General features: G+C 63.9%; 55 protein-coding genes (2 of these 55 cut by a window edge). 29 read left to right on the forward strand and 26 right to left on the reverse strand.

Annotation, left to right across the window (positions count from 1 at the left end):
* The 4 genes in view from fliL to KUF59_RS15880 are tightly spaced (at most 19 nt apart) and all read left to right on the forward strand, a layout consistent with a single transcriptional unit that may run on beyond the window.
* A protein-coding gene (fliL, locus tag KUF59_RS15865) for a flagellar basal body-associated protein FliL (protein ID WP_212457486.1) crosses the window boundary here: on the forward strand, window positions 1–316 show its 3' portion. It extends 182 nt beyond the left edge of the window; the window shows 316 of its 498 coding nt (coding positions 183–498); its start codon lies off the left edge, out of view; its stop codon occupies window positions 314–316.
* A gap of 19 nt (window positions 317–335) precedes the next feature.
* Window positions 336–1,538, forward strand: coding sequence for a flagellar motor switch protein FliM (gene fliM / locus KUF59_RS15870; protein WP_212457485.1), 1,203 nt, complete (start codon window positions 336–338; stop codon window positions 1,536–1,538).
* Complete coding sequence (locus KUF59_RS15875) at window positions 1,535–1,984, forward strand: DUF6468 domain-containing protein (RefSeq protein WP_212457484.1); 450 nt, start codon at window positions 1,535–1,537, stop codon at window positions 1,982–1,984. The genes fliM and KUF59_RS15875 overlap by 4 nt, the downstream gene beginning before the upstream one ends.
* 9 nt (window positions 1,985–1,993) lie before the next feature.
* Window positions 1,994–2,767, forward strand: coding sequence for a MotE family protein (locus KUF59_RS15880; RefSeq protein ID WP_212457483.1), 774 nt, complete (start codon window positions 1,994–1,996; stop codon window positions 2,765–2,767).
* Between the two features lie 1,225 nt (window positions 2,768–3,992).
* Here KUF59_RS15880 and KUF59_RS15885 read toward each other — a convergent pair.
* From KUF59_RS15885 to KUF59_RS15895, 3 genes are all read right to left on the reverse strand, one after another.
* On the reverse strand, window positions 3,993–4,178 hold the full coding sequence (locus KUF59_RS15885; protein WP_212457482.1) for a hypothetical protein: 186 nt from the start codon (window positions 4,176–4,178) through the stop codon (window positions 3,993–3,995).
* A 159-nt stretch (window positions 4,179–4,337) separates the two neighbouring features.
* Complete coding sequence (locus KUF59_RS15890) at window positions 4,338–7,448, reverse strand: VCBS domain-containing protein (protein ID WP_249140217.1); 3,111 nt, start codon at window positions 7,446–7,448, stop codon at window positions 4,338–4,340.
* Window positions 7,449–7,620: 172 nt separating this feature from the next.
* Window positions 7,621–11,766: a VCBS domain-containing protein gene (locus tag KUF59_RS15895; RefSeq protein WP_258769669.1), complete on the reverse strand. Its 4,146-nt coding sequence runs from the start codon at window positions 11,764–11,766 to the stop codon at window positions 7,621–7,623.
* Between the two features lie 399 nt (window positions 11,767–12,165).
* Here KUF59_RS15895 and KUF59_RS15900 point away from each other — a divergent pair, with 399 nt between their 5' ends.
* The 5 genes from KUF59_RS15900 (at window position 12,166) to KUF59_RS15920 (ending at window position 18,523) form a co-directional block, all read left to right on the forward strand.
* On the forward strand, window positions 12,166–12,792 hold the full coding sequence (locus KUF59_RS15900; protein WP_309500982.1) for a FecR family protein: 627 nt from the start codon (window positions 12,166–12,168) through the stop codon (window positions 12,790–12,792).
* Between the two features lie 103 nt (window positions 12,793–12,895).
* A complete protein-coding gene (locus KUF59_RS15905) occupies window positions 12,896–13,759 on the forward strand; it encodes a tetratricopeptide repeat protein (protein WP_212457479.1) in 864 nt (287 codons plus the stop codon).
* 222 nt (window positions 13,760–13,981) lie between these two features.
* Complete coding sequence (locus KUF59_RS15910) at window positions 13,982–17,770, forward strand: tetratricopeptide repeat protein (protein WP_212457478.1); 3,789 nt, start codon at window positions 13,982–13,984, stop codon at window positions 17,768–17,770.
* A 97-nt stretch (window positions 17,771–17,867) separates the two neighbouring features.
* Window positions 17,868–18,104 carry a hypothetical protein gene (locus KUF59_RS15915; RefSeq protein ID WP_212457477.1) on the forward strand — a complete coding sequence of 79 codons (237 nt, stop codon included), beginning with the start codon at window positions 17,868–17,870 and terminating at the stop codon, window positions 18,102–18,104.
* A gap of 131 nt (window positions 18,105–18,235) precedes the next feature.
* Window positions 18,236–18,523 carry a GIY-YIG nuclease family protein gene (locus KUF59_RS15920; RefSeq protein ID WP_212457476.1) on the forward strand — a complete coding sequence of 96 codons (288 nt, stop codon included), beginning with the start codon at window positions 18,236–18,238 and terminating at the stop codon, window positions 18,521–18,523.
* Between the two features lie 131 nt (window positions 18,524–18,654).
* On the opposite strand, the gene fliP is transcribed toward KUF59_RS15920, so the two are convergent.
* Complete coding sequence (fliP, locus tag KUF59_RS15925; RefSeq protein WP_212457475.1) at window positions 18,655–19,413, reverse strand: flagellar type III secretion system pore protein FliP; 759 nt, start codon at window positions 19,411–19,413, stop codon at window positions 18,655–18,657.
* On the reverse strand, window positions 19,410–20,357 hold the full coding sequence (locus KUF59_RS15930) for a flagellar biosynthetic protein FliO (RefSeq protein WP_212457474.1): 948 nt from the start codon (window positions 20,355–20,357) through the stop codon (window positions 19,410–19,412). The genes fliP and KUF59_RS15930 overlap by 4 nt, the downstream gene beginning before the upstream one ends.
* 351 nt (window positions 20,358–20,708) lie before the next feature.
* Between KUF59_RS15930 and flgB the strand changes: the two genes are divergently transcribed.
* From flgB to KUF59_RS15980, 10 genes are all read left to right on the forward strand, one after another.
* Entirely contained in the window at window positions 20,709–21,113 is a 405-nt protein-coding gene (flgB, locus tag KUF59_RS15935; RefSeq protein WP_212457473.1) for a flagellar basal body rod protein FlgB, read from the forward strand.
* A 91-nt stretch (window positions 21,114–21,204) separates the two neighbouring features.
* Entirely contained in the window at window positions 21,205–21,630 is a 426-nt protein-coding gene (flgC, locus tag KUF59_RS15940; RefSeq protein WP_212457472.1) for a flagellar basal body rod protein FlgC, read from the forward strand.
* Between the two features lie 14 nt (window positions 21,631–21,644).
* Window positions 21,645–21,953: a flagellar hook-basal body complex protein FliE gene (gene fliE / locus KUF59_RS15945; protein WP_212457471.1), complete on the forward strand. Its 309-nt coding sequence runs from the start codon at window positions 21,645–21,647 to the stop codon at window positions 21,951–21,953.
* 165 nt (window positions 21,954–22,118) lie between these two features.
* Complete coding sequence (fliQ, locus tag KUF59_RS15950) at window positions 22,119–22,382, forward strand: flagellar biosynthesis protein FliQ (protein WP_060736542.1); 264 nt, start codon at window positions 22,119–22,121, stop codon at window positions 22,380–22,382.
* 17 nt (window positions 22,383–22,399) lie between these two features.
* On the forward strand, window positions 22,400–23,170 hold the full coding sequence (gene fliR / locus KUF59_RS15955; protein ID WP_212457470.1) for a flagellar biosynthetic protein FliR: 771 nt from the start codon (window positions 22,400–22,402) through the stop codon (window positions 23,168–23,170).
* 9 nt (window positions 23,171–23,179) lie between these two features.
* Complete coding sequence (gene flhB, locus KUF59_RS15960; RefSeq protein ID WP_258769670.1) at window positions 23,180–24,292, forward strand: flagellar biosynthesis protein FlhB; 1,113 nt, start codon at window positions 23,180–23,182, stop codon at window positions 24,290–24,292.
* 120 nt (window positions 24,293–24,412) lie between these two features.
* Window positions 24,413–27,004, forward strand: coding sequence for a cell cycle histidine kinase CckA (gene cckA / locus KUF59_RS15965; protein ID WP_212457468.1), 2,592 nt, complete (start codon window positions 24,413–24,415; stop codon window positions 27,002–27,004).
* A gap of 210 nt (window positions 27,005–27,214) precedes the next feature.
* Window positions 27,215–28,180: a Tim44 domain-containing protein gene (locus KUF59_RS15970; protein WP_212457467.1), complete on the forward strand. Its 966-nt coding sequence runs from the start codon at window positions 27,215–27,217 to the stop codon at window positions 28,178–28,180.
* A gap of 204 nt (window positions 28,181–28,384) precedes the next feature.
* Entirely contained in the window at window positions 28,385–29,011 is a 627-nt protein-coding gene (locus KUF59_RS15975; protein ID WP_258770013.1) for a lectin, read from the forward strand.
* A 141-nt stretch (window positions 29,012–29,152) separates the two neighbouring features.
* Window positions 29,153–29,857, forward strand: coding sequence for a glutathione S-transferase (locus KUF59_RS15980; protein ID WP_212457465.1), 705 nt, complete (start codon window positions 29,153–29,155; stop codon window positions 29,855–29,857).
* A gap of 1 nt (window position 29,858) precedes the next feature.
* Here the strand turns inward: KUF59_RS15980 and KUF59_RS15985 are convergent, their stop codons facing one another.
* From KUF59_RS15985 to KUF59_RS16000, 4 genes are all read right to left on the reverse strand, one after another.
* Window positions 29,859–30,533, reverse strand: a complete 675-nt coding sequence (locus KUF59_RS15985) for a methyltransferase family protein (RefSeq protein ID WP_212457464.1) — start codon at window positions 30,531–30,533, stop codon at window positions 29,859–29,861.
* Window positions 30,534–30,608: 75 nt separating this feature from the next.
* Complete coding sequence (locus tag KUF59_RS15990; protein ID WP_212457463.1) at window positions 30,609–30,785, reverse strand: hypothetical protein; 177 nt, start codon at window positions 30,783–30,785, stop codon at window positions 30,609–30,611.
* A 284-nt stretch (window positions 30,786–31,069) separates the two neighbouring features.
* Window positions 31,070–31,549: a hypothetical protein gene (locus KUF59_RS15995; protein WP_212457462.1), complete on the reverse strand. Its 480-nt coding sequence runs from the start codon at window positions 31,547–31,549 to the stop codon at window positions 31,070–31,072.
* Between the two features lie 75 nt (window positions 31,550–31,624).
* The gene (locus tag KUF59_RS16000; RefSeq protein WP_212457461.1) at window positions 31,625–32,059 is read right to left on the reverse strand and encodes a hypothetical protein; all 435 of its coding nucleotides are present in this window, start codon (window positions 32,057–32,059) and stop codon (window positions 31,625–31,627) included.
* 237 nt (window positions 32,060–32,296) lie between these two features.
* Here KUF59_RS16000 and KUF59_RS16005 point away from each other — a divergent pair, with 237 nt between their 5' ends.
* Window positions 32,297–33,952: a fumarate hydratase gene (locus tag KUF59_RS16005; protein ID WP_212457460.1), complete on the forward strand. Its 1,656-nt coding sequence runs from the start codon at window positions 32,297–32,299 to the stop codon at window positions 33,950–33,952.
* Between the two features lie 94 nt (window positions 33,953–34,046).
* Here the strand turns inward: KUF59_RS16005 and KUF59_RS16010 are convergent, their stop codons facing one another.
* From KUF59_RS16010 to KUF59_RS16035, 6 genes are all read right to left on the reverse strand, one after another.
* Window positions 34,047–35,045 (reverse strand): DUF3616 domain-containing protein, encoded by a 999-nt coding sequence (locus KUF59_RS16010; protein ID WP_212457459.1) that lies wholly within the window; start codon window positions 35,043–35,045, stop codon window positions 34,047–34,049.
* 245 nt (window positions 35,046–35,290) lie between these two features.
* Window positions 35,291–36,226, reverse strand: coding sequence for an SH3 domain-containing protein (locus KUF59_RS16015; RefSeq protein WP_212457458.1), 936 nt, complete (start codon window positions 36,224–36,226; stop codon window positions 35,291–35,293).
* A 22-nt stretch (window positions 36,227–36,248) separates the two neighbouring features.
* Window positions 36,249–36,545 carry a hypothetical protein gene (locus KUF59_RS16020; protein ID WP_212457457.1) on the reverse strand — a complete coding sequence of 99 codons (297 nt, stop codon included), beginning with the start codon at window positions 36,543–36,545 and terminating at the stop codon, window positions 36,249–36,251.
* A 198-nt stretch (window positions 36,546–36,743) separates the two neighbouring features.
* Window positions 36,744–37,298, reverse strand: coding sequence for an inner membrane-spanning protein YciB (locus KUF59_RS16025; RefSeq protein WP_212457456.1), 555 nt, complete (start codon window positions 37,296–37,298; stop codon window positions 36,744–36,746).
* 12 nt (window positions 37,299–37,310) lie between these two features.
* Window positions 37,311–37,886 (reverse strand): hypothetical protein, encoded by a 576-nt coding sequence (locus KUF59_RS16030; protein ID WP_212457455.1) that lies wholly within the window; start codon window positions 37,884–37,886, stop codon window positions 37,311–37,313.
* A gap of 195 nt (window positions 37,887–38,081) precedes the next feature.
* Entirely contained in the window at window positions 38,082–39,479 is a 1,398-nt protein-coding gene (locus KUF59_RS16035) for a carotenoid oxygenase family protein (protein ID WP_258769671.1), read from the reverse strand.
* 108 nt (window positions 39,480–39,587) lie between these two features.
* On the opposite strand from KUF59_RS16035, the gene KUF59_RS16040 reads away from it, so the two are divergent.
* Window positions 39,588–40,370 carry a TetR/AcrR family transcriptional regulator gene (locus tag KUF59_RS16040; protein ID WP_212457453.1) on the forward strand — a complete coding sequence of 261 codons (783 nt, stop codon included), beginning with the start codon at window positions 39,588–39,590 and terminating at the stop codon, window positions 40,368–40,370.
* A 129-nt stretch (window positions 40,371–40,499) separates the two neighbouring features.
* On the opposite strand, the gene KUF59_RS16045 is transcribed toward KUF59_RS16040, so the two are convergent.
* Window positions 40,500–41,099 (reverse strand): hypothetical protein, encoded by a 600-nt coding sequence (locus KUF59_RS16045; protein WP_212462870.1) that lies wholly within the window; start codon window positions 41,097–41,099, stop codon window positions 40,500–40,502.
* A 164-nt stretch (window positions 41,100–41,263) separates the two neighbouring features.
* Between KUF59_RS16045 and KUF59_RS16050 the strand changes: the two genes are divergently transcribed.
* Window positions 41,264–41,833, forward strand: a complete 570-nt coding sequence (locus tag KUF59_RS16050; RefSeq protein WP_212462869.1) for an SET domain-containing protein — start codon at window positions 41,264–41,266, stop codon at window positions 41,831–41,833.
* 51 nt (window positions 41,834–41,884) lie between these two features.
* Here KUF59_RS16050 and KUF59_RS16055 read toward each other — a convergent pair whose 3' ends face one another.
* The 3 genes from KUF59_RS16055 to KUF59_RS16065 all read right to left on the reverse strand — a co-directional run bounded on the left by KUF59_RS16055 (window position 41,885) and on the right by KUF59_RS16065 (window position 44,173).
* The gene (locus KUF59_RS16055) at window positions 41,885–43,075 is read right to left on the reverse strand and encodes an MFS transporter (RefSeq protein ID WP_212462872.1); all 1,191 of its coding nucleotides are present in this window, start codon (window positions 43,073–43,075) and stop codon (window positions 41,885–41,887) included.
* Window positions 43,076–43,509: 434 nt separating this feature from the next.
* On the reverse strand, window positions 43,510–43,908 hold the full coding sequence (locus KUF59_RS16060) for a hypothetical protein (protein ID WP_212462868.1): 399 nt from the start codon (window positions 43,906–43,908) through the stop codon (window positions 43,510–43,512).
* Window positions 43,909–43,942: 34 nt separating this feature from the next.
* Window positions 43,943–44,173, reverse strand: a complete 231-nt coding sequence (locus tag KUF59_RS16065; protein WP_212462867.1) for a hypothetical protein — start codon at window positions 44,171–44,173, stop codon at window positions 43,943–43,945.
* Window positions 44,174–44,273: 100 nt separating this feature from the next.
* On the opposite strand from KUF59_RS16065, the gene KUF59_RS16070 reads away from it, so the two are divergent.
* Window positions 44,274–45,089 (forward strand): helix-turn-helix domain-containing protein, encoded by an 816-nt coding sequence (locus tag KUF59_RS16070; protein ID WP_212462866.1) that lies wholly within the window; start codon window positions 44,274–44,276, stop codon window positions 45,087–45,089.
* A gap of 44 nt (window positions 45,090–45,133) precedes the next feature.
* Window positions 45,134–45,958: a helix-turn-helix domain-containing protein gene (locus tag KUF59_RS16075; protein ID WP_212462865.1), complete on the forward strand. Its 825-nt coding sequence runs from the start codon at window positions 45,134–45,136 to the stop codon at window positions 45,956–45,958.
* Here KUF59_RS16075 and KUF59_RS16080 read toward each other — a convergent pair.
* Complete coding sequence (locus tag KUF59_RS16080; RefSeq protein ID WP_212462864.1) at window positions 45,946–46,746, reverse strand: thioesterase family protein; 801 nt, start codon at window positions 46,744–46,746, stop codon at window positions 45,946–45,948. The two genes, KUF59_RS16075 and KUF59_RS16080, sit on opposite strands and share 13 nt — an antisense overlap.
* 159 nt (window positions 46,747–46,905) lie before the next feature.
* On the opposite strand from KUF59_RS16080, the gene KUF59_RS16085 reads away from it, so the two are divergent.
* Window positions 46,906–47,571, forward strand: a complete 666-nt coding sequence (locus tag KUF59_RS16085; RefSeq protein ID WP_212462863.1) for a DsbA family oxidoreductase — start codon at window positions 46,906–46,908, stop codon at window positions 47,569–47,571.
* A 6-nt stretch (window positions 47,572–47,577) separates the two neighbouring features.
* Here the strand turns inward: KUF59_RS16085 and KUF59_RS16090 are convergent, their stop codons facing one another.
* From KUF59_RS16090 to KUF59_RS16100, 3 genes are all read right to left on the reverse strand, one after another.
* Entirely contained in the window at window positions 47,578–48,771 is a 1,194-nt protein-coding gene (locus KUF59_RS16090; protein ID WP_212462862.1) for a GNAT family N-acetyltransferase, read from the reverse strand.
* A 150-nt stretch (window positions 48,772–48,921) separates the two neighbouring features.
* Window positions 48,922–50,361, reverse strand: a complete 1,440-nt coding sequence (ccoG, locus tag KUF59_RS16095; RefSeq protein ID WP_212462861.1) for a cytochrome c oxidase accessory protein CcoG — start codon at window positions 50,359–50,361, stop codon at window positions 48,922–48,924.
* Window positions 50,362–50,392: 31 nt separating this feature from the next.
* Complete coding sequence (locus KUF59_RS16100) at window positions 50,393–50,713, reverse strand: ArsR/SmtB family transcription factor (RefSeq protein WP_212462871.1); 321 nt, start codon at window positions 50,711–50,713, stop codon at window positions 50,393–50,395.
* A gap of 93 nt (window positions 50,714–50,806) precedes the next feature.
* Between KUF59_RS16100 and KUF59_RS16105 the strand changes: the two genes are divergently transcribed.
* The 3 genes from KUF59_RS16105 to KUF59_RS16115 are packed head-to-tail and all read left to right on the forward strand — an operon-like array spanning window position 50,807 to window position 52,105.
* Window positions 50,807–51,235, forward strand: a complete 429-nt coding sequence (locus KUF59_RS16105; RefSeq protein ID WP_212462860.1) for a YeeE/YedE family protein — start codon at window positions 50,807–50,809, stop codon at window positions 51,233–51,235.
* A gap of 4 nt (window positions 51,236–51,239) precedes the next feature.
* A complete protein-coding gene (locus tag KUF59_RS16110; protein ID WP_212462859.1) occupies window positions 51,240–51,707 on the forward strand; it encodes a YeeE/YedE family protein in 468 nt (155 codons plus the stop codon).
* 41 nt (window positions 51,708–51,748) lie between these two features.
* Entirely contained in the window at window positions 51,749–52,105 is a 357-nt protein-coding gene (locus KUF59_RS16115; RefSeq protein WP_212462858.1) for a carboxymuconolactone decarboxylase family protein, read from the forward strand.
* 65 nt (window positions 52,106–52,170) lie between these two features.
* Here the strand turns inward: KUF59_RS16115 and KUF59_RS16120 are convergent, their stop codons facing one another.
* Window positions 52,171–52,497 carry a hypothetical protein gene (locus KUF59_RS16120; protein WP_212462857.1) on the reverse strand — a complete coding sequence of 109 codons (327 nt, stop codon included), beginning with the start codon at window positions 52,495–52,497 and terminating at the stop codon, window positions 52,171–52,173.
* A 146-nt stretch (window positions 52,498–52,643) separates the two neighbouring features.
* Window positions 52,644–53,315 (reverse strand): VOC family protein, encoded by a 672-nt coding sequence (locus KUF59_RS16125; RefSeq protein ID WP_258769675.1) that lies wholly within the window; start codon window positions 53,313–53,315, stop codon window positions 52,644–52,646.
* Between the two features lie 106 nt (window positions 53,316–53,421).
* Here KUF59_RS16125 and KUF59_RS16130 point away from each other — a divergent pair, with 106 nt between their 5' ends.
* The gene (locus KUF59_RS16130) at window positions 53,422–54,996 is read left to right on the forward strand and encodes a winged helix-turn-helix domain-containing tetratricopeptide repeat protein (protein WP_212462855.1); all 1,575 of its coding nucleotides are present in this window, start codon (window positions 53,422–53,424) and stop codon (window positions 54,994–54,996) included.
* A gap of 109 nt (window positions 54,997–55,105) precedes the next feature.
* Here the strand turns inward: KUF59_RS16130 and KUF59_RS16135 are convergent, their stop codons facing one another.
* A protein-coding gene (locus KUF59_RS16135; RefSeq protein ID WP_212462854.1) for a hypothetical protein crosses the window boundary here: on the reverse strand, window positions 55,106–55,319 show its 3' portion. It continues 191 nt past the right edge of the window; only the last 214 of its 405 coding nucleotides appear in the window; the start codon falls outside the window, past its right edge; its stop codon occupies window positions 55,106–55,108.

The raw sequence follows: 55,319 nt of genomic DNA on the forward strand, positions 1-55,319 counted from the left end.
ACCGAAGCCGCCGGCCTTCGTCGACGTGCCCGACATGATGGTCAACCTCGCCGGCGCGCCGGGCGAGCGGGTGCAATATCTGCGGCTCAAGATCGTGCTGGAGCTGAAGGAAGAGAAGCAGATCGAGGCGATCAAGCCGACGATGCCGCGCGTCACCGACATCTTCCAGACCTATGTGCGGGAGCTGCGCCCCTCCGACCTCAACGGCTCGGCCGGCATCTTCCGCCTGAAGGAGGAGCTGACCAGGCGCGTCAACGCCGCGGTCGCGCCGATCCAGGTCAGCGCGGTGCTGTTCAAGGAAGTCGTGGTTCAGTAGGGCTGATGGGCTGATAGCCATGGCGGGCAATGATCAAGTCGACCAGGATGCCATAGCCGCGCAATGGGAAGCCTCGCTCGATTCCGAGGATCCCGCGGAGGCCGCGAAGGCTGCTGCCGAAAACGAATTATCCGAGACCATGGCCCTGCAATGGGCGGCCATGGTCGAAGACGGCAGCCGCGACTTCGGCAGCAGCAAGAATTCCGGCGAGCGGGTGCTGTCGCAGGAGGAGATCGACAATCTCCTCGGCTTCACCGTCGGCGACGTCACGCTCGACGACCATTCCGGCATCCGCGCGATCATCGACTCGGCGATGGTCTCCTACGAGCGTCTGCCGATGCTCGAAATCGTCTTCGACCGCCTGGTGCGGTTGCTGACGACCTCCTTGCGCAATTTCACCTCCGACAACGTCGAAGTCTCGCTCGACCGCATCACCTCGGTGCGCTTCGGCGACTACATGAACTCGATCCCGCTGCCGGCCGTCCTCTCCGTGTTCAAGGCCGAGGAGTGGGAAAATTTCGGGATGGCGACGGTTGATTCCAACCTGATCTATTCCATGATCGATGTGCTGCTCGGCGGTCGCCGCGGCGCGAGCCAGCTCCGCATCGAGGGCCGGCCCTACACCACGATCGAGACCGAACTGGTCAAGCGCCTGATCGAGGTGGTGCTGGCCGATGCCGAGCAGGCATTCCGGCCGCTGTCGCCGGTGACCTTCACCATCGACCGGCTCGAGACCAATCCGCGATTTGCCGCGATCAGCCGTCCCGCGAACGCTGCGATCCTCGTGCGCCTGCGCATCGACATGGAAGATCGTGGCGGCAATATCGAATTGCTGCTGCCCTACGCCACCATCGAACCGATCCGCGGCGTTCTGCTGCAGATGTTCATGGGCGAAAAGTTCGGCCGCGATCCGATCTGGGAAGGCCATTTTGCCACCGAGATCGTGCAGGCCGAGATCGCGGTCGATGCGGTGCTCTACGAGGCGGACATTCCCTTGAAGCAGCTGATGCGGCTCAAGGTCGGCGACACACTGCCGCTCGACATGCGGGCCGACGCCACCGTTTCGGTCCGCTGCGGCGAGGTCACGCTGACCGAAGGACGGATGGGCCGCGTCGGCGACCGCGTCGCGATCCGCGTCACAAAGCCTTTGCGCAAGCCTTCGACGACGCTTGCGATGTTCGAAAAGGTCGACGAGCAGAACAAGATGATGGAGGCCCAATGAACCACTCCCTGGGAATGGCGATCGAGATGCTGGTGGCTGTCCTCTTGATGCTGACGATCGGCTACTGCATCGTGCTCAACAAGCGCCTGACGCGGCTGAAGGCGGACGAGCATTCGCTGAAGGCCGTCATCGCCGAGCTCATCACCGCGACCGAGATCGCCGAGCGCGCGATCGGCGGCCTGAAGCTTGCGGTGCGTGACGTCAACGAAAACCTCGGCAGCCAGCTCTCGGCCGCGACGCAGATGTCGGAGCAGCTCTATCGCCAGCTCGGCGAGGCCGATAATGTGGTGCGGCGGCTCTCCAAGATCACGCTGGCGGCGCGTCCCGTCACGCATCCGGAAACGGTTACCGCCGCTCCGGTCGCAAAACCCTCCGCCGCCAAGGCGGTCGCCGCCGCCGCCGAAGCGTTCTCCGAGCGCAGAAGGTCGAACGGGATCGCCGCATAAAGTGCCTGCATGAAATCCTTTCGTAATATCCGCGTCATCCCGGTCGTTCTGGTTGCGGTCGCGGGCCTCGCTACGCTGAAGGTCGCGGGGCTCGTGGTCAATGGCGGCTACGTGTTCGACTACAAACCGAGCGCATCCGGCAAGAAGTCCTGGGCCGAGGAGAATTTGAACTTCCCGACCGGGCGGGAAGATCTCGACATCACCGGTTCGACGCATGGCGCGCCGAAGGAAGCACCGAAACCCGCAGCGCCCGAGAGCAAGCCTGAGGGCACCGTGGTCAAGATCGACGAGCCGCAGTCGCAGGTCTCGCCGTCCGAGCGCGCGATCCTCGAGCGTCTGCAGGCGCGCCGGCAGGAGCTCGAATCGCGCCAGCGCGAGGTCGACATTCGCGAGAGCCTGCTGAAGGCGGCCGAGAAGCGCATCGAGTCCAAGGTCGAGGAGATGAAGGCTTCGGAGTCGCGCATGTCGGCTGCCGCGGCCGAGCAGAAGGCGGCCGAGGCGCAGCGGCTCAAGGGCCTCGTCATCATGTATGAAAGCATGAAGCCGAAGGACGCAGCGCGCGTGTTCGACCGCCTCGAGATGGGCGTCCTGATCGAAATCGCGACCCAGATCGCGCCGCGCAAGATGTCCGACATCATGGGTCTGATGCAGTCGGAATCCGCCGAGCGGCTGACGGTCGAGATGGCGCGCCGCGCCGGCGGGGGTGGTGGCGATCGCGCCGCAGACGCCGCCGACCTTCCCAAGATCGACGGCCGCCCGATCGCGCCGCAAAAGCCGAATTGAGGCTCGCGGCGCGGCGTGCTTCAGCAACCGGCGCGCGATCGCGTGGTCGTTCGACTGGCGCCCGGCCAGACGCCTTTGTCTAGTTCGCGAACGCCTGTTGCACCCTACGACCAGGCGAATGCAACTGCTTCTGGACGGCAAGGGTCTCGTCGTGCTGCTTGATCAGCGCGGCCTTCGTGACGCGAGTCACGAGTTGCAGCGTGCTGTGGCAACAGGAGCATTCATACATCTTCAGGGCATATCCTCTGGCGATCGGAACGATCGATACGACCGCTCTGGCCCTGCTACATACAATGCAACCGGCTTCTCCGCTCATTGATTCACCCCCGAGTTAATCAATCGATTCGTATCGCCGAAGTTGCATCTGATTCAGAGTCGCGCGTGAACCGCAACGCCTCAAAGGTTGTGAGTGCGCGCGTTCAGCAACCCCCTAAGCAACAGATCAGACGCCCGTCGCGGATGCAGCCGAAGCAAGCGGCAGCTTCTGAGACTGCGATGAGTTGACGCGCACAAATGTGAAATGGCGTATAGTGGCGCTCAAGACCTGGTCCTAGGCTTCGGCCATTCGCAATCAGCAGCGCGAGAGGCAGCCATGAACTACTCGTCCGCAGCAGAACGCGTAATGGAGGCCGTTGGCCGGCTTCTCGTCGTGGCGATGACGTCCGCCTGGGCAACAACGTTGAACCATCAGCACGCGTTGCCGACGTCTGAGGAAGATTGTGGCGCTGACGAATGCCCGGAACAGGAGAGTTCCCCTGGGGCAGATTTGACCAAGAGGCACCACTGAGAGCCTGCGTGCGGAGGTTTCCGCTCAACACGCGATGTCGTCGAGCACGGAAGTTCGACGCGGCGCCGTCCAGCTTCAGCCGTCAGCGGTCTCCGATCCGAGTGCGCCATCGGGCTTCGAACGTATCGAACTCCTTCGCGGCGGACGCCTGCGAGTCCAATGGATTGGTCGACCTTGGCACCACCGCGCTTGTAATGTTTGCGGCGGCGTTTGCTTGCTTGGACTCGTCCTTCGGCCACTCGAGCAGCGATTTGGCGAGCATAGGCTTGCCCTCGTACCAGCATTTCCGCCCATCAATGATGCGATAGGACCACCATTGTCCCCGTGCAGCCGGTGGCGCCGCGCTGCTGCATTGTTGCTTCGCCACGGCACTGGATATCTCGATCGGCAAGAGCGCGCCGGCGCACGCCGCGAGGGCGATCGATCGAAACCGGGTCTTCATTGCTCTGCACGAAGGGTGCTTCGCTGCAATCGATTTACAGCGACGACCAGGTCAGGACGTTCGAGAACCTCGATCAGCTTGTCGAGAGTGCGTTCGATATTCTGAGGTCGCGGTTGAAAGTAGTCCTCGAGGATTGACTGCGCTTCGCTGATCGCATTGAGTGCCAATTGTTGATCGGTCATATGTTCTTACCCATCCACAAATTACGCCCAATTGGCATCGCAGAAGGAAATCAAGACCCTTTTGGGGAGTATTCACGCTATTCTTTGATCTTCGATCAAATTTTGTTTCGACACGGAACCGCGAAGAGGTGATTTGCCACGCCAAATCACGCTGTTCCTTCACCCCATCAAATCGTGATGGGTGGCGCGAACGATTGCGTCATGAACGAAAGCCGCGGCCGAAGTGTCCGCGGACTCCTGACCCGGCGGTGGTTCAACCGTTTGCGCCCCGTGAGAACCGTTGTCTGTTGTAGCGCCTACAGCGTAATCGATCGATGAATGAATTGAGAGCAACTCCGCGGTGTCGATGGCGTCCGAGCCTTTGGAATTGGGGATTTCTTGCTTGAAGTGGAAAGAGCCTTCAGGGCCCAGCGCTGCGGGCTGACTCGAGGCCCGGACCAAGTGTGCGGGATCGGATAATTCGGGATGGTCCGCGCCGGAGGCCTGAAGCGACGCAATGGTGTGCTCGGATGCTGCGTCGGAGAGCGGGGTAGCTGCGGACGAAAAAACAAAACTGTCGCCGCCGTTGTTCGTCCAGTATCCACCGGCGCCCGCATCGCCTGCATTGAGCGCAGTGATCGTTTCAGGTCCCGACTCTCCCTGGACGATGTCATCCCCGCCCTTATCGGCGGTCGTCAGGCTGCCGGTACTTGCGCCGGTCATGTCGGCATTTGTTGGGTCAGGACTGACTGCTGCCTGAGGTGCCTGGCTGCCGTCGCTTCCAGCCCCTGCGGCGTCCTGTTGCGACGCTCCGTCGATTGGCGGCGAATCCGCTTGCGTCGCGGCGGCTGAACTGTTGAAGCCTTGGAAGCCTGCGCCGTGAATAGTAATCGTCACAACCTGCGAGGTACCGTCGATTGTGGTTACCCTGAAGGTGTCGGTCAGCGTGTCGCAGGCCTTGAGTGCCTGCACCGCGCAGTTGTCCTCGTCGAGCGTGTAGGTCCACACGCCCGCCGCCGTCATCGTGAAGGTGCCGTAGCCGTGCGTGCTCCACTTTGGTGTGCAAACCACCGTGAACGTGTTGGCTGGATTGTCGACGTCGGTGTCGGTGAGCGTGCCGGCAGCAATCGGCGCTCCCAGTGACTTGCAGTCGGGCTCGGTGACCGAACCGGTCGTGGTGCCAGAGATGATTGCGGGGTCGTTGGCGCCATGGATTGTGATCGTCACAACCTGCGGGGTGCCGTCAATGGTGGTCACCGTGAAGGTATCGGTGAGTTTGTCGCAGACATTGAGCGCCTGCACCGTGCTGTTGGTGTTGTCGAGCGTATAGGTCCAGACACCCGCCGCTGTCATCGTGAAGGTGCCGTAGCCGCCCGCGCTGGCCTTGGGCGCGCACACCGCCGTGAACGTGTTGGACGGATTGTCGACGTCGGCGTCGGTGAGCGTGCCGGTCGCAACCGGCGTTCCCGGCTTGCAACTGGCCGCCTCGGTGACCGCCCCGGTCGTCGTGCCGGAGATGATGGCCGGGTCGTTGGCGCCATGGATGGTGATCGTCACCACCTGCGGCGTGCCGTCGATGGTGGTCACGGTGAACGTATCGGCCAGGGTGTCGCCGACATTGAGTGCCTTCACCGCGCAGTTGTTGCTGTCGAGCGTGTACGTCCATACGCCCGCAGGCGTCATCGTGAAGGTGCCGTAGCCGCCCGTGCTGGCCGTGGGCGAGCACACCGCCGTGAATGCGTTGGACGGGTTGTCGACGTCGGTGTCAGCCAGCGTGCCGGTCGCAATCGGTATTCCAGGCTTGCAGCCGGCCGCCTCTGTCACCGAGCCGGTCGTGTCACCCGAGACAATGGCGGCATCGTTGGTGCCATGGATGGTGATCGTCACCACCTGCGGCGTACCGTCGAGGGTCGTTACGGTGAAGCTATCGGTCAGGGTATCCCCGACGTTGAGTGCCTGCACCTTGCTGTTGGCGTTGTCGAGCGTGTAGGTCCAGACGCCGGCGGCCGTCATGGTGAAGGTGCCATAGCCGCCTGTGCTCGCTTTTGGCGAACTGACCGCCGTGAAGGTGTCGGGGGTGTTGTCGACGTCGGTATCGGTGAGTGTGCCGGTCGCGCTCGGGATGCCGGGCGTCGCATTGGCAAAGCCGCTGGCTTCGACCGACGAGCCGGTCGCGGCGCCGGAAATGATGGCGGCGTCGTTGACGCCATTGATGCTGATCGTGAAAGTCTGATTATCAGAGAGCTTGCCGTCCGACACAGTGATATCGAAGGTATCGGTCGTGGGCGCCGTCAGCGCGTTGATCGCGTCACTATTCGGCACGAAGGTGTAAGCGCCGCTCGCACTGTTGACATAGAGCGTTCCATAGGGACTGTCCTTGGACACATCGTATGTCACTCCAGCCAGGACCGTACTGCCGACAGTGCCGCCACTGATGCCGAAGGTCAGCGGCGCGCCATCGGCACTGCTGGCACTGAACGTTCCGCTGGTCGCCGTGAAGGTGTCAAACACCACCGTATCGAGTTCGACCGGTCCCGCCAGCACATTGAGCGTCGGCGCGCGAACGATGAGTATGTCAGGGACTGTGATGGTGCTCGGGAGCACGATTGGAAGCGAATGTTGCGGTGCAGGACCTTCAGGCTCTGTGAAATTAATCGGTTCCGGCGACAGCGACTCGACGGACAGAGGCGTGCTGGAGCCCTTTGGGCCCGCTTTCGAGAGGTTGCCCCATACCTCGCGTTGGGCCGCCTCCAATTCCTCCATGCGAGCCGCGGTATTGACGAACTGGCTTGCGCTGATCGCGGACCCAACCTTGTTGAGCACAACCGTCTCGCCGGGGTCGTCGACGACGATGTGTCGCGGGACTGCGTCCTTGGTCACGAGCTCGAACGCGCCGTGCTTGAGATCCTTGTATGTGATCCTGTCGTCATCCAGGAACGTGATATTCGGGTCTGCGGCCTCGGCATCCTTCAACATCGAGAAGGTCAATGCTGCGAGCGTGAGCATTCCGAAACCGCCCGTACGAATCTGACCGCGTATGTCACCAAAGGGCGTGTCGATCCGCAGGGCTCCACTTTTTGCCCACCGGCCGGCAGCAAACGCAAAGATCCCTCTGGATATGGTGAGCAGGGCCGAACGGGATGTGCCATCGAAATTATGGACGAATTCGCTCAGCTCAATGCGAGCGTCGCCGGAGAGGTTGAAGACAGTATCGTCGATGAAGCGAAGACCAATCCGGCCGTTGGCGTCAGTCTCGATCACGTCGCCTTGGCGAACAGGATCGCCGACCATGATTGGAGTGGCGACACCGATTCCACGTCGGACCGTCGCACAACCGATCACGCTATGAACGGTGCCGACAATTCGGAGAGGGGGGACCACGCAGGACTCGTCTCCAGCCTCGCAGCCGAACGCAACTAACATAGGCTTCAACCTCGCCTAATACGCCATCGGTTTGCGGACGTCACAAGATCAGATCGTGTGGCCCATGGGCGTGAGTTGTGCTTGCCCCGTAAAGTTGATCAATATTGGGTGGGGATAGTTCAGACATCGCCGCCACCTCGGATCCGCGGACTCCGCTAGCGTGGTCGTGATGATCGGCAGGGTCTGTGAGATTGTCCAGCTTCACGCTGTGCTGTGAACCCTGGGCATGCGAAGCGTCATCCTTGAACTGAAATGAGTCGCCGAGCTGCTGCGAATTAGCAGGCGTCGACACGGACGCTCCATGGGGCGCGTTGTGCTGCTCGGCCGCCTCGCCTGAAGGCGAATGGTTGACGCCGCCCGTCGACGATTTCAGAGGGCTCGGGTTGAGCGTCGTGTCTGCCCCGTCATTGTTGGTATGGCCGTGCGCATGAGTCCCATTGGCTGCGTTCTCTGGGTTCGAGGCGCCATGATCCCCGGCTTCGCTCCCAAGCGCAAGCCCGCGCCCGGCGTGCTGTTCGGCGGCGTGGGCAAGATCCAGTGCGGCGAAAGCGCTGTCAGACATCTGGCCACTGCCGGCGATCGCGCCATTCTTGCCAGTCATTGTGTCAGTGTCGCGCCCCGCGAAGTGATCGAAGACGAAGTGGGTCTCCGTCGGTGCGGCGGCGTGCTGCGAGATCGAGGACAGTCCGCCGGCTCGGGGGACAGCCACAGCACTGCCGGTCGTTTCGGTCGCGTACGTATGCACCTGGTCTGAACCGGAGAGGCTGGAATATTCGGTCCATCCAATCCGGTGCCAGCTGGAATCGAGGCCGTGGGTCGGGTCGGTCGACGGGATTGTCGAACCCCCGTCGGCGAGAAGTGTGCCGTCGCCGCCCGTGGAGTCGGACGAGGCCCCGGAAGTGGTCGTCGCATTCTGCGCCGTTGCGGTGAGGTCGAGCGGCTCACTGGCTGCCGCCACGACCGGTGCCGCCGCCGGTGCCAGGATGAAGTCCGACGCGTCGATGGTTGCAATCCCCTGCAAGTGGATTTCGAGCAGGCCGGAAGCGCCGATGCGCAGGGTCTGGTCGGTTGGATTGACGTACACGATCGTTTCATTCGCCGCGCTGTCGTAGAGCCAAGCGATCGTATGTGCCGGCACGGTCGAGCTTGTTGAGCTCAAGGCCAGGATGACGAACCCAAGTGCGCCAAGAGCGGTCAAGTCGATCTTGTCGGCCCCCGATGCGAAGTCGGTAATAGTGTCGAACTGGCCGGCGTGGGAATCGGCGACGAACAAATAAACGAAGCGGTCGTTCCCATTGCTGCCGGTGAGTTGGTCCGCACCAAATCCACCGGTGATAGTGTCGCTACCGTTGTTGCCGTTGATTGTATCGTTGCCCGAGCCACCGTAGATCGTGTCATTCCCATCATTGCCTTTGATCGTATCATTGCCGGAGCCGCTATAGAGAGTGTCAGCTTTGCCGGTGCCGTTGACGGTATCGTTGCCGGCTCCCGCATAGATGATTTGACCTATGTCACCGCCGCCCGCGATGGTTTCGCTACCCGGTGTTCCAAACACATTGGGAGGGTCGGTGATCACGGTAGATCCCGTGGCCAGATTGTCGAAATCGTTAGGGTCTGCGTCGCTGGCACCATGGATGGTGATGGTCACAGCCTGCGTTGTACCGTCGATCGCAGTTACCGTGAAAGTGTCGGTCAACGTGTCGCCGACGTCCAGCGCCTGCACCACGCTATTGTTGTTGTCGAGCGTGTAAGTCCAGACGCCGGCCGCCGTCATGGTGAAGGTGCCGTAGCCGTCGTCGCTCGCGGTCGGCGAGGAGACGGCCGTGAACGTGTTGGGCGGATTGTCCGCGTCTGTGTCGGTGAGTGTGCCGGTCGTGGTGGGTGTGCCGGGCGCAAAAGTGCCCGCCTCGATCACTGAGCCGGCCGTGGTGCCGGAGATGATGGCGGCGTCGTTGGTGCCGTGGATGGTGACCGTCACCACCTGCGGCGTGCCATCGAGGGTTGTTACAGTGAAACTGTCGGTGAGCGTGCCGCCGACATTGAGCGCCTGCACCGCGCTGTTGGCGTTATCGAGCGTGTAGGCCCATACGCCGGCGGCGGTTATCGTAAAGGTACCGTAGCCGCTCGTGCTTGCCTTGGGTGAGCTCACCGTTGTGAAGGTATTGGACGGATTGTCGACGTCGGCGGCAACGAGCGTGCCGGTCGCGGTCGGCGTGCCGGGCGTCGCATTGGCAACACTTCCTGCCTCGGTCACCGATCCGGTCGTGGTGCCGGAAATGACGGCGGTGTCGTTGGTGCCGTGAATGGTGATCGTCACCACCTGCGGCGTACCGTCGAGGGTTGTTACAGTGAAACTGTCGGTGAGCGTGCCGCCAGCATTGAGCGCCTGCACCGCACCGTTGGCGTTATCGAGCGTGTAGGTCCACACGCCGGCTGCCGTCATGGTGAAGGTGCCGTAGCCGGCCGCGCTCGCCGTTGGCGAGTCGACCGCCGTGAAGGCGTTTGCCGTCGTGTCGACGTCAGTGTCGGTGAGCGTTCCGCTTGCGGTGGGCGTGCCGGGGTCTGCATTGGCGTGACCGCCAGCCTCGATCACTGCGCCGGTCGTGGCACCGGAGATGATGGCCGCGTCACTGGTTCCGTGGATGGTGATCGTCACCACTTGGGGGGTGCCGCCGATCGTGGTTACCGTAAAGCTGTCGGTCAGCGCCTCGCCGTCATTGAGCGCCTGTACGGCGACATTGGCATTGTCCAAGGTGTAGGTCCACACGCCGGCCGCCGTCATCGTGAAGGTGCCATAGCCACCGGCGCTCGCCTTTGGCGAGCTCACTGCCGTGAAGGTATTGGGCGGATCATCGACGTCGGTGTCGGTGAGCGTGCCGGTCGCAATCGGCGTCCCAGGCGTTCCGTTGGCGGTGCCGCCGGCCTCGATATTTGAGCCGGTCGTGGTGCCGGAGATGATTGAAGCGTCGTCGACGCCGTTGATGTTGATCGTGAACGTCTGATTCGCGGAGTTGAGTCCGTCGGAGACGGTGACAACGAAATTGTCGCTCGAGGGCGCCTTCAGCGCGTTGATTGCGGCGCTGTTAGGCACGAACGTGTAGGCACCGCTCGTGCTGTTGACGTAGAGCGTCCCGTAAGAACCTGCCTTCGACAGATCGTACGTCACTCCGTCCAGGACGGTGTTGCTGGCGGTAGCCCCTATGACGCCGAAGGTCAGCCTGGCGGCGCTGCTGGTGCTGCTGGCAGCGAAAGTTCCGCTCGTCGCAGTGAATGTATCAAATACCACCGTATCGTGTTCGGTTGGCCCCGCTCCGGTGCTGAGTGTCGGCGGTACAGGTTCGAAAATGGGGATGACGAATGGCGACACGGAGGGCAGCAAATCCTGCCGCGCGGGCGCGTCGGGCGGAATGAAATTGATCGGCTGCAGCGGCTGGGATTTGACAAAGGGAGGTGTGCTCGACCCGTTCGGTCCCTGCCATTGAAGATTGGCGAGCGCTTCCTGTTGCGCGGCGCGCAATTCCTCCATGCGGGCGGCCGAATTTTGGAACTGGTTCACACCGATTGTGGATCCCACCTTGTTGAGGACAATTGTCTCGCCGGGATCTTCGACGATGATGTGTCGCGGGATCGGCTCCTTGGTCACAAGCTCGAATGCACCGTGCGCAAGGTCCTTGTAAGTGATGGAGTCGTCATCCAGGAATGTTACATCTGGGTCCGCTGCCTCCGCGTTTTTCAGAGCGGAGAAAGTCAATGCTGCAAGTGTCAGCATCCCAAAACCGCCCGCGTGACTGCGGGGGCGAATGCTTGCAACAGGCGTGTTCAGCCTGAGAGATCCGGTCTCTGCCAGCCGGCCCGCCACGAAACTGAAGCTCCCTTGGGTCACATCGAACAAAGCCGTAGGTGACACGCCCTTGGCATCGAAGACGAACTCGCGCAGCACGACGCGAGTGCCGCAAGAGATGTTGAAAAGAGTGCCGTCGATGAAGCGAAGCTCCATCCGCCCGTCGGCCTCGGTCTCGATCACATCGTCCTGGCGGACTGGAGTACCGGCCACGGCCGGTGTGGCGACACCGCCCGCTCGCGTGAGCGTACCGCAACCGATCACTGCATGAATGTGGCCGATGATTTGGACGGGCAGGGCGATGGCAGCCTCGTCCCCAACCTGGATGCCTGACGCAACTAACATGGCTCGACCTCGCCTGGTGAACAACTCAGGCTCGGCGTGCTGCCATAGTCTTGCTCGGGTACCCTCGCCACGGGACAAAAAAACCCTAGGCGCCGGCAGCCGAAGGGCCTGCCCGCCGAAAATAATCAAGTCTGCTCAAGGGAGAGACGCATTGCGCGGGGCGCCGATATGCACTGCCACCCCAGCCGTGCTCCTCCCGTCAAAGTGATTAAATTGACAACCCGGACGTATTTAATTTGTGGCCTTCCCGCAGGGCGGGGAATAAATTAAGCCGGCTAAACAGATTAAACAACAATTATATGTATGCCGCTGCGCTGCGCGGTTCAAAAAAAATGAGACGGCGCGAGCGACAAGATTTTTTCAGAAGGGCGGATCATGTGCACACGTGCGATAACCGCATTGGTCGCTGGCTTCGTTTTGGCGCTCTCCAGCTTCTTGCCGAGTGCGGCTCGCGCGCAAACTGAATCCGCCAAGCCCGCCGTTGGGAGCTCATCATCCAAACCCATCGGGAAGGTGGTGGCGGCCACAGGCTCGGTCACAATCGAACATGCGGGCGCAGTGGTCGTTCAGGCGGGTGTCTCGGGCGAGCCCGGTCGGACCAACATCGGTGATCTCGTATATCTCGGTGACGTGGTGCGGACCGGAGCCGACGGTCGAGTCGGCATCAACTTTTCCGATGGCACCTCGTTCAATCTATCAAGTAACGCCCATATGGCGTTGGACCAGTATGTGTACGACCCGGACGGCAAATCCAATTCGACCCTGTTCAATCTCACCAGGGGAACGTTCACTTTTGTTGCCGGCAGTATCGCAAGGACCGGCGACATGAAGGTCGATACTCCCGTCGCGACGATGGGAATCCGAGGCACGACGCCGCATATCGAAATTTCGGACGATGGGACCGCCAAATTTGCGACCCTTATCGAAGAGGGCAAGAGCAGTATCCTGAAGAAGCCCGCGGCAGCCGCGCCGCCGCCGCCCGATCGAGGCATCAATCGCAAGCTCAACATCTGCCGGGGATGCTGAGAACTTCGCTTCGCCTGGGGGCGCTCCTGATGCCGGCGTTGGCCGGGCAGAGAGCTCAAGATTCTCGCTTCGTTGCTGCCGGAGTTGGACGCTTGGTGTGAAAATGACCGCGAGAGACAGTGTCGTCCAGGCAGTGACGCTCATTCTCATCATTGTGTTGTCCGGTTCTTCGGGCTTGGCGCAGAAGCCGAAGAAGGATGGCGCTCTCAAGAACATTGAACTGTGTAACGGCTCCGATCGCGTGTCGCCCGAAGCTCGGATCGATGGCTGCACAGCGTTCATCGATGCGGGCGAGGGGACGGCAAACGGCTTCGCTATCGCTCACAACAACAGGGGTAATGCCTATAGCGCCACAACCGACTACGAACGTGCGATCAAGGATTTCGATGAAGCGATCAGGCTCAATCCAAATTATGCGAAAGCCTTCAACAATCTCGGCGTGGTTTATCTGAGAAAAGGCGCGTATGACCGGGCCATTGGCGCTTTCGAGGAGGCGCTCAAGCTCAACCCAAACTATGGCGCCGCTTTTGCCAACCGTGCGCAAGCCTATCTGAAGAGCAATGCGTACGACCGCGCCGCGCGGGACTATGACGAGGCAATTCGCCTAGATCCGAATCTGGGGTCGGCGTGGAGCGGACGCTGTTGGGCCCGAGCCGTCCTCGACGCTTTGCAGGCTGCGCTGGAAGACTGCGACAGGGCGCTTCAATCGGAATCAAACAACGCCGCAGCATACGATTCGCGAGCTCTGATCTACCTGAAGATGGGTCGGCTCTCCGCGGCTATCGATGACTACAATTCAGCACTGCGGTTCGCGCCCAAGCTGGCGAGCGCGCTTTACGGGCGCGGGGTTGCCAGACTCAAGCTGGGCGACAGAGCTGGCGGCGACACCGATATCTCGGCGGCAACACGAATCGAGGCCGGAATCGGCGAAGACTTTGCCCGCTATGGCGTACCGCGGAGCGACTGACCAACCGACAGCGCTGTTGTGCAGGTGTTAACAACTCCTTAACCGCCTGCGTCTCAAATCCAAGGCCAGCGGATCGGCCCACGCTCGACCCGGCACGGCGTGCTGTCCCAAAGCAAATCAAGATATAGCATTAACAAGTCCTTAATTGGCGAGACCTACAGTCCAGGGCAGCGGCCGGCGCCATTGCCGGCATGGATCGTCGGACCGGAAGAAATGCCGCCAATGGCGCGAAAGGCTGCCGCTGGATTTTGGTCGCGAGCCCGCGCCTTGGCGCGAGGCATGTCGCGTCATGTCCGCTTGCCGCCGACATTGGCTGCCTGCCTCCTGATCGGCCTCACCGCCGCGACGCCGGCACGGGCCGATCCAATCCGGGGGGAGGCGACCTTTTCGGCCGCGGGCGGCTTTGCGCGGCTCGTCATCAAGCTCGGCGAAGATGTCCCGTCCGAGGTCACCACCGCCGGCTCGATTCTGATCATCCGCTTCGACCGGCCCGTCGACGTTCCCGTCGACCGGGTCCCGGAGAGCGCCCCTGACTACGTCAACTCCGCCCGCCGCGATCCCGATGGCGGGGCGATCCGGCTGTCGCTGGCGCGGCGCGTCACCGTCAACACCATGAATGCCGGCGAGCGCACCTTCATCGACCTGCTGCCGGAGGGCTGGAAGGGGCCGCCGCCGAGCCTGCCCATGGACGTCGTAAAGGAACTGGCAGAGCGCGCGCGCGTCGCCGAGCGCGCGCTCCGGACGCAGCGTGCGGTTGCCGAAAGCAAGAAGCGGCCGCCGGTACGCGTGCGCGCGTCCGTGCAGCCGACCTTCGTGCGCTTCGTGTTCGAGATGCCCGACGGGGTCGGCGTGTCGTCGATCTTCAACGAGCAAAAGCTGACGCTCGCCTTCAACGCCGCGCTCAATATCGACCTTGCCGACGCCATCATCGCAGCACCCTCGAACGTCGCGTCGATCAAGCAGAAGACCGACGTCGATCAGACCACCGTCGAATTCGTGCTGATCGGCGAGTCCGACGTGCACAATTTCCGTGACGACAAGAACTTCGTCGTCGACGTCGCCTTCCAGCCGGGCGACAAGAAGAAGGCTGCGCCTGGCGCGGAGTCGCTGCTTGCGCCGGCAAAGCCTGTGGCCGAGCCAAAACCTTCAGCCGAACACGGACCGAAGGCGGCCGTCGAGAAGCCGAAAGAGCAGCAGGTCCAACGCGAGATCACCCCGCCCACCTCGGAAATGATCGCCCGCGAGGCCAAGATCGGCGTCAAGCCCGTCGAGACCGGGCCGGAGCAGGCGGCGGCAGCACCGGCCGCGGATGCGCCGAAGTCGTCGCCGCCCGTGACCGAGCCCGCCTCGTCGCAAGCGCACGCGATCGAGGCGCCCAAGCCTGTCACGACCGAGGCACCCGCGCCCGTTGCCCCGGCGAAGCCGACGGTTGCGGAAGCGCCGAAGGAGATGCCCAAGGAAACGGCAAAGGAAACTGCCAAGGAAGCTGCCAAGGAGACGGTCAAGGAAGCGCCGAAGCCCGCGGCGCCTGCGACCGCCGAAGTACCTGCCCAGCCAGGTGCAGATACCGTCGCAAGCGTCGAAGCGCGCCGCGACAGCGATGGCCTGCGCGTGCTGCTGCCGCTAACGGTGGCAACGCCGGCGGCCGCATTCCGTCGCGGCGACACGGTGTGGCTGGTGTTCGACAGCGCAAAGCCGATCGACTTCGAACCGATCCGCGCCAAGGGCGGCGCGATGATCGGCGAGGTCAGTCGCATGGCGCTGGACAAGGGGCAGGTGGTCCGCATCCGGCTGACCCGGCCGCTGGTCTACTCGCTGACGACGGAGGACGTTGGCAAGGAGACCAACTGGCTGCTCACGCTTGCCGACAAGATCCCGGCCTCGCCGTTGCCGCTGATGATGATGCGCAACATCACCGATCCGGCGCTCGCCAACATCGCCATTCCCTTTACAAACCCCGGCCTGCTGCACAAGGTCACCGATCCCGACGCCGGCGACACGCTGTTCGTCGTCACCGCGCAGCGCCCGGTGCGCGGCTTCATCAAGCGTCAGGATATGGTCGACCTGTCGCTGCTCGAATCCGCGCACGGCATCGCCATCCGTCCCAACTCGGAAGAGGTCGCCGTCGAGGTCGGCCTGGACAAGGTGCTGCTCGGCAAGAAGGGCGGATTGACGCTGTCGCCGGTCGACGTCTCGGCGGAACGCGCTCCGACCGCGGTGCGGCCGCTCTTCAACGTCGAGGAATGGCGCAAGGGCCAGTCCGAAAACTTCATGACGCGCCAGCCGGCGCTGCTCGCGGCAATCTCGGCCGTCGAGCCGGCGCAGCGCTCCGTCCCGCGGCTCGACCTCGCGCATTTCTACATGTCACGCGCCATGTACTACGAAGCCAAGGCCGTGACCGACGTCATGCTCTCCGATCCCCAGAACAAGGAGGAGAGCAACGCGCTGGTCATGCATGCAATCGCCAGCATCCTGATCGGCCGTCCGGCGCAGGGCCTGAAGGATCTCGCCAATCCCGTGATCGGCAACAGCCACGATTCGCAATTGTGGAAGGCGCTCGCCTATGCGCGCCAGGGCAAGTGGGCCGATGCGCGTGAAAAGTTCAAGAACGTCGAATTCGCCATTGCCTCGCTGCCGCTCGACATCCAGCGCATCGTCACCATGGACGCGATGCGCGCTTCGCTCGAGGTGAAGGACTATGCCGGCGCCTCCAAGCGCCGCAGCGAGCTCGAAGTCGTCGGTGTTCCGCCGGAGATGAAAGCTTCCTTCGGGGTGTTGCGCGGCCGGCTCGCCGAGGCGCTTGGCCACGACAAGGATGCGCTCGACGACTACAAGTTCGCGGTTGCCTCCAGCGATCGTCCGGCCGCGGCCGAAGCCAAGCAACTCGAGGTCGCGCTTCGGCAGAAGCGCGACGAGATCAGCAAGGAAGACGCGCTTCGCGACCTCGAAACGCTGGCGGTAACCTGGCGCGGCGACACGATCGAGGTGAAGACGCTCCAGTTGCTGGCCCGGATGTATGCCGACATCGGACGGTATTCGGAGGCACTCGCGGCCGCGCGCACCGCAACCAAGCTTCAGCCGAACGCGGAAGCCTCACGGCAGGCGCAGGATCTGGCGTCCGACCTGTTCGTGCAGATATTCCTGGGGCCGAAGGGCGACAATCTGGCGCCGATCGAGGCGCTCGCGATGTTCTTCGAATTTCGCGAGCTGACGCCGATCGGCCGGCGCGGCGACGAGTTGATCCGGCGGCTCGCCGACCGTCTGGCGTCGATCGACCTGCTCGATCAGGCTGCCGAACTCCTGCAATATCAGGTCGACCATCGTCTGGAAGGCGCGGCGCGCGCCCAGGTCGCGGCGCGTCTTGCGATGGTCTATCTCGCCAACCGCAAGCCGGACATGGCGATCTCGGCGCTGCGCGCCAGCCGCATCAGCGACCTCTCGGGTGAATTGCGCCAGCAGCGCCTGTTGCTGGAGGCGCGCGCGCAGAGCGACGTCGGCCGCCATGATCTCGCGCTCGACATCGTGTCCAACGTGGCGGGGCGCGAGGCGATCCGGCTGCGCTCCGACATCTTCTGGGCGGCGCGGCGCTGGCGTGAATCCGCCGAGCAGATCGAGCTCTATTACGGCGAGCGTTATCGCGACTTCAAGCCGCTCAACGCGGTCGAGAAGAGCGACGTGGTCCGTGCTGCGGTCGGCTTTGCGCTCGCCGACGACTCCATCGGCCTGTCGCGGTTCCGCGAAAAGTACGCCCCGCTGATGAGCGATGGCGCCGACCGTGCTGCCTTCGACATCGCGAGCAAGCCGGCTGCGTCCTCCAGCGCCGAATTCGTCGAGATCGCAAAACTTGCCGCCAGCGTCGACACGCTCGACGGCTTCCTGCGCGAGATGAAGGCCCGTTTCCCGGACGCCACCGCGCGCGCGCCGGCCTCGCCCCAGGCCAAGGACAATACCGACCACACCGGATCGCTGCCCGAGATCAAGCCCGTGAGGCAGATCAAGATGACCCGGTAGGGCCGATGCTACTCGACAGTTGCCGCATGAGACGGCAATTTGTCGTCCAAAGCGCGATATGTCCTGATCAAGCGCCGTTGCCGGGAGAAGGGTCGATATGAGCAAGCCTGTGAAGACCGAAGCCGAACTCATCGCCATGGCGCGCGCCGAGTTGAAGGCCCATGCCGATAGCCCGAACGGCATGATGATCTCGATCCTGCGCGACGGCGACGCCTGGGAGTTTCGCGCGAGCGCCGATCAGGCGACCATCGACAAGCCCGGCTACCCCGAAGCCGTCGCCATGCTGGTGCAGATCGGCGACCACCTCAGCAAGCAGTATGACGTGAAGGGGTAGGGTTCTCGTCATTGCGAGCGCAGCGAAGCAATCCAGGCTGCTGCCGCGGACAGACTCTGGATCGCTTCGCTGCGCTCGCAATGACCAGATCGTTGTGGTAGGGTCTACTCACAACTCAGCCGAGCGCGATCATGAAGCAGCCGTGCGTCTACATGTTCGCGAACCGCCGGAACGGGACGATCTATACCGGCGTAACCTCCAACCCACCACGTCGCGCTTACGAGCACCGTGAGGGATTGGTGAAGGGCTTTTCGTCGAAATACGGCTGCAAGCTACTCGTCTGGTACGAGCTGCATGCCACCATGATCGACGCAATCACGCGAGAGAAGCAGATCAAGGGCGGCAGCCGCGCAAAGAAGGTTGCGTTGATCGAGAGTCTAAATCCGGACTGGAAAGACCTGTACGACACGCTGGTCTAGCCCCACACTCCGTCATTGCGAGCGCAGCGAAGCAATCCGGAACCTTTCCGCGGGTGCAGTCTGGATTGCTTCGTCGCAAGGGCTCCTCGCAATGACGGGGAGAGAGCGGGACTGCCTCACGGGTACGACGGCTACCCCCCGTAACTCTGCACCAGACTTCCCGCGACCAGCGACCAGCCGTCGACCAGCACGAAGAAGATCAGCTTGAACGGCAGCGACACCACTGCCGGCGGCAGCATCATCATGCCCATCGACATCAGGACGGAGGCGACGACGAGGTCGATGATGAGGAAGGGGAGGAACAGGAGGAAGCCGATCTCGAAGGCGCGCTTCAATTCCGAGATCATGAAGGCGGGGACGAGGATGCGCAGCGACAAATCATCGGGCGTTGCCGGCGGCGGTTCGCCGGAGAGATCCATGAAGAGTTTGAGATCCTTCTCGCGCACGTTCTTCTGCATGAAGCCGCGCAGCGGCACCGAGGCGCGCTGCAGCGCGTCCTCGACCGCGATCTGGTTTGCGACCAGCGGCCGGATACCATCGTCATAGGATTTTTGCAGTATCGGGCCCATCACGAAGGCGGTGAGGAACATCGCAAGCGCGATGATCACCGAGTTCGGCGGCGCTGTCGCCGTCCCCATCGCGGTGCGCAGCAGCGACAGCACGACCACAATGCGCGTGAACGACGTCATCATGATCAGGATCGACGGCGCAATCGACAGCACCGTGAGCAGGGCGATGAGCTGGATCGCGCGTTCGGTGACGCCACCGCCGCCCTGGCCGCCGCCGAGATTGATGCTGATGTCCTGCGCAGCCGCAGGCACCGCGAGAGCAGCGGCGCCGATCAGAACTGAAAAGAAAAGAACTCTACGCGGGAAAGCCGAGGGCCTCACGAAGGGGGCTTCGGACGGCCGAGCAGGGAGGCCATCTCGTCTTCGAGGTTTTCAAAGCTCGTCTTTGCAGGCGCGGCGGGTGCGTCGCTGCGCGACGGGCGTGGCGCCGGCGCGGACGGCGGCTCGGGCGCGACGGGCGGAGCGACCGTCTCACCGGCCGGGCGGCGCAGGGCTGCTTCCAGGCGTTGCGCCATCTCCGCGAGATTCTGCTCGGCGCTCGACGGGGCGGGCGGCGGCGGAGGAGACGGCGGCGCGGGCGGGGGCGGTGGTGGCGGCGCGGCCGCGCGTTCGGCACGGACCGGCGGCACCCGCGGTGCCGGCGCTTCGTTGCCACGCGGCGGACGCGGCATCATCGGCTCGCTGCGCGGCACGCGCGGCGGGATCGGTTCGGGCCTCATCTGTTCAGGCCTTGGCTCGCGCTCGGGGCGCGGCGCGATCGGCTCGGCCGTAAATCCTGCGAGCGGGTCGCTGCGGCGTTCGGCGAGTGCCGGCGCCGGACGGCGCACTTCGTCGGCGAAGGAGGGACGCGCGGGGCGCGGCGGCGGCTCCGGCATCTGCGGCTCGGGAAGGTCGAGCGACTCGGGCCGCGGGCTTTCGTCCCAACCGCCGGCATCCGGCATCGGAGCCAGGCGTGGCGGCTCGGCGCTGCCCGGCCGTTGCGGCAGTTGATCGCGGCTCGGGGCCGCGCGCAAGATATTCGGTTCCACGACGATGTCGGTCGGGCCGCCGATCATCAAGAGATGTTCGACATTGTCGCGTCGGACCAGAACCAGGCGACGGCGGCCATCCACGGCCGCGGCGTCGATCACGGCAAGCCGGGGCATCCTGCCGCGCTGCGTATTGGTACCCAGCCGGTTGGTCGCGAATCGGCGAACCGCCCATGCCAAGCCGCCGATCACCGCCAGAACGGCGATGAATGCTAAGATAAAGGTCACAGCCTGCATGCTTGTCCCCGGCAAATGGCGCTTTCCTCAATGCGGCCAAGGTCGTATCCGCCCGACCAAAGGCCTGCAACGCCCCAGAAGTTTGATCTCTCAACTCCCCACGGCAAAGCCTGCCGTCCCCAAACTCTTAATAACCCATGAATCGCTCGATCCAAAACGACTTCTTGGAATTCGCCGGTCCGCCAAGCGACTGGGTTAATTCCGCTTTTGGCGCGTAGAATCACGGGGGCTTCGAGGCATCGTCCCATAGGGGGACAAGCGTAGGCCACATCTTAACCAGCTATTAACCATACACGCGGCAAATTCTGCCTAGCTCCGGCCCCGATCCGGAGGCGGAAGGAGCCGCTCAAGATGTCCATCAACGACCTCCCGGTGCTCTCGGCGCTTCGCACCAAGATGCAGTGGCACCAGGAACGCCAGCGCGTCCTGTCCGAGAACGTCTCCAATTCCGACACCCCCCGATTCCGGCCGCGCGACCTGGTCGAGCCCAAATTCGACAAGGCCGGAGCTGTGACCGGCTCGATGGGACCCCTGGCGATGGCGCGCACCAGCGCTTCGCACATGGGGCCGTCGGGTGCGCAGTCGAGCTTCGACCAGAACAAGAATGCAGGCTTCGAGACCCGTCCCGCCGGCAACGCCGTCAATCTCGAGGAAGAGATGATGAAGGTCGCGGCCAACCAGATGGACTACGCGGCGGCGACCTCGCTCTACTCCAAGAGCCTGCATCTGCTGAAGACCGCGCTCGGGAAAGGCTAGAGTATGATCCGGAAAAGTGTGCAGCGGTTTTCCCTCGCGACAAACGCGGAACGCGTTTGCGCGGAGATCATGCTCAAACGAAGAGGCCATCATGGCGAATGACAGCAGTGACTTCGGCCGTTCAATGGCGATTGCGACCTCCGGCCTGCGCGCGCAGGCCGGGCGCATCCGGGTGATCTCGGAAAACATCGCCAACGCGGAATCGACCGCGCAGAGCGCCGGCGGCGATCCCTATCGCCGCAAGGTGCCGACCTTCTCCTCCGCGCTCGACCGCACGCTCGACGCGCAGGTGGTGACGCTCGGCAAGATCAAGCCCGACCAGTCGAACTTCCGCGTCAAATACGAGCCGAACAATCCGGCGGCGGACGCCAGCGGCAACGTCAAATATCCGAACGTGAACTCGATGGTCGAAATGACCGACATGCGCGACGCGCAGCGGTCCTACGAGGCCAACCTCAACATCATCAGTGCGACGCGCCGGATGATCCAGCGCACGCTCGACATCCTCAAGACCTGACAGGGAATTAAGCCATGGCTTCGCCGACAATTGCCGCCAACGCTTATGCCAACCTCGCGCGCGTGCTGCAGAACAGCGGTCCCGGCAAGGGCGCGGAAGCGCCGGGCCAGTCCTTTGCCTCGGTGTTGAAGGACGCCGTCGGCAGCGTCATGGAGAGCGGCCGCAAGTCAGATGCGCAGTCGGTCGCCATGGCGAGCGGCAAGGCGAACGTGATGGATGTGGTGACGGCGGTTGCCGAAACCGACGTCGCGGTCTCGACGCTCGTCTCGGTCCGCGATCGCGTGATCCAGGCCTACGAAGACATCATGAAGATGCCGATCTGATTTTGCGGCGCTCGCCCCGCTCGTCATTGCGAGCGTAGCGAAGCAATCCAGAATCTTTTCGCGGCGGCAGTCTGGATTGCTTCGCTACGCTCGCAATGACGGGGGAGAGGCCGTTCCGTCCTCGTCAATTCGGCGGGGATGAGACTTGGATAGAGGAATTTTGCAATGACCGGACCCGAAACCCTCGATGTCGCGCGCGATGCGATCTGGACCATCGTGATCGTGTCGTCGCCCCTCATGGTCGTCGGCCTCGTGGTCGGTGTCGTGGTGTCGCTGTTCCAGGCGCTGACGCAGATCCAGGAGCAGACGCTGATCTACGTGCCAAAGATCCTGGCGATCTTCGCCACAATGCTATTGGCGCTGCCGTTCATGGCTGACTCGCTCCATGCCCACATGCTGCGGATATCGTCGCGAATCATCGGCGGCTGATGCACAATGCGTGAACTATGCGCATCGACATCTCGCTGCTGCCGGCGCTTGCCGCGGCCTTCATGCTCGCCTTCGCCCGGGTCGGCGCGATGGTGATGCTGCTGCCGGGTTTGGGCGAGACCAACATCCCGACCCGTGTGAAACTGTCGATCGCGCTGCTCCTGACGCTGATCATCCTGCCGTTGCACCGCAACGCCTACAATGTCGACATGAACTCGATCACCTCGCTGCTCGTGCTGATGATGCATGAGATCGTGATCGGCATCGTGCTCGGCGCAACTGCGCGCGTGACGCTCGCAGCCCTCCAGGTCGCCGGCGCCATCATCGCGCAGCAGATGGGGCTCGGCTTCGTCACCTCGGTCGATCCGACCCAGGGCCAGCAGGGCGTGCTGGTCGGCAACTTTCTCACCATGCTGGGCGTGACGCTGCTGTTCGCCACCGACAGCCATCATTTGGTGATCGCCGCGCTCAACGACAGCTACAAGATCTTTGCCCCCGGCGAGACCATGTCGAGCGGCGATGTCGCCTCGCTCGCCACGCGCGCGTTCTCATCGGCGTTCCGGCTGGGGCTGCAGCTTTCCGGACCGTTCCTGGTGTTCGGCCTCGTCTTCAACATCGGGCTCGGCGTGCTGGCGCGGCTGATGCCGCAGATGCAGGTCTATTTCGTCGGCGTCCCGCTCTCGATCTTTGCGGGCTTCCTGGTGCTCGGCGTCGTGATCGCGGCGATGATGGGTACCTTCCTCGATTACTTCATCGGTGTCATGCACCAGATGATGCCGCTCAAGTAAGAGGGCTCGATGGCGGAAGACAACGATCCCGACAGTCAAACAGAAGATCCGACACAAAAGCGTCTCGACGAGGCGCTCGAGCGCGGCGACGTTGCCAAAAGTCAGGAGATCAACACCTGGTTCGTGATCGCGGGTGCAACGCTCGTGATCTCGACCTTTTCCGGCTCGATCGGCGGCGGGCTGTTGATGCCGATGCGCAATCTGCTCGCCAATTCCTGGATGATCAGGACCGACGGCAAGAGCCTGATCGCGCTGACGCAGCAACTAGAACTCGCAGTCATCGCTGCGATCGGCGTGCCGCTGTTGATGCTGGCGCTGGCCGCGATCGCCGGCAACATGCTGCAGCATCGCCTGGTGTGGTCGGCGGAATCTCTCAAACCCAAATTCAGCAAGATCTCGCCCGGCGCAGGCTTCAAGCGCATCTTCGGCAAGCAGGCCGCGGCCAACTTCCTCAAGGGTATCGGCAAGCTCATCGCGCTCGGCGCGGTCATGACCATGATCTTGTGGCCGGAACGGCACCGGATGGAGGCCATGGTCAAGCTCGACCCGGCGGCCATGATGGGTGCGACAACGAGCCTGACCGTGCAACTCATGGGCGCGGTGGTTGCAGCCCTCGCGATCGTGGCGATCGCCGATTATCTGTTCCAGTACCGAAGCTGGTTCCAGCGCCAAAAGATGTCGCTCCAGGAGATCAAGGAGGAGTTCAAGCAGTCCGAAGGCGATCCGCACATCAAGGGCAAGCTGCGGCAGTTGCGCCAGCAGCGCTCGCGGAAGCGCATGATGGCTGCGGTTCCCAAGGCCTCGGTGATCATCACCAACCCGACCCACTATTCGATCGCGCTGTCCTATGAGCGCGGCATGTCGGCGCCGATCTGCGTCGCCAAGGGCGTCGACAATCTCGCCTTCAAGATCAGGGAGATCGCCCGCGCCCACGACATCCCGATCGTCGAGAACGTGCCGCTGGCGCGCGCGCTCTATGCCACCGTCGATATCGACCAGGAAATCCCCGTGGAACACTACCATGCGGTCGCCGAGGTCATCGGCTACGTCATGCGGCTGAAGCGTGGCTTCTCGGCAGGACGCGGGTGGGATCTTCCCGAAAAGTACCGGAAATGGCTGTAAACTGGGAATCAGCGTACGTTTCGCCCTTGCTGCCCTTGCGCCCGCGGGTCCGATTCAGGCAGGGAGGACCCGGTCGCGCGCCAGTGCGTCCTTTCCTGCCGACAGGTTGCGCCGCTTGAGATGACCGCCGAGACCGACCACGACCTGTCACGCGAGCCTGCCGCGGCGCATGATTCGCCGCAGCGCGCGGGCAGCATTGCGCTGGTGCTGCTGGTGGCGGCAGCCCTGGTGGCGGTGGCCGTCGGCCTGATGACGCTCGGGCGGGTCCAGGCGCAGCCCTATATCCTCGGCATCCTCGCGGTGCTGGCGATGGTTGGCCTGTTCAACCTGTTCGCCTTTGCTGCCGGCATCATCCGCTTCGCCGATCGCAATCTCGACGACCCCGTGATCGGCCGCATCTCCGATCATGCCTTTGACGGACTCGCGGTGACCGATCCGCGCGGGCATGTGGTCTATTCCAACGCCGCCTATCTGACGCTGACCGGCGCGTCCGGCCCGCAGGACGTCCGACCCGTCGAGCGCGTCTTCATCGGCAATCCCGACGTTTCGGAAGCGGTGTTCCGCCTGCTCAAGGCCGCGCGTGAGGGGAAACGGCAGCAGGAAGAGGTGCGCATCTCCGGCGTGGACGGCAGCCAGGGCCGCTGGCTGCGCATGCGCGTGCGCCCGCTCGGCACGGCCAAGCGCGAAGCGAAATATGCGGTGTGGTCGATCGCCGACATCACCCGCGACCGCGAGCGCCAGGAGGACGTGTTCCAGGAGCTCCAGCACGCGATCGAGTATCTCGACCACGCGCCGTGCGGCTTCTTCTCGGTCAACCCGGCGGGGGAGCTCGCCTATGTCAATGCGACGCTGGCGAACTGGCTCGACTACGACCTTGCCGAGATCGGCTCGGGCGGGCTGAGGCTGACCGACATCGTCTCCGGCGATGGCGCTTCGCTCCTCACCTCGATCGTGGCGGTGCCCGGCGAGGTGAAGACCGAAGTCTTCGACATCGATCTGCGCATGCGCACCGGCAAGTCCATGCCGGTGCGGCTCTATCACAAGCTCGCTTTCGGCGCCGACGGGGTGCCGGGGCCGTCGCGTACGTTGGTGATCAGCCGCGCCCGCGACGAACGCAGCGATCCCGACCGCGCCGCCGAAGTGCGCTTCATGCGCTTCTTCGACCACACGCCGATGGCGATCGCGACCGTCGATCGCGGCGGCAACGTGGTCCGCGCCAACGCGCGCTATGCGAAGCTCGGGCAGGGCCTCGGCCTCGACAGCTCCAGCAAGTCGATCTTCCGCGCCGTCAATTCGCGCGACCGGCACATTTTGATCGCGGCGATCAACCAGGCGGCCGAAGGCCAGGCCGACATCGCACCGGTCGAGGTCGCGCTGGAAGGGGCGAAGGAGCGCTGGGGCCAGTTCTTCGTCACGCCGGTGGAGGAGAACGAGCGCGATACCGAAGCCGCCATCGTCTACATGCTCGAGACCACCGAGCGGCGCGCGCTGGAAAACCAGATCAACCAGTCGCAGAAGATGGAGACGGTCGGCCAGCTCGCCGGCGGCATCGCGCACGACTTCAACAATGTGCTGTCAGCCATCATGATGGCGAACGACTTCCTCTTGAACGCGCACAAGCCGACCGATCCGTCGTTCCAGGACATCATGCAGATCAAGCAGAACGCGACGCGGGCTGCGACCCTGGTGCGCCAACTGCTGGCGTTCTCGCGCCGGCAGACGCTGCGGCCGCAGGTGCTCGATCTCGGCGATGCGCTCTCCGATCTCGCCATGCTGCTGCGCCGGCTGATCGGCGAGAAGGTCAAGCACGAGACCATCCACGGCCGCGATCTCTGGCCGGTCAAGGTCGACGTCTCCCAGTTCGAGCAGGTGATCGTCAACCTCGCGGTGAACGCGCGCGACGCGATGCCCGATGGCGGCAAGCTGATCATCCGCACCGCGAACGTGACTGCGGACGAGTCGGCCAAGCTCGCCTATAAGGGCATGCCGGCCGCCGACTATGTGCGCATCGAGGTCTCCGACACCGGCACCGGCATTCCCGCCGACATCCGCGACAAGATCTTTGAGCCGTTCTTCTCGACCAAGGAGGTGGGCAAGGGCACCGGTCTCGGACTCTCCACCGTCTACGGTATCGTCAAGCAGACCGGCGGTTTCATCTACGTCGATTCCGAGCCGGGCAAGGGCACATCGTTCCAGATCTTCCTGCCCCGGCATCGTCCCGAGCCGGAGACGCAAGTCGAGACGCCGGCTGCGGCGACCAACGGCGCTGCCGCTGTTACAACCGAGGCAGCCAAGGACGCGCCTGCGGCCGAAGCCAAGCCTCGCACCGATCTCACGGGACAGGGCACCATTTTACTCGTCGAGGACGAGGAGGGTCTGCGCGCGCTGAACGCACGCGGCCTGCGTTCGCGCGGCTACACCGTGGTCGAGGCCGAGAACGGCGTCGAGGCGATGGAGGTACTGGACGAGCAGGGCGGCGCGATCGACCTCGTTGTGTCCGACGTGGTGATGCCGGAGATGGACGGGCCAACGCTGTTGAAGGCGATGCGCGAGCAAAACCCCGACATCAAGTTCATCTTCGTCTCGGGCTATGCCGAGGACGCCTTCGAGAAGAGCCTGCCCGAGGGCCAGCAGTTCGACTTCCTGCCAAAGCCCTTCACGCTCAGCCAACTCGTGGCCGCGGTGAAGGAGACGATGACGAAGTCGGGGTGAGGCCGCCCGTCACTGCGAGGAGCGCAATGACGAGGGAGCCCGCTGGTATCCCGCGACCAGCCCCCTATCAAACCCCCGCCAAATATGGGCTTTTGCCACATCCCCGCGACTGAGGGCCGCAGCCGCGGGTTCCGATAGTGGCTTCACTTTTGCGCTGCCGTGCCCATCTTAAGGGCACTTCCCCATGTCGGGGAAAAATGGGAAACGCACATGAATTTCTCGCAACGTAGCCGCAGTTTCGTGAAGACCATCGCCGTCATGCTGGCGCTGGCGCTGCCGACCGCGCTCGCGATCTCCTCTGCCGACGCCCGCGTCGGCGGCGGCTTCTCGTCGGGCTCGCGCGGCTCGCGGACCTATTCCGCGCCGCCCTCGACGCAGACCGCGCCGGGCTCGACCTCGCAGTTCAACCGCACCTACACCCAGCCGGGCGCTGGCATGAACTCGGCTGCGACCGCGCCCGCGCGCGGCGGCCTGTTCGGCCGTGCCGGCGGCTTCATGGGCGGCCTGGCGGCCGGCTTCCTGGGCGCAGGCCTTCTGGGCATGCTGTTCGGCGGCGGCCTGTTCGGCGGTCTCGGCGGCCTGTCCTCGATCATCGGCCTGATCATCCAGATCGCGCTCGTCGTGCTGGTCGTGCGGCTGGCGATGTCCTGGTGGCAGCGCCGTCACGCCCCGCAGGCCGCCTATGCCGGCCCGAGCGCCGGTCCCGACCCGGGGGCGCAGACGAACTATCGCAGCGGCCTGTCCGGTTTCGGCTTCGGCGCCAACAACGCCCCGCTCGAGATCAAGCCGGCCGATTACGAGGCCTTCGAGCGCCTGCTCGGCGAGACCCAGGCGGCCTGGTCGAACGAGGATGTGGCCAAGCTGCACACGCTCGCGACGCCCGAAATGGTCTCCTATTTCGAGAAGGATCTCAGCGAGAACCGCGCACGTAACGTCGTCAACAAGGTTTCCAACGTGAAGCTCTTGCAGGGCGACCTGGCGGAAGCCTGGCGCGAGGGCGAGACCGATTACGCCACCGTCGCGCTGCGCTTCGCGCTGACCGACAAGACGGTCGACCGCAACACCGGCGCGACCGTCGCCGGCAGCGAGCAGCCGACCGAGGCCACCGAGGTCTGGACCTTTGCCCGTCGGACCGGCGGCAATTGGGAACTGTCGGCGATCCAGCAGACCAACTGATCGCCGCTGCAATGTGAACCCTGGAAAGCGCCGTGCTCCCGCACGGCGCTTTTTTGTTCCGCGGAGCCGCCACGGAATAATGCTGGCTGCGGCGGGTTCGTGTCAGGCAGCAACCAAGAATAGCGACAACCGGAGGAAGAGATGACCCGCTACGGCAAATTCGTGCAGCCCTTCTGCCTTGCTCTCGCTGTGTCGACGGTCCCCATGCTTGCGGCGACGTCGGCGCAGACGCAGTCCGCAGACATGACCTTTTTCGTGACCTCGAGCGGGCCCGGCAAGGGCGCCGATCTCGGCGGCCTCGACGGTGCCGACGCACAATGCCAGAAGCTCGCGCAATCCGCCGGTGCCGGCGCTAAAACCTGGCGTGCCTACCTCTCGACCCAAGCCGCCGACGGCAAGCCTGCCATCAATGGGCGCGACCGTCTCGGCAAGGGACCCTGGCAAAACGCAAAGGGCGTGGTCGTTGCCAAGGACGTCGCCGACCTGCACAGCCCGGCCAACAACCTCACCAAGCAGACCGGGCTGAGCGAAAAGGGCGAGGGGACCAACGGCGCCGGTGACTCGCCGAACCGCCACGACATCCTCACGGGATCGCAGCCGGACGGCACGGCTTTCCCGGCGGGCGAGGACCGGACTTGCAAGAACTGGACGAGCAGCACGCAAGGCGCTGCGATGCTCGGCCATTTCGATCGCCGCGGCCTGCGCGACGACGAGCCGTCAAAATCGTGGAACAGCTCGCATCCCTCGCGCGGCTCAGAAGGCGGCTGCTCGCAGGCCGACCTCAAGAGCACGGGCGGCGATGGGCTGTTGTACTGTTTTGCTGCGAATTGATTGAGAGTCATTCCGGGGCGATGCGCAGCATCGAACCCGGAATCTCGAGATTCCGGGTTCGGTCCTTTCGGACCGCCCCGGAATGACGGAACCTGGGGCCGCATGCGACATTTGTAGCGACGTGTTCATAGGTTCTCCCTCATGAAATACGAACTCTACTACTGGCCTGAGATCCAGGGCCGCGGCGAATATGTCCGTCTCGCGCTGGAGGAAGCAGGCGCCGCCTATGTCGACGTCGCGCGCGGATCGCGCGGCACGGCGGCGATGATGAAGCTGATGGATGGGCGCGGTACGCCGCCCTTCGCGCCGCCGTTCCTCAAAGCCGGCAAGCTCGTCATCGGCCAGACCGCCAACATTTTGCTCTATCTCGGCGCCCGGCACGGCCTCGCGCCAAAGACGGAAGGCGGGAAATTGTGGGTGCATCAGCTCCAGCTCACGATCGCCGACTTCGTACTTGAGGTCCACGACACCCATCATCCGCTCGGCCCCTCGCTCTACTACGAGGATGCACGGCCGGCCGCGAAGAAGCGCACCGCCGAGTTCTGGGACGAGCGCGTGCCAAAGTATCTCGGTTATTTCGAGGGGCTACTGGAGAGCAATGGCGGCGCCTACGTCACCGGGCGCAAGCTGACCTACGTCGATCTCTCGCTGTTCCAGATCGTCGCCGGCCTACGTTATGCGTTTCCAAAGCGCATGAAGGCTTTCGAGTCCGACATCACGGGACTTGTCGGTCTGCATGACCGCGTCGCGGCACGGCCGAACATCAAGGCCTATCTTGCGAGCGAGCGCCGCATTGCCTTCAACGAGCAGGGCATCTTCCGCCGCTACAAGGAGCTAGACGCGTAAATCACCAGACGCCCGGCAATAGACGATAGCGCACGCGCGCGGCGTAGTCGGCATAGCCGGGCAGACCCGCGATCAGTGCGCGTTCCTCGATGCGCGTGCGAATGGCGAACAGCGCCAGAAACGCCGGCACGAAAGCGACGCCCCACCACGAGCCCAGCAGCAGCGGCACGCCAAGGAAGAACAGCATGATGCCGCTGTACATGGGATGGCGGACATAGGCGTAGGGCCCGCTCGAGATCACGCGTTGCGCACGCTCGGCCTGAAGCTTCACCACGGGCGCGGCAAACGAGTTTTCGCGGAACACCCACAGGATGAATGCAGTCGAGAGCAGGAACAGCACAAGGCCCAGCACCTGCAAGGCGGGCGACATGCCGGTCACGGATTGGCGCCGCTCCCATCCCATCGCGATAAGCCAGGCCAGCATCGCCAGCACGAATGCGGTCATGAAGACCTTGTCGGCGACGGGTTGGTCCTTCTGGATGATCGGCCGCAACCGTTCGGCGAGCAGCGCCGGATCGACGCGCGCCAGCCACCAGCCGCAGAGCGGGCCGAGCACGGCGGAAGTGATGAGGAGCGCCCACGCGCCCGGCCAATCGAGCGTGCCGGCGGCCGCAAACAGCAGCGCGCCCGTCGCGACGACGAAGATCGAATTCTGCAACAGCAGTCTTGCGATCATGCGCGGGTTCCTTCCCCGCATGATCATAGCGCCGCATCCGGCAAAGATGCGGCGCGTTCCGGCGAAAAGCCCGCCTCAGGCGATCTGGTCGATCCGCGTGCCCTGACCCGGCGGCAGCGGCGCGGGCGGCGGCGGCTGGTAGGCCTTCTCGGCTTCCTTCTGCGCCTGGTCGTTCTGCGCCTGGTTCGTGGTGGTGTCATAGCTTGGCACCACGACGACAATGGGCGGCGGCGCAACGCTGGAAACACTCATTGGTCAAACCTCACACATTGAAACACGTGAGACTGACCAGAGGGACGCCAAGGATCCCTGAAACGAATCGTTAAAATGCGAGCGAATTTGTGTGGAACGCGGGCGGATGGTGAAGGTCGGGTAACCCGCTGGCCGCTCCAGGTCCGTTGCGAGCAAGAGACGTACGCCTTCACCACACGTCATTGCGAGCGCAGCGAAGCAATCCAGAATCCCGCCGCGGTGACAGTCTGGATTGCTTCGCTGCGCTCGCAATGACGGAGTGCGCGGCTGCGGTGGCGTCCCCGCTACTCGTCCTTGCCGCGCGTGATCGAGATCGCCGCGTCCGTCTTGGTGCGCGTGCATTCCATGTTGAGCCGGCGGTAGCGCATCGACACCTTGTCGCCGCGCAAGATGCCCATGCGCTTCAGGCAGCGCGTGGCGCCCGTGGTGGTGTCGTCCTTCGTGACCGTGAAGATGATCGCAGCTGCGGCTCCGACCAGGTCGTAGAACTGCTGCGTCGGCCGGCGGTCGCCCTTGGCATAGAGCTCGTTGGAATAGCTTTGGCCGTTGCCGCGGCAGCCAAGCGACAATTCCTTCGCCGCCGGATGCGTGAGGTAGACGATGTTGGCCGCCTTGAAGTTGACCTTCAGCCCGTCGATGTTGTGCGCGAGCTGTTTTGAGATATCGTCGCATTGATCCGCGCGCGCAGGCGCGGCTGACGCCACAAGGCCGGAGATTGCGGCGGCGACGAGGATCGCGCCGCGAAAGTTCAGTTTCAAAATCATGTCAGGAAGCCCCTTCGGCCGGTATAAAAGCGTGTGCGCCGGGCTCATGCAAGGGGCGGGCGCGCAACAACGGCCTTAAAACCCATGGATGGTCACGCCCAGCGCGGACGCCATCACGTTCACCAGATTGACCAGCGTAGGAACTGATACCAGCAGCACCGCGAGGTCGAGCCGCTGGTCGCCGATTGCGCAGGCGATGGCGCCGGCGGCCATCAGCGGGAAGACGACGATCTGAGCCGACGTCATCAGGGCGCTCATGCCGGGAAGATCGAAGCCGTGCTGGACGACTGAAGGCATGAGGTTCAGCAAGGCCATGAATGTGATGGCCGCGAGCGCGAGGATCGCGCCGCGCATGTGCCCAATGGCTGCGAAAACCAGCGCCGTCAGCGCCAGCACCGGGTGCGTGGCGAGGAAGGCCTTGGCCAGGTACCCGCTGTAGCCGGGACCGGGGATTTCAATGGTGTTGTCGAACAGGAGCGTCACGCCGGACAGGCTGTCGAACGCCTCCATGAGCGCGAGGGCGGCGAGCCCGATCAGGAGGGCAAGCCTGTGCTTTTCGGGCAGCGCAGAAGCCGATTGGGACGACCTTTGAGGGGCCTTTGCGGGGGCAGGGGGCATTCGCGAAATCGATTGCTGGGGGGCGTCCGAAAACCTTCCCTTTGTGGGAAAAGGGCTTAGAAGGGTTCAAACCTCAGCCCTTTTCGGCGCCTTTTGCCGCGCCCACCCGGCCCAACCCGAGACCAGACCATGAACGCTCCGACCGCCTTTCCCGATCCGTCAAAGCCCGTTCCGCCCTACAAGCATACGCCGCTGTTCCCGCTGGGTAAGGATGAGACGCCCTACAAGAAAATCTCGAGCGAAGGCGTGCGGGTCGAAAAGGTGCTCGGCAAGGACATGCTGGTGGTGTCGCGCGAGGCGCTGCGGGCGCTGTCGGAAGCGGCCTTTGGCGACATCAACCACTATCTGCGTCCCGGTCATCTGAAGCAGCTTCGCGCGATCCTGGAGGACGGCGAGGCGAGCCCGAACGACAAGTTCGTCGCGCTCGACTTTTTGAAGAACGCCAACATCGCGGCCGGCGGCGTGCTGCCGATGTGCCAGGACACCGGCACCGCGATCATCATGGGCAAGAAGGGCTGCAACGTCATCACCGACGGCGACGACGAGGCGGCGCTGTCGGAAGGCGCGCGCGATGCCTATTTGCGCCGCAATCTGCGCTACTCGCAGGTCGCACCCTTGTCGATGTTCGAGGAGAAGAATACCGCCAACAACATGCCGGCGCAGTGCGAGATCTACGCCGAGGGCGATGACGCCTACAAGTTCATGTTCATGGCGAAGGGCGGCGGCTCCGCCAACAAGAGCTTTCTGTTCCAGGCCACTCCGTCCGTGCTCACCAAGGACCGGCTGCTCGCCTTCCTGAAGGAAAAAGTGCTGACGCTGGGCACCGCGGCGTGCCCGCCCTATCACCTTGCGATCGTGATCGGCGGCACCTCGGCCGAGCTCTGCATGAAGACGGTGAAGCTGGCGTCCGCGCGCTATCTCGACGCGCTGCCGACGCAGGGCTCGCCGGATGGTAATGCCTTCCGCGACGTCGAGATGGAGCAGGAAATCCACAAGATGACGCAGTCGCTCGGTGTCGGCGCGCAGTTCGGCGGCAAATATTTCTGCCACGACGTGCGCGTGATCCGCATGCCGCGTCACGGCGCCTCGCTGCCGATCGGCCTTGGCGTGTCCTGTTCGGCCGATCGCCAGGTGCTCGGCAAGATCACCAAGGACGGCATCTATCTCGAAGAGCTCGAGCACAATCCGGCGCAATATTTGCCGCAGGTCGAGCAGACGCTCGGCGGCGAGGTGGTCAAGATCGACCTCAACCAGCCCATGAAGGACATCCTTGCGACCTTCTCCAACTATCCGATCAAGACGCGGGTCTCCATGACCGGCACCATGATCGTCGCGCGCGATAGCGCGCATGCCAAGCTGCGCGAGCGTCTGGAGCGCGGCGAGCCGCTGCCGGACTATTTCAAGAACCACCCGGTCTATTACGCCGGTCCCGCCAAGACGCCGGAAGGCTACGCCTCCGGTGCGTTCGGCCCGACCACTGCAGGACGCATGGATTCTTTCGTCGACCAGTTCCAGGCCGCCGGCGGCTCGATGGTGATGGTCGCGAAAGGTAATCGCGCGCCTGCCGTGCGCGAGGCCTGCAAGAAATATGGCGGCTTCTATCTCGGCTCGATCGGTGGTGCTGCGGCAAACCTCGCCGAGCACTGCATCAAGAAGGTCGAGGTGCTCGAATATCCCGAGCTCGGCATGGAAGCGATCTGGCGCATCGAGGTCGTGGACTTCCCGGCCTTCATCATCATCGACGACAAGGGCAACGACTTCTTCAAGGAGTTGAACCTGGGCTGAGCATGATCCGGAAAAGTGCGTAGCGGTTTTCCGGAAAGATCATGCTCAAGAAAAGCTAGAGCCCCGTTCCGATTTCATCGGAACGGAAACGGTTTTAGCGCGGCACGCGGTATTCCGCCGGCGCGCCGTTCTCCGGCCCGTCGAACATGACAAGCACGCGCCACGGCTGTCCCGCGGCGTCGCTCAGCACCAGCAGCGTCTCGGCCTTCGCGGTGGTGTCAGCGACCTTGAGAGGGTGGCTGGTGCCGAGCGTTCCGGTTTTGGGATCGTAGAACACGATCGCAGGCGTGATCTGTTGCTCGTTGACCGGCCCGGTCAACAGCAGCAGACCGCCTGAGACGGCGGCGATGTCCCTGATCCCGACTGTCGTGCCGAGCGGCAGCGTCTTCAGCTCTGCATTCAGCGGCGTGCTTTCGGCGAACACGGCCTTTGCATCCACCGCGAGGATGTAGGCCTTGCCGTCGTCGGAGGGCCCGCGGAAGCCGAGATACATCTGTCCGTCCGCGACTGCGATGCCCTCGATGTTGGCGCCGTTGTCGCCCAGCGGCTTGTCGTAGGCGGCGGGAAGCGCGTCCTTGATCGCTCCGCGCAGCCGCGTCACGGATGCCTCGACGCCGATGACCTCGTCGTCCGAGATTGGAAAGGCCGGCTTTCCCGTGGTCTTGTCGACGGGAATGCGAAAGACGTGATAGCTCGTCGGATTGCTGTCGTTGGGATCATGGCGTTTGCGGCCGTGCGATCCGATGACGTAGAAATAGCCGTCGTCGTAAGCAGCGCCCTCGGCATCGGGATCGCCGCTCGCCTGATCGCCGAGCAGGCGGATGACCTTGCCGGGATCGATCGTCGTGCCCTCGATCTTGAAGAACTGCGCGTATTTCTTCTCGTCGTTGACGATGAGACAGGATTTCGGCGTCGCGCAGGCCGCGCCGCTGAGATTGGTGCGGGCATCGGTGCTCTTCTTGAACGGCTCGCTCAGTTGCCAGGCCGGCGACTGCGGCTCGAGCATGTCGGCGCTAGCAGGCGATGCCGTGGCGAGCGCAATGATGGCGAGGGCCAGGAACGGGCGGATGCGGGTGCGTGCGGGGAGGGACATGCAAATTCCCCTTTTGATCGGTTTAAGGTGTATCTGTCGCAACTAAAAATTCTGGGTTGCACCATCGATCCTGCGCCCGAAGCCTGTCGCGGTCAACGACACGAATGCTTGAGCGCCGTGGCCAAAGACCGCAGCGCGAAGAGCGCCTCGAGTCCCGTTCCGATGAGGGCGGAACGGGACTCGAGCTTCTCGTCTTGACGCGTTTTCTTGACGCGAACCGGTCTCCACTTCGCTCGAAAACGCTTCTAGCTGCAGTTCGTGACCTGGTTGGAGCACAGCGCCCGCCACCAGCCCCGCACGCCGTCATGGCTTTCGACCAGGCCCCAATGGCCGCTGCAGGCGAGAACGCGCTTCGGTCCGCCGTCGGTATCGAGCGTACCGCCGAGCTCGCGCTGCGCGGGCCGCCATCCGGCGTCGACGAAGGGCGCTGTAAACAATCCGCCCATGCGGGTGTAGCCGTTGGCATAGGAGGCGCCGACCTTGTTGGCGGCGACCCAGCCGCGCCCTGCATAGGGTTTTGGCGCGTTGCGCGGATATCTCTTCTCGTCCTCGTAGTCCTTGCCCGGCGGCTTGGCGCCTTCGATCAGGAACCAGCCGTCCTTGAAGCCGATGATGCGGAATTCGGTCAGCCAGCCGCCTTCGGGCGTGTTTTCGGCACCGCCCATCTTGAGGTGATAGGGCGGGGGCAGGGTGCCCAGAACGCGCGCCGTCACCGACGGTCCGGCGCGCACGTTCAGGCCCTTCGGGTCCTTGTCGACGGACCACGCGCCGAGATCGCAGGGCTCGGTGCCGTCAGGAAGCGTCGTGCGCTTCGCCTCAAGCTCGGCGTGAGATTTGTCGTACTCGCTTCCGTCGCCGTCGGAATCGCTTGTCGCGCGGGCTGGATCGGTGCGCGGCTTCAACTCGGCCGACACCGCGCGCGTGCCGTCACTTGTGAGCTTGACGACAAGCACCTGACGCGGCGCGAAGACGCTTGCCGGCGTCTTCGGGTCGTTCGAGCTTGCGGAATCGACCGCGAGGTAGCCGGTGAGTCCAGCAGTGTCGGCGCGATAGGCCTCGCCCGCCACGTATCCCGCGGGCACCAGGGCGAGCGCGCTCGCGCGCCACGCCGGTTCGTTGTCGCCTGCGCGCGCCGTCGCGACGCACAGGACCGCTGCGGCGATGAGACCGAGAACGCGCATGGTCGTATGAGGAAGAGGCAGCCTAGGCCCGCGTGCCCGTGAACGGGAAGCTGCCCATCGGACCGATGCCCGCCTCGCCGCTCATGCTGTCGCCGGCGACCTTGCCGATGAACTCGAGTGTCAACGGCATCGGGTTGGTGATCGAGACTTTCCAGTTGACGGCATCGCCACTGACAGCACCGTCGAAGATCTCGGTCGTGTCGCCGTCGGCGCCTTGCGTGCCGGTCAGCGTGCCGCCGGAGCTCTTCAGGCTTAGCGTCGTCTGGCGCTCGCCCATCGGCGTCGTCAGTGTCAGATTCCAGTTTCCGTCAACGGCCATTCCTGTCTCCCAACTTTTTACCCGGCAGTCCGCGATGATCCGCGGCGAGGCCAAAGCCGAGCGTATAGCCCAACTCGCGCGGTGTGCCTAACGCTTTGGTGAGGCACAACGTAGCGTTTTCGAGCGAAGTGGAAACCGGTTCGCGTGAGGAAAACGCGTCAAGACGAACGCTGAAGTCTGGTGCGCCAGCACCGGGCTTCAGGCGCGGGCGGCCGCACGCATCCGGCTGCCGACGATGAGGCGGAAGGCGACGTACTGGATCCCGAACGCCGCGAGCTTGGTGCCGACCAGAACCACCGAGATGTAGAAGGCCCACAGCTTCATGTCGCCGGTCATCGCAACCGCAACCGTGCCGGCGGCAAGCACGAACATCAGCGCGGACCAGGCGTAGCCGGCAGCCGTCACATATTCCGGAATGGTCTCGCTCACGATCGGCGGCATGTAACGCAGCATCCAGCCGCGCTTGAGCATGATGATGCCGATCGCGACATGTCCGATCGCGGGCTTTGCCAGCACGAAGCGGGGATCGTGGGTCAGCAGCGTCAGGCTGCCGAGCACGATGACGAGGCCAAGGCTTGCCCAGGTCATGTAGCTCAGCGTCTGACCCTTGTACCGCGACCAGGCCACCTGGCCGATGGCGCCGAGGATCGCGACGGCGGTTGCAAGGATGACGTTGTCGGTCGCGAGATAGATGACCAGGAAGACGATGGTGGAGAGGAAGTCGGAGACGAGCCGGCGGAATACGTCTTTCATCGTCTGTCCTGTCTAGTGCGGGTGAGGCAGGGCGTTCGGGGGCGTACCGTACTTGATCTTGCGGTACTCGGGATACCATTTTGTGAAATACAGGGCGCTGTTGCGGGCGGCAAAGGCGATCGCAATGCTGGACCAGATCGGCAGGCCGGGGACGTAGAGCAGCACGACATTGGCGGCGAGCATCAGCAGCGCGGCCGCGGTCCATGCGGCGGTGATGTAGTAGTTGGCGCGCAAGAATCCGGGCATCGCTGCGGTCTCGGCCGGTACGGCTTCGATCGCATATTGCAGCGTGAAGGGGCGGCGGATCAGCATCGAGCCGAGCGAGAGGACGAAGATGCCGGTGTCGATCGACACCTTTACGCCGAGCGTACCGAATGCGGGATCGACGAGGAGCAGGTAGAGGCCGATCGCGGCGAAGATGATCGCGGAGCCCGCGGCCAGCGTCTTCACCGAACGGCCGTACCAGAGGTCGATTGCGATGGTTGCGAGGCAGATCGCAGACGCCGTGAACACGCTCACGAGCGCGGATGCCACGAACATCAGGAAGGTGAACGCGCCATAGGGGGCAAGGATCAGGAAAATCGCCATGGGACGTCTCGGGTCAGGCAAATCTTGACAGTGTCAAGATGGATAATTCAGGTCCGTGGCCGGGTCAAGGGAAATCTTTACAGTGTCAAAATTGTGTGATTGAGGGTTTAAAACATCAAATGGATCAAGGTCTTGGAAGTGGCGTCATTCCGGGTTCGCGCTTCACGCGTCCCGGAATGACGACAGGAGCTTGCTTTACTGCGCGCCCACCCAGTTGCCGTGAAAACCGTCGGGCACGCGATGGCCGAGCTGCACCAGCGCGACGGGACCTGCCTCGACGTCGGTGGCGTTGAACACCGCAAGGTCGCTGCGGTTCTCGCGCGCGCGCCAGACCACCGCGAGAAGCCAGCCGTCGCCTTCAGCGGCATCCTTGCCTCGCACGACGAAGACCGGTTCGGAGATGGTGTCGCCGGCGGGCAGCAGATAATGGCCGAGCCGCTTTCCGGCGCCGTCGACATGTACGATGCCGGAGAGTGCGCCGAACATCGGCAGCTTTGGATTGGCGCAGGCGTACCAGCCGTGATTGCTCTTCAGTCCGGCGCGGCGGTCGTCGACACGCGGGAATTCGCCGGTGAGGTCGTCGAGATAAGTCTGCTGGAAGCGGTCGGTATTCCCTGAGAGATCGAAGGTCCAGCGGCAATGCCGTGCGCGCGATTTCTCGGGATCCGTAGGCCTGCCGTCGGGATGCGGGAAGAGCGGCGCCTCCTCGAACTGCATGACGTCCGCGATGATGCGATTGCCTTCCTCCCACGCGTTCATGACATGGAAGACGTAGCAGCTCTCGGCGCGAAACCAGACGATGTTCTTTTCAGATCCGCTGCGCTTCATGACGCGTACATAGGCGCCTTGCTCCGGCTCCCAGGCATAGGGCGGCTTGCCGCTCATCGCGCGTTGCATGCTGCCCGTGATCGGCAGGATCGGAAACAGCACGTGATTTTCGGTGACGATGAAGTCGTGCACCATGCTGGCATAGGGCGCCTCGAACCGCGTGAAGCGCGTCACCTTGCCCGATGCGTCGATCGAACCGTAGGAGAGGGCGGGTGTGAGAGGGCCGCTCGCATTGTAGCCGAAGAACACGAGTTCGCCGGTCGCGGGATCGACCTTCGGATGCGCCGTGAACGGACCGGCGATGCGGCCCTGGAAGTTGCAGTAGCCGCGCGTCGCGAGCGTGCCGGGCTCGATCTCGGTCGGCAGGTGCGCCTCTTCGAGCGCAAGCAGCTTGCCGGCGTGGAAGATGATGTTGGTGTTGGCGACGCCGCCGTCGGTGAGGTTTGCCGGCGCATCCGGCATCTTGCGGCCGAAGCCGCCGAACAGCGCGCGTCCCGCATCGTGCTCGGCGAGAAATTTGGGCGTGCGGACCCAGCGGTTGCGATAACTCGCCTTGCCGTTCTCGAGGTGAAAAGCGTGCAGCATGCCGTCGCCGACGAACCAGTGCGCGCCGGGCGCGTCGAACTGCGGATTGGGGCCGTTGCGATAGAGCGTGCCGTTCAGCTCCCGCGGCAATTCGCCGACGATCTTGAGGTGCGGCGCGTCGGCCTCGAACGGGATCGGCGCGAGATTGGTCCGGGGCTGATTCAAGGCGTCATGCTGCACGGCGTAGTCCCTCCCTATCTTTACATCGTAAAGATCGCTTACCGAAGCCCGACGCGCCGGTCAAGCAAAATCTTTACACTGTCAAAATTGCGTCATATAAGCTGGCCTATGGCCAAAACCGAAACAATTCGTCGTCCAGGCGCGAGCGCCAAAAGGGCATCGTCGTCCGCATCAGGCGCGCGGCCGCACCCCGCGCGCAAGGCTGGCAGCGCCAAGACTGGCGCTGCCAAGACTGGCGCTGCCAAGACCGGCACCGCGAAGACCGAAACGCCATATCACCATGGCGCGCTGCGCGAGGCCTTGCTGCAGGCGGCCGAGCGCATTTTGGAGCGCGACGGGCTCGCCGGCCTCACATTGCGTGCGGTGGCGCGCGAGGCGGGCGTGTCGCATGCCGCGCCCACCCATCATTTCGGCGATCTGACGGGCCTGATCAGCGAACTCGCGGCAATCGGCTTCCGCAGGTTCAATGCAGCCATGGTCGCCGCCCGCAACAGCGAGGCGCATCCGCTGATGAGGGGGATGGCGAATGCAAAGGCCTATGTCGCCTATGCGCGCGAGCATCCCGGCATGTACAGCCTGATGTTCCGCACCGAGCGGCTCGATTATTCGCGGCCGTCGCTGCACGAGGCCGCCAGCGCTTCGTTCCAGGGCTTGGCGAGCTCGGCTCGCTTCGCTCGTCCGGAGCAACTCACCCAGGATGCGCTCGAGGCCTTGTCGCTCGATCATGCGGCGGTGATCGCGCGCAACTGGTCGTTGGTACACGGCTTCACCATGCTGATGCTCGACGGACGGCTGAAGGACATCCTGCATCGCCTGCCGGAAGGCACCACGCCCGAGCAGCTTCTGGAAGCGGTCCTGAAGTCGACGGTGCAGAAGCCGCCGGAATGCTGATCTAGAGCATGATCCGGAAAAGTGTGCAGCGGTTTTCCCTCGCGACAAACGCGGAACGCGTTTGCGCGGAGATCATGCTCAAACAAAGAGCTAAAGCGCGATGACGATTCAACCTGAACTCATCGCGCTTTAGCGCGCGACCAGCTCGACCGCGCGGCCGCTCGCACCTGTGATCTTCACCTCGTCGTTGCCGCAGTCGAAGCCGCGCGCGAAATCGTCGGCGGCCTTGCGCGCGAGCTCGTTGGCGTTCGGATTGGCGATCGCATCGACATAGGCGACGTGACAGACGCCCGGCGGCAGGCGCGTCACGACCAGCAGCGCCTTGGTTTTCGGCCGTCCCTGCTTGTCGGGGTCGCTGTTATCGGCGATGTGCCAGCGCTGGATGATCGCGAACGGCTTGCCGTCCGCCGCACGCCACTCCACCGTGTGCTCAGACGAATTGAACGGGCCGAACCAGACCCCAGCCGCCGGCTCTTTGGCGGCCGTCGCGCGGTTTTTTCCGACCGAGACGATTTCGCGCAGATCGTCCTCGGCGATCAGCACCACAAGGCCCGCCTTGCCTGGGCACACCCGCGTCGTGCTGCCGTCGAGATCGCTGGGTTTTCCGATCTGGCGGCAGTGTTCCGGGGCGGTCGAGGTGTAGCTGCTGCCGAAAGATTGGGCGCTGGCCTGGCCATAACAGCCGCAGGCGAGCAGCGCGATCAGGCAGGCGACTATGACATGCTTCATGATGAGCCCCTTGGGCCGCGGAACCCTCTCCATCAGACGTGCTCATTGTGGGGAAGGTTCAAAGGGGGCTTCGTAGCACCTGACAGCGGCGCGGAATCGTTCTAGAAGAGCGCCTTCGCTTGAGCCCCAAAGGGCTTCGTTCGCGTTTCTCACGTTTCTCGGTCATGCCCGCTATCTCCACGAACAAACCGTTTCGCGTCGGCCGCTCCAAGACCGGACTTGGTCTCTTCGCCACCAAACCGATCAAGAAGGGTTCCCGGATCATCCGCTATTTCGGGCCGATCCTGGATTCGCGGATCAAGGAACAGGACGACATCGAGAACAAGTACCTGTTCGAGCTGAACGGTCGCTGGACCATCGACGGCTCGGTGCGCAAGAACGTCGCCCGCTACATCAACCATTCCTGCCGGCCGAATGCGGAATCCGACGTGCGACCGCGCGAGCGCAAGGTCTTCATCCGCGCCATCAAGAACATCGAGCCGGGCGACGAGATCAACTACGATTACGGCACGGACTATTTCAAAGCCTATCTGAAGCCGATCGGCTGCAAATGCCAATCCTGCGAGAAGAAGCGCAAGAAGATGCGCGCCGAAGCTCGCGCCGAGCGGGCAAAAGTCAAGGCGCGCGCCGAGCGCAAAGCGCAGAAGGCGGCCGGCAAGACTGCGGCAACCAAGGCACCGGCAAAGAAGAAGCTGAACGGCAAGCATTTCAACGGCAAGGTCGGACGCGTCTGAGCTTGCTCCGCTGTCATGCCCCGGCTTGACCGGGGCACCCAGTCAGGTTGCCTAACTCGGCTTCAGCGCCCGGCGATACAGCGCTAGCAGCAACCCAAACAGCAGGGCCGCCGAGAGGCCGAGCGACCAGTGGATGCCGATCCCGGCGCCGACGACCCCCACGGTGAGGCCGCTGAACGCGCGCATGCCGAGGCCTGCCATGTTGAACAGTCCGACGACCCGGCCGCGGCTGTCGGCCGGCGCGTTGATCTGCACCAGTGCCTGCGCCATCGTGTTGAACGACAATTCGAAGAAGCCGGCGGCAAACAGCAGCGCGATTGCGAGCCCGTAGATCCCGACGGTGGCGAAGGCGAGCAGGGTTACGCTCCACAGGATGGCGAGCATGATGGCCGTTCGCGGGCTGGGCTTCAGCCGCCCCCAGGATTCCAGGGCGATGGCCGCGAGCACCGCACCGGCCGCGTCGGCCGCCAGCAGCACGCTATAGGACACGCCGGGATCGCCGTGCCCGAGGTCGCCGGCAAAGCCGGGCATCTGGGCGTGATAGGCGTTGCCGATCATGAAGGAGGTGAGGCCGGCCAGCCAAGTCATCGAGATCAGCACCGGCTGCTTGGCGATGTCGCGGATGGTCTGCACGATGTCGGCAAGGCCGCGCACCGCGAAGCGCCGCGGCGTTGCGCTCTTGCCGCTGCTCGGCGCCCGGAACAGCCACAGCAGCATCGGCAGATAGAACAGCGTGTTGAGAATGATGCCGTGGGAGCGGCCGAGCCCCAGCATGATGACGCCGCCCACGGCCGGGCCGACCAGGATGCCCAGATAGCGCGCCATCGCGTTCAGCCGCACCGCGCTCGGAAGGTCGGCGGGGCCGACGATGTCGAACAGCAGGAGCTGGTTCGGCGTCTGCCACAGCACGCCGGCGCAGCCGTGGATGACCAGCAGCAGCATCGCGTGCCACATCTGCAAGCTGTCGGTGAGGAAGAAGATGCCCCATCCGGCCGACGCCACGATGAAGAGCAGCATGCCGCACTGGATGATGCGGCGCGGGTCGAACCGGTCGGCGAGCCCACCGACGGCGACGGAAAACAGCAGGAAGGGCAACCAGTGCGACAGCACGGCGAAGCCCCCGAGCGTCGGCGAATGGAATTTCTGGAACACCACCCAATAGCTGATCACGTGTTCGACATTGTCGGCCATCATCGCCAGCACATAGGCTGCGAATTGGATACGATAGGGCCGCGACTTCATGGCTGCGAAGGAGCTGGATGCAGCCACGGATGGCGAGGGTTGGGGATTCACGCGAACACCTGGGATTGGCCGGGGCGGCCCGAGAATGCCGGCAGGGCATTTAGCTTCCGCTTGCGCCGATACACGTTCGTTACCGGGTGCTCAAGAGGCCAGGGTGCAAACCAGCCACGCACCGCGGCACAGCTCGGGCGAAGATGCGCCGCGAGGACGAGTTTGCGGCACGCTCACGCCACTCTCTCACTGTCATCGCCCGCGAAGGCGGGCGATCCAGTATTCCAGAGACAGTGACGAATACGGAGAAGCCGCGGCGTACTGGATTCCCCGCTTTCGCGGGGAATGACAGTGGTGGGTGGGGAGGCGCCGCCCACAGCGGCAACTGATGATCGCCCTGGCTTTCACCAGGGCGACGCTAGGAGAAGATCGTCGGCGCACTGTTATGCCGTCACCGCACTCCCGCTCTTGCGCAGGCCGATAAACTGCAACTCCGCGAACACGCCGGTGGCGATCGCCTGCGCGACCACCATGATCACGCCCAGCAGATTCGGCGACACCGCGCCGGAGAGCAGCAGCGCGATGCTACCGACCGTCCACAGCGCATTGCCGACCACGACCAGCATCACGAGCGCCTTTGGCACCTCACTACGCGAGGCGAGCCAGGCGACCAGCGCGGTGTAGGCGATCAGGAACAGGCCGGTCTCGCGCAGCAGCACCTCCGGCAGATTGAACAGCGAGGCGAAAGCGCCGGTACCGAAGGTGAAGCCGAGCGCGGCAACGCCGCTGAAGACGGCATCGGCGAGCAGGGCGCGGCGCAGGAACGTGGAAGCATGGATCATGGTCGTTCTCCTTTGGGGGCTTCGGGGGTGGACATCAGCGCACGCCGCGCCACCAGGCGCGGACGAGGGCAGCGAGACGGAACGGGCAGAGGCTCTTGCCGACGCTGTGCTCGAACGCCAGAACTTGCGCGACCACAAAATCGCCGGTCGAGTGCACCAGCGGTTCGGGCATGTTGAGCTGGCGCGCCAGCATTCGGGTGGCGAACTTCACGAGCCAGGGAACAAGGTGGTCGGCGAGGGTGCGGTAGAGCAGCAGCGCGATCATGGTCATCTCCTGATGGTCAGAAGATGCGCCGCCCCGATCGGCAATTCGATTACCTCGCTGGTAATGGAAGGGCCGAAATTCGCATGCTAGGTTTCCTGCCATGAACGCACATGCATCCACGGCACGAGCCGAAAAATCCCAGCCGATCCATATCGGCGATCATCTGCGCGAATGGCGGCAGCGCCGCCGCATGAGCCAGCTCGACCTCGCGGTCGAGGCCGAGGTCTCGGCGCGCCATCTGAGCTTCGTCGAGACCGGGCGCGCCGCGCCATCGCGCGACATGGTGCTGAAGCTCGCCGAGCGGCTCGACGTGCCCTTGCGCGAACGCAACGTGCTGCTGGTGGCCGCCGGCTACGCGCCGGCGTTCCAGCAGCGCCCGCTGGAGGATCCCGCCTTGAAATCAGCCCGCCAGGCGATCGACCTCGTGCTGAAGGCGCATGAGCCGAACCCCGCGCTCGCCGTCGACCGGCACTGGAATCTGGTGTCCGCCAATCGCATGGTGGCGCCGCTGCTCGAGGGCATTCCACCGCGGCTGCTCGGCCAGCCCTTCAACGTGCTGCGGCTTGCGTTCCATCCCGAGGCACTGGCGGCGCGCACAGTGAACCTCGCCGAATGGTGCGGGCATCTTCTGGAGCGCCTGCATCGGCAATGCGAGGCGACGGCCGACCCCGAGCTGATCAAGCTCTACAATGACCTGAAGGGTTTTCCGATCCCGGCGCGCTCGGCGCCGCTGTCGAGCGACAATGTCGCGATCCCCTTCAAGATGCGATACCAGGGCGAAATCCTGAGCTTCTTCTCCACCACCATGGTGTTCGGCACGCCGGTCGACATCACACTGTCGGAGTTGGCGATCGAGACGTTTTTTCCGGCGGACGAAAAGACCGCGGAGCGGCTGCGCGCGATGCAGCCGCGCTGATCGGCAGCGTTTACAGCCACGCGCGTCGCTCGTAGAATCCGGGGATGGATACGCGCGCGTCCAAAGCTTTTCGGCCTGCCAATCCCGTCGGCGATCTCTTGCGCGGCTGGCGCACGCGCCGCGCGCTGAGCCAGGCGGAGCTCGCCTTTGAAGCGGGGATCTCGATCAAGCATCTGAGCTATGTCGAGACCGCCAAGGCAACGGCGAGTAGGGACATCCTGCTCCAGCTTGCCTCCGCGCTCGACCTGTCGCTGCGCGATCGCAACGCGCTGCTCGAGGCAGGCGGCTTTGCGCGGCAGTATGGCGAGCGCGACCTGTCGGCGCCGGAGCTCGCCGACGCACGGCGTGCGATCGACCTTCTGCTCAGCCGTCACGAGCCGTTTCCCGCGATCGTCACCGACCGACGCTGGAACGTCATGCAGGCCAACCGCGCGGCCTTGCGGCTGATGACCATGCTGCTTGGGGAAGAGCGCGTGCAGCGACCGCTCAATCACATGCGGATGTTCCTCGCGCCGAACGAGCTGAAACCGTTCGTCGAGAATTGGCCGGGCGTGGCGGCGGCGCTGTTGTCGCGGGCGCGCCACGAGGCGATGGCGGCACCGCTCGACGAAGCCCTGCAATCGACCTGGCGTGAGCTGATGCGCTTGCCGGACATCCCGGCACCTCAGATCGAGGAGTGCGCTGCACCCGGGCCGCTCTGCGAGGTGCGTCTGCGCAAGAGCGAAATCGGCATCGGCCTGATCGGCGCGGTGCTGACGCTTGGCACGCCGCAGGACGTGACGTTGCAGGAGCTCCGCGTCGAGATGTTCATGCCGGCGGATGCCGCGTCTGAAGCAGCCCTGGTCGCGCTCGCCGCTCAGGACGCCTGAGCCTGCACCGCCTCGCGCCGCTCAAAGCTCATCGCCTGCATCACCTCGGCAAACGGTCCCTTGCGGTCGCTCAGCGTCGCCGTGGTGAGACCTGCGCCATTGGCGCCGACGCGCGTGGCGGCGCGGATCAAGATCCATTCGTCCTCGGGCGGGCGGCAGAAATACAGGCTGATCTCGGGATTGATGAAGGTCCATTCGCGCATGTCGACGATCTGCGCAACGCCGCTGGAAAAGTCCGCGGACTGCACCGCCTGTAACAGCGGCGTGTTCGCTTCGCCTTCGACCAGCGGCGCATCGAGCCGCATCCAGGCGGCCGCGGGACCGGGCTTCTCGAGCGCGCCCTCGATCAGCCGCACCGAGACGTTCTGGAAATAGCGGCTCCATTTCTGCGCGAAGGCGGGCGGCGGCGTGCCGGCTTCGGGCGCCTTGTCGGCCGCGACCGTCTTGGCGAACGGATCCTTCGGTGACTCGCCACTGGACGCCGTCAACAGCGCGGTGCAGCGGCCGATCTCGGTCTCGCCGTCCATCAGCCGAACCTGCACGGTCTTGGCCTTGCGGCCGTCGCGCAGCAGCTCCGTTCTGGTGGCGAAGGCGCGCAGGCCCGCGGGACGCCAGAGGTCGAAGGTCAGGCGGCGCACGGCAAAGCCGGAGTCCCCGGCGAGCCGCTCGACGTTGCGGGTCATCAGCGCGGTGGTCGCGCTTCCCTGCAGCATGTCCGGCGACCACGGTCCGCCGGCAAGCTCGGTCGCGCGGAAAAGGCTGCCTTCCGGCTTGAAAATGGCGGTCATCGCGGTCTCCAATTGGGCTCGATGGGCCGCGAGTATTGAGGGAGGCCGGGCGGGTCACAATAACCGCAGAGGTGCAGTCGCGAGCCATGCGGAACCCGTGCCTTGCACGGCCGTCGGTACCGCCTATGTTGGGACGATCAATCGCGCCCGGAGACACCCATGAGCACGCTAAAGCCGCTGAAGATCGACGTCGTCTCCGACGTGGTGTGCCCCTGGTGCTATATCGGCAAGCGTCGCATCGAGAATGCGCTGGCGCTGGTGCCTGACGTTCCGGTCGAGCTCAACTTCCGCCCGTTCTTCCTCAATCCCTGGGTGCCGCGCGAGGGCATCAGCCGCGAGGATTATCTGACCAAAAAATTCGGCTCGGTCGAAGCCTATAAGGGCATCGCCGGCCGCGTCGTCGCCGCTGCAGGCGAGGAGGGGTTGACCTACAGGCCTGACCTGGTGCGGCGCCAGCCCAACACGATCGATTGTCACCGCCTGATCCACTGGGCCGGCGCGATCGGCAAGGCGCCGGAGATGAAGCAGCGCCTGATGGAGCTCTATTTCCGCGACGGCGGCGATCTCACCGATATCAACGTGCTGGTGCAGGCAGCAAGCGATGTCGGCCTCGATGCCGACGACGTGCGGCGGCGACTTGCCACCGACGAGGACGTTGCGCGCATCTCGGCCGATGCGCAGGAAGCCGCCGAGAAGGGCATCTCCGGTGTGCCGACCTACGTCTTCGCGCAGAAATACGCGGTCTCAGGCGCGCAGGATCCGAACCTGCTTGCGCGCGCCATCCGTCAGGTCTCGGAAGAGATCAACGCGCAGGCGGCGGAGTAGCCGCCGCTACCTGCGGAGCAGGTGGACCGCGCGCCGCGCGGTAGCCAGCGCAAATCCGCGCGCGACCAGCGCCGCATGGATCAGCGCGACCGCCGGATCATTCCGTCGCAGCGGGATCAGCACGTCGCCGATCGCAAGGCGGCCGCGCCAGATCGGGTTGATCATGGGGTGATCGGCGCTGGCGGTGGAATCGGCGCTGGCGATCGCGGGATCGGCGCAGAGGTGGCGGGTCAGCTCCAGCGTGAGCTGCACGCCCGGCGAATACTTTGCAAAGCGCTCGTCGATGCCGAGCTTGAAGAAGAACCCGCGGGCCTGATGTCGCAGCACGATGCCTGCGGCAATCGGCGTGGTGCCGGCGCGCAGGGTGACGATCTCACATTGGCCGGTCTCGGCCAGCGCCGGCACGGCGCAGCGGATGAACGTGGCGTCGCCTGCGTCTTGCGCGAGAGCGGTGCCACGCTTGCCTTTCCAGCCACTGGCTTCGAGCGTGAGGAATGTCTCGAGCGCCGGGCCGACATCGCGGGGCGTGCGCGCAACCTCGAATGTTACAGAGCCATGCGCTGCGAGCCGATGACGTTGGCGCCGCAGCTCCTTCAATTTCTTGCCGCCGAGTGCCGTGCGGAGCAGCGTCTCGCCATCCTGCGTGGCGTCGAGTGAGGCGCGGATATATGAGGTCAGCACCTGCGGTTGGAGACCCTCGCGGACGAGGCTCTCGGTGATCGATGTCATCGCCGCGCCGTCGAGCGCCACATCACGCAGGATCAACGCGTGAGCGCCGGCCTGGCGCGCCTGCTGGAGGAGTTGCGTGGCCGCATCATCAGTCGTGTCGCGATCGAGCGGCGGACTGCACAGCGTGCCATAGGGATGCGCGCTCACCAGCGCGGGCAGGGGAATCTTCCATGCGCGCCAGAGCGACACGACCGGCAACAGCCCGGTCAGCCGGCCCGACGCCAAGTCGAATGCACAGAGCGCGTTGGCGCCAGTGCGGCCGGGGGCCGTGGCGCTGACCGCGCGCTCCCAAGCGTGCAGATAATAGCCGTTCGGCTCAATCGCCCGTTCGCTGAGCGCCTGCCACTGCGTGGCGTCGATTGATGCGAGGGGAACGAGCTGCGTGGCGCTGGGCTGATTGCGCCCGCGCGCAGCCGTGGCATCGTTGGCGGATGCAGGATTGATCGCCGATCGATGCGCGATATCGACCACGTCCTAAAATTCCCGGTTCGCGCGGCCGGGCACGTCGCCTGACCGCGTCACGCGATGGTTCTAGCCGAAAGATTGGAAAATACCGTTGGCGCCCGCCTTCAATTCGAGCGGTAGTGTTAACGCTTCATTGAGCATGTGGCGGAACCGGCATTACTGGTCCGCAGGCACGATATGATCGCCGGCGCTCACGGTCTGGCCGCTGGCGATGTCGGTCATGGTGACCTCGATCCCGACGGCCTTCTGCGGCATCTGTTCCGGTCCGACCTGCACCGACATCCTGACCTCGCGGGTCTGGTCCTGTCCGACCTCGACGACCAGCCTGCCGTCGGGCTTGCGGTCGATGCCCGCGATGCGCACGGTGGCGCCGGGCAGGCCGGCGACGTCGAGCGCAAAACTGCGTTCCGCGCCCTTGTTGAGCAGGCGCACGGTGTAGTCGTTGCGGACACCGCCGTCCGAGAGTTTGACGAAGAGTGGGTTGCGCTCATGCAGCACGTTGACGTCCATCGTGCTGCGGGTAGCGAGCGCGTAGAGCATGATGCTGCCGACGATGGCGATGGCGGCGACGTAGATCAGCGTGCGCGGACGGATGATCCGGTAGACCGGCGCCTTGCCTTCGCGGCGGCGCTGCATGTTGATGTCGGTGTCGTAGCCGATCAGGCCGGTCGGCCGGCCGATGTCGCGCATGACGTTGTCGCAGGCGTCGATGCACAGCCCGCACTGGATGCAACCGAGCTGGATGCCGTGACGGATATCGACCCCGGTCGGGCAGACGTTGATGCATTGGTGGCAGTCGATGCAATCGCCGGCGGCCTCGCCCTGAACGCGCGCAGCTTCCGCCTTCTTCACCGACATGCGCGGCTCGCCGCGGTCGCTGCGATAGGTGACGTTGAGCGCCCATTCGTCGGTGAGTGCCGCCTGGATCCGCGGCCACGGGCACATATAGATGCACATCTGCTCGCGCGCGTGACCCGCGAAGAGGTAGGTCGAGGCAGTCAGGATGCCGATCCAGAGATAGGCGATGAACGGTGCCTGGAAGGTCGCGAGCTCCTTCACCAGCGTCGGCGCATCGGCGAAATACAGCACCCAGGCGCCGCCGGTCCACCACGCGATCATGATCCAAAGGAAATGCTTGAGCGCGACCTTGCGGACATGACCAAAAGTCCAGCCGCGCTTGTCGCCGATCATGCGCTCGCGCCGGTCACCCTCGACCCAGCGCTCGACTGCATAGAACAGGTCGGTCCACACTGTCTGCGGACAGAGGTAGCCGCACCACAGCCGTCCCGCGACCGCGTTCATCAGGAACAGCGTCATGGCGGCGATGATGAGCAGGCCGGTGAAGTAGTAGACCTCCTGGGGCCACAGCTCGATGAAGAAGAAATAGAAGCGGCGATGCGGGAAGTCGACCAGCACGGCCTGGCTCGGCAGGCCGGGCCCACGGTTCCAGCGCAAGAAGGGCAGCAGGTAGTAGACCCCGAGCGTGATGCACAGGATCGTCCATTTGATGCGGCGGAACCGCCCCTGAACCGACTGCGGATAGACCTTCTTGCGCTTCTCGTAGAGCGGGCCTTCGATCAGCGTGTCGTCGGTCATGGCGAACTCCTCTTGAATCCGCGTCGGGAGGCTATTTTGGCGCGCAGAAGAGGCGGTAGAGTGTCTCGAGCACGACACTAACCTTCTGGCTCGCCACGCTGTAATATATCGTCTGACCCTCACGCCGCGTCTTGACCAGGCTCAATGCGCGCATCTTGCCGAGGTGCTGGGATAGCGCGGCCGAGGACAGGCCGACGATATCGGCAAGTTCGCCGACCGATTTTTCGCCGTCGAGCATGTTGCAGAGCACGAGCAGCCGCTTCGGGTTGGCCATGGCGGTGAGGAGGCGGGAGGCCTCTTCGGCCTTCTCCTCCAGGGCGAGCAAATCGTCGGCTTTGGTCTTGCGCTTCATCGCTGTCATATATATTAGTAGATTCGAATATACGCAATATATGAAATACGGACGGCCCGCGCGGTTCGCAAGCTCTTGATGGAGGGAGTGCAGATGACAGCGACATCGTTCACGCCGGTGGCCTCACTTGCAGGTGGTGCGCTGATCGGCTTCGCCGCCGTGCTCCTGATGTGGGCGACGGGTCGGATCGCTGGCGTCAGCGGGATCGCGGCGCGATTGTTTCCGCCTTACGAGGACCGTGAACTCGCCGGCCGCGTCGCCTTCGTCGCAGGCTTGATCGCGGCGCCGCTGCTGGTTCGGCTTGCGACCGGGAGCTGGCCTGCGCAGGTCATCGAGGCCGGCACGGCGGTGCTGGTCGTTGCCGGATTGCTGGTCGGCTTCGGGTCGGTGTGGGGAAGTGGATGCACCTCCGGCCACGGCGTCTGCGGCCTGTCGCGACTCTCCGCCCGTTCACTGGTTGCGACCGCCACCTTCATGGCGACGGGAATTGCGACCGTCTTTGTTCTGCGGCACTGGAGTTGATGCGATGGCAGTCCTCATTCAGTTCGCGATCGGCCTGATCTTCGGCCTCGGCCTCATCCTGTCGGGCATGTCGAACCCCGCGAAGGTGCTGAACTTCCTGGACGTCGGCGGCATCGCCGCCGGCACCTGGGATGCGAGCCTCATGTTCGTCATGGGCGGCGCGGTCGCCGTGACCTTCGTCGGGTTCAGCCGCGTCCTCAAGCTGGCGCGGCCGTTTTTCGCTGACCGGTTCTACGTTCCGACGCGCCGGGATATCGACCCGCGGATCATCATCGGCCCGGCGATCTTTGGCGTGGGCTGGGGACTTGCGGGCTTCTGCCCGGGGCCGGCGCTGACGGCGCTCGGATTCGGCTCGGCATCCGCCGTCATCTTCGTCGCGGCGATGTGCGCCGGCATGGTGCTTGCGCGCTGGAGCGCTCACTTGCCGTCGCTTGCGCGCATCGTCGCCCCGGCCGATCCGCTCGAGACCTGAGCGGCCGCCCAATTTCGTCCCGTCACCTGTAGAGAGTAACCATGGACAAGAACTATCCCGAGATCACCAAGACGATTTCCGCAAACATGCGCAAGCTGCGGAACGACATCCCCGACACGATGAAGGGATTTGCCGCACTCGCGCAGGCCGCGACACGGGACGGCGCGCTGGACAAGAAGACCAAGGAGCTGATCGCGCTTGCGCTCGGCGTCGCCGCGCATTGCGACGGCTGCATCGGCTTTCACACCGAGGCGCTGGTGAAACTCGGCGCCTCGCGAAGCGAGGTCGAGGAGGCGCTCGGCATGGCCGTCTATATGGGCGGCGGGCCGTCGCTGATGTACGCTGCAGACGCGATTGCCGCCTACGAGCAGTTCCAGCAGCAGGCAGTCGCCGCCTGACGGCACAAGAAAAAGAATCGGACGACGCGAGCCGTCCGATCCTGTTCCATCAATCCGGGATGGGCTTAATAGCGGTCGCCGATTCCAACGCCGACGCTGACGCCGGGGGCGCGAATGCCGACGCCGGCGCGCGGGCCGTCGTCCCAGTCACGATAGGTGCGGCGCTCGTAGTAGCGATCGCGCGGCATGTAGTTGTAGGAATCGCGCACGATCACGCGCGCGCCGCCACGGGTGCGATAGCAACGGCCGGCGTCGTCGCAGACGAGCCGCACCTGCTGCACGAGATCCGGATTGGTGTATTCGCTGGTCGTGTAGATATCGGTCGCCTTCGCGGCGCCGGTGGCTGCGAGCGCGCCAACGCCCGCCAACAGTGCGATTGCAACTGTCCTCATCAATGTCCTCCTCGATGCTGCCCTTGCGGGTAACAAGAAAGAGAGGGCGCGATCGTTCCGGGTGGCGCAGTTCCTTTACGCATTTTCCCCCGCGGATCAGATCCCGTCGTCGCCAAATTGTTCCCTAAGCCGTGCCGGTGGGGCTGCTATTTTGGGGGCCGCGATGTTACGCCAAACACCGGAACGTCGGTGGTATCGATCAACGCCTCCGTTCCCTCGTTCGGCCGGAGCTCTGCGAAGTTCAATGCGGCGTCAATGTCGTTCTCCCAGACCTCGCGCGGAAGATCGTAGACCAATTCTACACCGTAGCCGTTGGGATCGTGCACATAGAGGCTGTGCGTCATACCGTGGTCGATCCGGCGATCAAACGTCACCCCCTTGGCCCGAAGAAAACGGAGCCGAGCCAACCAGGCGTCACGGCTTGGATAAGTGATGGCGATATGATTGATCGCCATCGGCAGGTCCCACATTTTCCATTCAGTGGGCGGCGGCGGCAAGTTCGGGTTCTCGACCAGCGCAATATCATGGTGATGGACGCCAGCCGTTCCGGTGCCGCTATAGAACCGCATTCTGGGCGTCGGCGGCCGGCCAGGTCGCTGGCGGAATTCTCCGACCAGCCGAAGCCCGACGATCTCAGTCCAGAACCGATGGCTCTCGTCCATATTGCGGACGTTCAGCACGACATGGTTCACGCCGACCGGCGCAACCGGTCCGACGTCCCCCGATGCCCTTGCTGCGGGAGCCGCGTCGAGCGCAGACATTGCCTGCAGTGTGACCATATTTGCATCCTCTCTGTTTGGCGATGCCAATTGGAACAAGACTGATTGTGTGTAGAATCAGGCATCCGGTCCTGAGAGAACCATCTCGTTTTTCTCTAATTGGCTCCGACTTCCCTGAATTGTCGTCATCATGAGGGTGCGCCCCATGTTCCAATTCAATGGTTATTTGCTGGATGTCGCTCGCGGATGCCTGCGGACGGAGGATCGCGAAGTCGAGCTGCGGCCAAAGAGCTTCGATGTGTTGCGTTGCCTGGTTGAGAATGCGGGCCGCCTGGTCACGAAGGACGAGCTTTTCAAGGCGGTTTGGCCAAACGTAGTTGTGTCCGATGAAGCGCTGACGCAGTGCATCAGTGAAGTCCGCGAAGCGATTGGCGACGACGGCCAGACCATGATCAAGACGATGCCCCGCCGCGGCTATCGCTTTGCCGCACCGGTTTCGAAACCCGGGGACGATGCCGAAGCGCCACAGCGCTTGGCGCCGGCCGCCTCAGTCGATTACGCGACTGCAGCAAGACATTCCGACAAGCCCTCGATCGCGGTGCTGCCGTTTGTGAATCTCAACAATGATCCGCAGCAGGACTACTTCAGTGACGGCATCACCGGAGACATCATCACTGAGCTGTCCAGATTCTCCGATCTTGCCGTGATCGCCCGAAGCTCGGCCTTTCAATACAAAGGCAAGGCGGTCGATGTCCGGCAGATCGGGCGGGAGCTGGGTGTGCGCTACGTTCTTGAAGGCAGCGTTCGGCGGGACGAAAGCCGCATTCGCATTACAGCTCAACTGGTCGATGCAGTGAACGGCGCGCACCGCTGGGCGGAACGATACGACCGCGAGCTCAGGGATGCCTTTGCGGTTCAGGACGAGGTGGTGCGAACCATCGTCACGATCCTTCAGGTGCGCGTGATCGAGGCGGAAGTGGAGCGGATCCTGTCGAAGCCGCCAGCGACCTGGGAGGCCTATGACTATTACCTGCGCGGCTTCGAGGCCTTCGCGATCGGATTTTCCCAGCGCTCCATGCCTTCATTTTACGAGGCGCGCAGATGTCTCGAACGATCGGTAGCGATCGACCCGGGCTATGCCCGGGCTTACGTGATTTTGGCGCGGACCTACATGTATACCTATGTCGAGCCGCGCGACGCGGAGTATTTGAACCCGGCCACGCTGGAGCGCGCCGATGAGCTGGCGAAGATGGCCGTGCGGCTGGATGCTACGTTGCCGCAGGCTCGCACTCTTCTTGGAGCGGTCCTGATGTTCCAACGTCGACACGAAGAGGCGATCGCGGAATTCGAGCAAGCGTTTGTTCTCAACCCAAACTTCAGCGATCACAGCTTCGGTCTTTGCTTGGTATTTGCGGGCCAGCCGGCCCGGGCGATCGAAGTGATGCAAGCAAGTATGCGCCTCGAACCGTTCCGGAACGCAACTCGCCTCGCTTACATGGGTAACGCCTGCTACATGCTCGGCCGCTACGACGACGCCATAACGTCGCTGCGCGAGAGCGCGTGGCAAATGCCCAATTTGCGAATCACCCAACTTTGGCTTGCTGCTGCCTACGCACAACTGGATCGGCTCGGCGAAGCCCGTGCCGCCGCCGACGAGGTGCGCCGGATCGAGCCTACATTCGCGATCGAGCGATGGAAGCGTACCGCTGTCTACAAGAGGCCCGAAGACGCGGAACGTCTCTTTCGAGGTATTCGCAAAGCGGGATTACCGGAAAGTTGAGAAGCCAAGCCTTCCATACTCGTCACCCAGCATACAATGATGTAAGCGCACCGGCCCGATGAGCAATCGCAGCGATCCGATTTGCTTCTGCGCGCGAATGAGTCCGATCCTAGATCGGCGCATAAGTTTCAGATGTGCAGATATCGTCGGCTTCGGCGCGCCGCCGGTCGACGATCTTCCCGCCCGTGATCGTCACGATGTAGGTCTGCATGCCCAGCGACGTTCCGGTTGCCGATGTGAGCTGCGCACGGACGCAGGAGGTCCAGCCTGGTCCGCGCGCCTCATGACGGGCGGGCGCGACCTGCACGTCGCGCGGATAGGAC

It is taken from the genome of Bradyrhizobium arachidis, from assembly GCF_024758505.1.
Classification (GTDB): Bacteria; Pseudomonadota; Alphaproteobacteria; order Rhizobiales; family Xanthobacteraceae; genus Bradyrhizobium; species Bradyrhizobium manausense_C.

What these genes read in the sequence shown, in the direction of transcription:
- fliM (WP_212457485.1), top strand. Translation starts at nt 336, where the DNA reads ATGGCGGGCAATGATCAAGTCGACCAGGATGCCATAGCCGCGCAATGG.
- KUF59_RS15875 (WP_212457484.1), top strand. Translation starts at nt 1,535, where the DNA reads ATGAACCACTCCCTGGGAATGGCGATCGAGATGCTGGTGGCTGTCCTC.
- KUF59_RS15880 (WP_212457483.1), top strand. Translation starts at nt 1,994, where the DNA reads ATGAAATCCTTTCGTAATATCCGCGTCATCCCGGTCGTTCTGGTTGCG.
- KUF59_RS15885 (WP_212457482.1), bottom strand. Translation starts at nt 4,178, where the DNA reads ATGACCGATCAACAATTGGCACTCAATGCGATCAGCGAAGCGCAGTCA.
- KUF59_RS15890 (WP_249140217.1), bottom strand. Translation starts at nt 7,448, where the DNA reads ATGGTCGGCGATCCTGTTCGCCAAGGCGACGTGATCGAGACTGACGCC.
- KUF59_RS15895 (WP_258769669.1), bottom strand. Translation starts at nt 11,766, where the DNA reads ATGTTAGTTGCGTCAGGCATCCAGGTTGGGGACGAGGCTGCCATCGCC.
- KUF59_RS15905 (WP_212457479.1), top strand. Translation starts at nt 12,896, where the DNA reads ATGACCGCGAGAGACAGTGTCGTCCAGGCAGTGACGCTCATTCTCATC.
- KUF59_RS15910 (WP_212457478.1), top strand. Translation starts at nt 13,982, where the DNA reads ATGGCGCGAAAGGCTGCCGCTGGATTTTGGTCGCGAGCCCGCGCCTTG.
- KUF59_RS15915 (WP_212457477.1), top strand. Translation starts at nt 17,868, where the DNA reads ATGAGCAAGCCTGTGAAGACCGAAGCCGAACTCATCGCCATGGCGCGC.
- KUF59_RS15920 (WP_212457476.1), top strand. Translation starts at nt 18,236, where the DNA reads ATGAAGCAGCCGTGCGTCTACATGTTCGCGAACCGCCGGAACGGGACG.
- KUF59_RS15930 (WP_212457474.1), bottom strand. Translation starts at nt 20,357, where the DNA reads ATGCAGGCTGTGACCTTTATCTTAGCATTCATCGCCGTTCTGGCGGTG.
- flgB (WP_212457473.1), top strand. Translation starts at nt 20,709, where the DNA reads ATGTCCATCAACGACCTCCCGGTGCTCTCGGCGCTTCGCACCAAGATG.
- flgC (WP_212457472.1), top strand. Translation starts at nt 21,205, where the DNA reads ATGGCGAATGACAGCAGTGACTTCGGCCGTTCAATGGCGATTGCGACC.
- fliE (WP_212457471.1), top strand. Translation starts at nt 21,645, where the DNA reads ATGGCTTCGCCGACAATTGCCGCCAACGCTTATGCCAACCTCGCGCGC.
- fliQ (WP_060736542.1), top strand. Translation starts at nt 22,119, where the DNA reads ATGACCGGACCCGAAACCCTCGATGTCGCGCGCGATGCGATCTGGACC.
- fliR (WP_212457470.1), top strand. Translation starts at nt 22,400, where the DNA reads ATGCGCATCGACATCTCGCTGCTGCCGGCGCTTGCCGCGGCCTTCATG.
- flhB (WP_258769670.1), top strand. Translation starts at nt 23,180, where the DNA reads ATGGCGGAAGACAACGATCCCGACAGTCAAACAGAAGATCCGACACAA.
- cckA (WP_212457468.1), top strand. Translation starts at nt 24,413, where the DNA reads ATGACCGCCGAGACCGACCACGACCTGTCACGCGAGCCTGCCGCGGCG.
- KUF59_RS15970 (WP_212457467.1), top strand. Translation starts at nt 27,215, where the DNA reads ATGAATTTCTCGCAACGTAGCCGCAGTTTCGTGAAGACCATCGCCGTC.
- KUF59_RS15975 (WP_258770013.1), top strand. Translation starts at nt 28,385, where the DNA reads ATGCTTGCGGCGACGTCGGCGCAGACGCAGTCCGCAGACATGACCTTT.
- KUF59_RS15980 (WP_212457465.1), top strand. Translation starts at nt 29,153, where the DNA reads ATGAAATACGAACTCTACTACTGGCCTGAGATCCAGGGCCGCGGCGAA.
- KUF59_RS15985 (WP_212457464.1), bottom strand. Translation starts at nt 30,533, where the DNA reads ATGATCGCAAGACTGCTGTTGCAGAATTCGATCTTCGTCGTCGCGACG.
- KUF59_RS15990 (WP_212457463.1), bottom strand. Translation starts at nt 30,785, where the DNA reads ATGAGTGTTTCCAGCGTTGCGCCGCCGCCCATTGTCGTCGTGGTGCCA.
- KUF59_RS15995 (WP_212457462.1), bottom strand. Translation starts at nt 31,549, where the DNA reads ATGATTTTGAAACTGAACTTTCGCGGCGCGATCCTCGTCGCCGCCGCA.
- KUF59_RS16000 (WP_212457461.1), bottom strand. Translation starts at nt 32,059, where the DNA reads ATGGAGGCGTTCGACAGCCTGTCCGGCGTGACGCTCCTGTTCGACAAC.
- KUF59_RS16005 (WP_212457460.1), top strand. Translation starts at nt 32,297, where the DNA reads ATGAACGCTCCGACCGCCTTTCCCGATCCGTCAAAGCCCGTTCCGCCC.
- KUF59_RS16010 (WP_212457459.1), bottom strand. Translation starts at nt 35,045, where the DNA reads ATGTCCCTCCCCGCACGCACCCGCATCCGCCCGTTCCTGGCCCTCGCC.
- KUF59_RS16015 (WP_212457458.1), bottom strand. Translation starts at nt 36,226, where the DNA reads ATGCGCGTTCTCGGTCTCATCGCCGCAGCGGTCCTGTGCGTCGCGACG.
- KUF59_RS16020 (WP_212457457.1), bottom strand. Translation starts at nt 36,545, where the DNA reads ATGGCCGTTGACGGAAACTGGAATCTGACACTGACGACGCCGATGGGC.
- KUF59_RS16025 (WP_212457456.1), bottom strand. Translation starts at nt 37,298, where the DNA reads ATGAAAGACGTATTCCGCCGGCTCGTCTCCGACTTCCTCTCCACCATC.
- KUF59_RS16030 (WP_212457455.1), bottom strand. Translation starts at nt 37,886, where the DNA reads ATGGCGATTTTCCTGATCCTTGCCCCCTATGGCGCGTTCACCTTCCTG.
- KUF59_RS16040 (WP_212457453.1), top strand. Translation starts at nt 39,588, where the DNA reads ATGGCCAAAACCGAAACAATTCGTCGTCCAGGCGCGAGCGCCAAAAGG.
- KUF59_RS16045 (WP_212462870.1), bottom strand. Translation starts at nt 41,099, where the DNA reads ATGAAGCATGTCATAGTCGCCTGCCTGATCGCGCTGCTCGCCTGCGGC.
- KUF59_RS16050 (WP_212462869.1), top strand. Translation starts at nt 41,264, where the DNA reads ATGCCCGCTATCTCCACGAACAAACCGTTTCGCGTCGGCCGCTCCAAG.
- KUF59_RS16055 (WP_212462872.1), bottom strand. Translation starts at nt 43,075, where the DNA reads ATGAAGTCGCGGCCCTATCGTATCCAATTCGCAGCCTATGTGCTGGCG.
- KUF59_RS16060 (WP_212462868.1), bottom strand. Translation starts at nt 43,908, where the DNA reads ATGATCCATGCTTCCACGTTCCTGCGCCGCGCCCTGCTCGCCGATGCC.
- KUF59_RS16065 (WP_212462867.1), bottom strand. Translation starts at nt 44,173, where the DNA reads ATGATCGCGCTGCTGCTCTACCGCACCCTCGCCGACCACCTTGTTCCC.
- KUF59_RS16070 (WP_212462866.1), top strand. Translation starts at nt 44,274, where the DNA reads ATGAACGCACATGCATCCACGGCACGAGCCGAAAAATCCCAGCCGATC.
- KUF59_RS16075 (WP_212462865.1), top strand. Translation starts at nt 45,134, where the DNA reads ATGGATACGCGCGCGTCCAAAGCTTTTCGGCCTGCCAATCCCGTCGGC.
- KUF59_RS16080 (WP_212462864.1), bottom strand. Translation starts at nt 46,746, where the DNA reads ATGACCGCCATTTTCAAGCCGGAAGGCAGCCTTTTCCGCGCGACCGAG.
- KUF59_RS16085 (WP_212462863.1), top strand. Translation starts at nt 46,906, where the DNA reads ATGAGCACGCTAAAGCCGCTGAAGATCGACGTCGTCTCCGACGTGGTG.
- ccoG (WP_212462861.1), bottom strand. Translation starts at nt 50,361, where the DNA reads ATGACCGACGACACGCTGATCGAAGGCCCGCTCTACGAGAAGCGCAAG.
- KUF59_RS16100 (WP_212462871.1), bottom strand. Translation starts at nt 50,713, where the DNA reads ATGAAGCGCAAGACCAAAGCCGACGATTTGCTCGCCCTGGAGGAGAAG.
- KUF59_RS16105 (WP_212462860.1), top strand. Translation starts at nt 50,807, where the DNA reads ATGACAGCGACATCGTTCACGCCGGTGGCCTCACTTGCAGGTGGTGCG.
- KUF59_RS16110 (WP_212462859.1), top strand. Translation starts at nt 51,240, where the DNA reads ATGGCAGTCCTCATTCAGTTCGCGATCGGCCTGATCTTCGGCCTCGGC.
- KUF59_RS16115 (WP_212462858.1), top strand. Translation starts at nt 51,749, where the DNA reads ATGGACAAGAACTATCCCGAGATCACCAAGACGATTTCCGCAAACATG.
- KUF59_RS16120 (WP_212462857.1), bottom strand. Translation starts at nt 52,497, where the DNA reads ATGAGGACAGTTGCAATCGCACTGTTGGCGGGCGTTGGCGCGCTCGCA.
- KUF59_RS16130 (WP_212462855.1), top strand. Translation starts at nt 53,422, where the DNA reads ATGTTCCAATTCAATGGTTATTTGCTGGATGTCGCTCGCGGATGCCTG.